Genomic DNA, 57,671 nt, shown 5'->3' on the forward strand with positions numbered 1-57,671 from the left:
TTTTGGCGCAAGTTATACCTCTAGAATCAGGTGATTTGTACAACCAAGCAGAGGTGACATTCACCGAAGATTTCATCTCTAAATATCTAGGCCGTTTTGGCTATGCTTATCCAACCGTTACCACTATTCCAGAAATCAACGAAGACGATAAAACCGTAAAGCTGACGCTTTCAGTAGATCCCGGTAAAAGAATTTACGTGCGCCGCGTTAATTTTGTGGGTAACACCATTACATCCGATGCAGTGCTTCGTCAAAACGTCAATCAAATGGAAGGAACCTGGTTGTCAGAGCCACTACTTGACAGCTCAAAGGCCCAACTTTCGCGCTTAACTTATATGGAAAATGTTGAATACGAAACGATTCGGGTGCCGGGCATAGACGACAAAGTCGATGTTGACTTTACGGTTAAAGAGCAGGCCTCTGGTTCATTCAATGCAGGCATCGGCTATGGCGATGCAACAAAGTTGAGTTTGCAAGCGGGCATTCAACAAGACAACTTTTTAGGCACGGGTAAACGAGTAGGTTTAAATGTATCGACTGTATCGTATCAAAAACAAGCGCAGCTTACTTATTTAGACCCGTTTTTCACCATCGACGGTATCAGCTTAGGCGGCAGTGTCGCCTACAGTGAATTTGACGGGGGTGACTTTGGTGTTATTCAGTACAACAGCAAGCGCTGGTCAGTAGGCGCGAATATCGGTTATCCAATCAACGAAGTGAACCGCATCAGCTTTGGCTTAACATATTCAAGCGTCGAGTTAAGTGATGACAATACAAACTTTGTGCAAACCAGCCGTTTTTACGACCAGTTTGCGGACCGTGTAGACCCAGACGCACCGATCAACTATGACAGTTTCTTAGGCTCCGTAACCTGGAGTCGCAGCACTTTAAATCGGGGTTTATTTCCAACTGCAGGTTCGTCTCAACGGGCGTCTTTTAGTGCCACGACACCTAACTCTGAAGTGAACTACTTTAAAATTGTTGGTGACGGTAAATGGTACTTCCCGTTAACTCGCAGTCAGCGCTGGTCAGTGCTCGCAAGATTAAGATTTGGTTATGGTAATGGCTACGGTGAGACCGACGGCATTGAACAAATTTTGCCATTTAACGAAAACTTTACGGCCGGTGGTGCAGATACCTTAAGAGGCTTTGAGAACAATACGGTTGGGCCGCGCGGAGTAGTCAGATTCCCTAGTACATTAACCAACTCACCTACTGGCGTGCCGATATTAAGAGATCCGAGTCAAGACACCATTGGCTTATCGCAAAGAAGTTTGGGCGGTAATGCAATGTTAATTGGTGGTTTAGAGCTCATTGTACCCACGCCATTTTTGGAAGAGGATTTTGATAACTCAGTACGCACCAGTGTGTTCTATGACGTAGGTAACGTATGGGACACGGAGTTTAATTTTGCAGAGTTCGAAAATTTAACGGTGCAGCAAAACAGCGATCCTTTGGCTGACTACAGCGATTGGAAGCTGTATCGGAGTTCTGCGGGTGTTTCGGTGCAGTGGATATCACCTATGGGACCAATGGTATTTAGTTTTTCTCGTGCGTTGAAGGAAAGGGATGGGGATGATGCAAGATTCTTTACTTTCAACATTGGATCAACATTCTAGACAGGGTATAATCCGCCCCATCAAAATTTACGTGTAATATGTATAACAAACCCAAAGGAGTTTACATTGAAAAGTTTAAATAAAGCGCTGTCAATTGCAGCCATATTAGGTTTGTCTATTGTTTCTACAATGGCAAGCGCAGCACAAAAAGTCGGTGTAATTGATGTTCAGCTAGTCTTGCAATCTTTACCACAGGTTGCGGTTATTGAGCAAAAAATTAATGCAGAATTTCAAGACCAAATTCAAGAAGTCACCGCAATGCGCGAAGAAGGTAACTTCTTAGTTGAAAAATTGCAGCGCGAAGCGGCCACTATGAGTGAAGAGCAAAAACTGCAGCTTCAGCAGCAGATCACTACCCTTGGTCAGCAAATGCAGCAAAAAGGTCAGCCTTTGCAGCAAAACATGCAAAATCGCACCGCTGAAGAGCGTAACAAGCTTTTAGGGCTGATTAAGCAAGCCATTGATGGCATAGCAGCCGCAGAAGATTATGATATGGTACTTAACGCCCAGTCGGTCCCTTTTGCAAAAGAAGAGTTCGATATTTCTCAGCAGGTATTAGACCGCGTTTCTAAAGCAAACTAATTTCTACCCATAAATCAGACCAGCATCCGTTGGTCTGATTTGTTTTTTCCTCTCAACACCGTATCTTATAGTGCGACCTTGTCCAAAAAAGGACATCTAGCCAAATACATTAGGAGACTGGCTTGGCAAATTCGCTCAATACCATCGAAATAAATGAAATAATGTCGCTGCTGCCGCACCGATATCCTTTTTTATTAATTGACCGCGTCACCGATCATGTTTTAAATAAATCGATTTCAGCGTACAAGAATATCACTATAAACGAACCTTGTTTTACCGGTCATTTTCCGCAGCAACCTATATTTCCGGGCGTTTTAATACTTGAAGCAATGGCTCAGGCCGCTGGAATCTTGGGTTTCAAAACCATGGGTAACAACGACCAGTTGTACTTATATGCGGGCATCGACAAAGCGCGTTTCAAGTATCCGGTTGTGCCTGGCGACCGCCTCGATATTGAAATACAGTTGATTAAAGAACGTCGCGGCATTTGGAAGTTTTCAGGTGTTGCAAAGGTCGGCAACAAAGACGTGTGCGTTGCTGATTTTATGTGCGCTATGAGAGACCTTTAGTATGATCCATTCATCGTCGGTAATATCGCAAAGTGCCAGTATCGGTGAAAATGTTGAAATTGGCCCATTTTGTTGGGTGGGAGATAACGTTGAAATTGGCGATGGCAGCATATTAAAGAGCCATGTGGTGATCAAAGGCCACACAAAAATCGGCAAAAGAAATACGTTTTTTCAGTTTTGCTCCATTGGCGAAGACTGTCAGGATAAAAAATACGCGGGTGAACTTACCTATCTTGAAATTGGCGACGACAATGTGTTCAGAGAATCTTGCACCATTCATCGCGGTACGACTCAAGATAAAAGCATTACCAAAATTGGCCATCGCAATTTAATGATGGTGAACACGCATTTGGCCCACGATTGTCAAGTCGGTAACGACAACATCTTTGCCAACAATGCAACGGTTGCCGGTCATGTTCATGTGGGAGACTTTGTAATTTTAGGCGGTATGACAGCCGTGCATCAATTTTGTCATATCGGCTCACATGCTTTTACCGGTGGCGGCGCAGTACTTTTAAGAGATTTACCACCATATGTGATGTTTAGCGGTATGAAAAATATTCCACAAGGGATTAATTCAGAAGGCCTTAAGCGCCGTGGCTTCAGCCCCGACATGATTACTAATATAAAACGTGCATATAAAGTGCTGTATCGCAATGGGAATACCTTTGATGAAGCCCTTAGTATTATCAATGAAATGGCCGCTAATGCTGATGAAATTAAAGTCATGTCTGAATTTTTGCAGCAAGCCAATCGTGGCATCGCTCGATAAGTTCCTTGCACATTAATGCCTAATTCTCGGGTACTTAAAATTGGCATTGTCGCTGGCGAAGCCTCAGGTGACGTACTTGGTGCCGGTTTAATAAAATCACTCAAGCAGCTATATCCAAATTGTGAAGTCGTCGGTGTGGGCGGTGATCATCTCATTGCTCAAGGCACGCAATCTCTTGTAGATATCAACGAACTGTCAGTAATGGGCTTAGTTGAGGTGGTAAAGCACCTTCCTCGTTTACTCTCCATCAGAAAACAAATTGTAAATTACTTCATTGAAAATCCTCCTGATGTATATATTGGCGTAGATGCCCCCGATTTTAACTTGCCGGTTGCAAAAAAGTTGAAAGCTCACGGCATTAAGACAATTCATTACGTTAGCCCGACAATATGGGCTTGGCGAGAGTCTAGAATTCATAAAATTGCCGCGGCAACCAATTTAGTGCTGGGGATTTTTCCATTTGAGCAGGCGATTTATGATAAATACCAAGTGCCTTATCAATATGTTGGTCACACTTTAGCCGACACCATCGCCCTAGAAGTCGATAGAGAGCAGCCGCGCTTAGAATTGGGCATGGCTAGGGACGAACACGTACTGGCCATTTTGCCCGGCTCTCGTGCTAAAGAGATAGCGTCGATGCTGCCGGTGTTTTTGCAAGCAGCCAGTTTGTATGCGCAACATCAAGACAACAAACTGCATGTGTTGATCCCGGCTGCCAATAAAGCACGGCTCGTTCAAATTGAGGCTTTATTAGCTGAGCTAAAGCCAGATTTCAGGCTCACCGTTACTCAACGCCCGGCAAGAGACGTCATGATTGCATCTGATGTAGTATTGCTGACGTCCGGTACTGCTTCTCTCGAAGCCATGTTATGCAAGCGGCCAATGGTGGTTGCGTACAAAATGTCTGGGTTAACCTATTTGATCATGCAGCGTTTATATAAACCCGATTATTTTGCTCTACCCAATATTTTGGCAGGCCAAGCATTGGTGCCGGAGCTGTTACAAGAGCAAGTCAATCCAGCTAATTTGTGTCAAAACCTGCTTGAGCAACTTCAGCGCAATCAAGATTTGTTGCTATATGCTTACCGCGAGCAGCATCTGCGATTAAAGCAAGGCGCAGACGAACAGGCAGCTAAGGCGGTGTTAGCCTTAATTGAGAGCCACTCATAGTGAGCAGGTTAATTGCTGGCGTGGACGAGGTTGGACGAGGACCGTTGATAGGTGACGTGGTCACCGCCGCGGTTATTTTAGATCCTAAAAAGCCGATTGAAGGCTTACGAGATTCTAAAAAACTCAGTGCCAAAAAGCGCGAGTATCTCAATCTTCAAATTCAAGAGCATGCTATCGCGTGGGCTATCGGTCGCTGTAGCCCGACAGAAATTGACGAATTGAATATTTTACAAGCCACCATGCTAGCCATGACTCGCGCAGTCGCAGGCCTAAACGTAAAGCCACATAAGGTGTTAGTCGACGGCAATCGTTGCCCCAATTGGGAATATGAAAGTGAAGCGATTGTAAAAGGCGATGACTTATTTCAAGAAATTGCAGCAGCATCGATTATTGCCAAAGTCGCGCGTGATAATGATATGGTAATGCTGCATCAACAATATCCAGAGTATGGCTTTGAGCGCCACAAGGGCTACCCGACCGCAGCGCATTTAGCTGCATTGAATGAATATGGCCCTTTAGAGAGCCATCGCAAGAGTTTTAAACCCGTGCAAAACGCAATACAAAAGCAGCATTCAGGAGCTATTAGCAAAACATGACATATATTAATCTCAGTCTGAATCAGCAAGTAGAGACAAGTCTATGAGTGCTAAGTTTGTGCATTTGAACGTGCACAGTGATTACTCAATGATAGACGGCCTAAATAAGGTTAACCCTATTCTTGACGCGACTGTGGAGCTCGGGATCCCCGCTATTGCCATTACCGACCAAATGAATTTGTGTGGTTTAGTTAAGTTTTATTCTTCTGCGTACGCTAAGGGAGTTAAACCGGTCATAGGCTGCGAAGTGAATATTCTCAGCACGTTTATCGAAGATGAGATTGTGCAGGTTACGCTCTTAGCGATGAATATGGCCGGCTATAAAAATATCACCAACATTATTTCAAAAGCCTACTTGCAAGGTCATATTCAGCACAAAGTCGTCATTCAACAAGAATGGCTAGCCCAATTCAATGAAGGTGTAATATTGCTAAGTGGCGGTTTGCATGGCGACTTGGGCCAAGCCCTAGCTCAACAAAAAATGCCGCTGGCGCATAATATCGCGCAGTTTTATCAAACACATTTTGCTGATCGCTTTTACATCGAGCTTACTCGCGTTGGTCATCCCAATGAAAATACCCATATAGCCAATGCCATAGAGCTAGCATCTGAGCTGTCGATTCCGGTCGTTGCTACAAATAAAGTACGCTTTTTGCAAGAGCAAGATTTTGAAGCGCATGAAGTTCGAGTATGTATTAGCGATGGCTATACTTTGGATGATAACCGTCGTCCTAAACGCTATTCCGCAGAGCAATTTATGCGCTCTGAAGCGCAAATGTGTGAGCTGTTTGAAGACATTCCAGAGGCGTTGGAGAATTCTGTTGAAATTGCAAAACGTTGCAATGTTGAACTCACCCTAGGCGAGTATTTTTTACCGCAATTTCCTACGGGTGATATGACCACCGAAGACTTCTTGATTAAAGTTTCTGAAGAAGGTCTCGAACGACGCTTGTTAAAACTTTTTCCAGATGAAGGTGTTCGTGCTGAAAATCGGCCTGCTTACGATGAGCGTTTAGCCATTGAGCTAGAAGTAATCAACAAAATGGGCTTCCCTGGTTACTTTTTAATAGTGATGGAGTTTATTCAGTGGAGTAAGGATAACAATATTCCCGTCGGTCCGGGGCGTGGCTCTGGTGCTGGCTCGTTAGTCGCTTATGCGTTAGATATTACCGATTTAGACCCCTTAGAGTTCGATTTACTGTTTGAGCGCTTTCTTAATCCTGAAAGGGTATCCATGCCTGATTTTGACATCGACTTTTGCATGGACCGACGCGACGAAGTGATTGATCATGTGGCGCAAATGTATGGTCGCGATGCGGTATCTCAAATCATTACATTTGGCACGATGGCGGCTAAAGCGGTTATTCGAGATGTGGGGCGTGTGCTCGGCCACCCTTACGGTTTTGTCGACAGAATTTCGAAGCTGATCCCCGGTGACCCTGGCATGACCCTTAAAAAAGCGTTTGACGTGGAGCCAAGACTGCATCAAGCCTATGACGGCGATGAGGAGGTAAAAGAACTCATCGACATGGCACGGATTTTAGAGGGTGTTACTCGCAACGCGGGTAAACACGCTGGTGGTGTGGTCATTTCGCCCACCACCATTACCGACTTCTCTCCACTGTATTGCGACGATGTGGGTGCGAACCCGGTTACGCAGTTTGACAAGAATGATGTAGAAACCGCAGGTTTAGTCAAATTTGATTTTTTGGGCTTGCGCACGCTGACGATTATTCAGTGGGCCATCGATATGATCAAAGAAGTGCGCGGTGAGCACATCGATATTACGCAAATCCCGCTAATCGACCCGCCGTCTTTTCAGTCATTGCAACGCGCAGAAACTACCGCTGTATTCCAGCTTGAATCACGCGGTATGAAGGACTTAATTAAGCGCCTTAGACCAGACAGCTTTGAAGACATTATCGCACTGGTTGCCTTGTTTAGACCCGGACCATTGCAATCAGGCATGGTAGATAACTTTATTGACCGTAAGCACGGTAGAGAAGCAATTTCGTACCCTGATAAAGACTACCAGCATGAATGCCTACAAGAAATCTTAGAGCCCACTTACGGCATTATTTTGTACCAAGAGCAGGTTATGCAAATTGCCCAAGTGATGAGCGGTTATTCGCTTGGCGGCGCTGATTTACTGCGTCGTGCGATGGGTAAAAAGAAACAAGAAGAGATGGACAAGCAGCGCGCCAGTTTTGAACAAGGCGCAGCGGATAATGGTATTGACCCCGATCTAGCTATTAAAATATTCGATCTAGTAGAAAAATTTGCCGGTTATGGTTTTAACAAATCTCACTCGGCTGCTTATGCCCTAGTGTCTTACCAGACACTTTGGTTAAAAGTACATTATCCGGCTGAGTTTATGGCAGCGGTACTTTCTGCTGATATGGATAACACCGACAAAATTGTGACTTTGGTGGATGAGTGTAATCGTATGGGTTTGACGATATTGCCCCCTGACGTAAACGCCGGTCAGTACAAATTTACTGTAAATAGTGACGGTCATATTGTGTACGGTATAGGCGCAATTAAAGGTGTGGGTGAAGGTCCGGTCGAGTCAATTATTCAGGCGCGAGAAGAACATGGTTCATTTAGCGACTTATTTGATTTTTGCGAAAAAATCGATATCAAAAAAATCAACAAGCGCGTCCTTGAGAAATTGGTACTGTCAGGTGCATTAGACAATTTGGGACCTCATAGAGCATCTCTTATGGCGACTATAAAGGACGCTCTAGATACGGCTGTGCAAACCGCTAAGGCAGCAGCTGCAGGGCAGGGTGATTTGTTTGGCATGGACACCCAAGAGCCTGAAGACGTTGAGCATGCTTTTAAACAGGTGCCAAAATGGTCTGAAAAAATCTGGCTAGACGGTGAAAAAGAAACCCTAGGTTTATATTTGACTGGTCATCCGATAAACCAATATGTGGACGAAATAAAGCAATATACCGATGCTCGCTTGGTCGATTTGAAACCCACAGGCAAAGAAAACTATATCAGTACGCTTGGCTTGGTGCTGGGCGTGCGGGTAATGACGAATAAAAAAGGTCGGCGCTGGGCACTTGTTACCTTAGATGATAAGTCGGCACGGATTGATATTAGACTCTACCCTGAAGTTTATGAACGCTACGAAGAAGTGCTGGCGTCTGATAATTTATTGTGGATAAAAGGACAGGTCAGCTTTGATGAATACAGCGGCGGCAATACAATGAACGCTGTGGAAGTACTGACATTAATGCAGGCGCGAACCAAATATGTGCGCCAGCTTCGCTTGAATCTTCAAGCTTCGCAGTGCACGGTGTCGTCAGTGGCAAAGATTCAGGATATACTACAACCATATCGAGGCGGCAGTTGCCCTTTGCATATTCAAATTGAACATGCAGATGCAAGTGCAGTATTGGCAACATCGGCAACCTGGTTTGTTACGCCGCAGGACGAACTGTTAAGCAGTTTAAGCCACACATTAGGTGCTGATAACGTCAGCCTTCTTTTTCAATAACTTTGATAAAAAGAATAATTAGGATAAATAATGGGGTCACACTTTCTGGATTTTGAACAGCCAATCGCGGAGCTAGAAGCGAAAATTGAAGAGCTTAGGCTCGTCAATCAAGGCGGTGAATTTGACGTCGGCATTGAAGAAGAAATAGCGCGCCTACGCGTAAAAAGCGGTGAGCTTACCCGTAAAATATTTTCTGGCTTAGGCGCATGGCAAATATCTCAGGTGGCGCGCCACCCTATGCGTCCATACACGCAAGACTACATCAATAATATGTTAAGCGAGTTTGACGAGCTTGCCGGTGATAGAGCATTTGCAGACGATAAAGCGATTATTGGCGGCCTAGCAAGGCTCGACGACATTCCCGTGATGGTAATTGGACATCAAAAAGGTCGAGACACCCACGAAAAAATAAAACGTAATTTTGGTATGCCAAAGCCCGAAGGTTATCGCAAGGCGCTCAGGCTCATGCGCATGGCCGAACGCTTTAACCTGCCTATTTTGACATTTATCGATACTCCAGGGGCTTATCCTGGTGTGGGCGCGGAGGAGCGCGGACAAAGTGAAGCCATTGCAATGAACTTAAAAGTAATGGCTGAGTTAACCGTACCCATAATCTGCACAGTTATAGGCGAAGGTGGCTCCGGAGGAGCACTCGCAATAGGTGTTGGAGACCGTGTGAACATGCTGAAGTATTCGACGTATTCGGTGATTTCCCCTGAGGGCTGTGCCTCCATTTTATGGAAGAGCGCGGATAAAGCGCCGATTGCTGCTGAAGCGATGGGCGTGACGGCCCCTCAAATAAAAGCGCTTGGTCTAATTAACACGATTGTTGATGAACCCCTAGGTGGTGCACATCGCGACCACAAGGCGATGGCAGCTAATTTAAAAGCGACGCTTAAACAGCAGCTCGCACAGCTATCTGCGTTGTCGACTGAGACCTTGCTTCAGGAGCGATACGAGCGCCTTATGTCTTTCGGCTACTGCTAATTAAGTCATCCTTTGTGTATGCGCATATCTAGGCTCGCTATCCATTCCCTAGTTATGCGTTTTGCTTAACGGACGATGTAAATGCCATCTAAAAATGTCTAATCGTATATGAGCAAGCCTTCTTTAGAAACCACGCTACAAAAAGAACTTAAGCAAGCCTTACTGGCCACAAACGCCCTAACGGTAGCCTTTAGTGGTGGCTTGGATTCAACGGTTCTGCTTCACTTATGTCAGCGTTTGAAAGTGCAAGATAGCGCGTTAATCGTCAATGCAGTGCATGTAAATCATGGCATTAGTGCAAATGCGTTGAGCTGGGAGAGGCACTGCCAAGACATGTGTGATATGTGGCACATTCCAATCATTATTAAACGCATTAGCCTTCCTACTAAGCGTCGAACAAGTCTTGAACAGCAAGCAAGAGTGGCCCGTTATGCGGCAATTGAACAAGCGGTCAACCCAACTCATTTAACCTTGTTAGCGCAGCATCAAGATGATCAGGCTGAAACCTATCTTTTGCAGCTAGCAAGAGGCGCTGGCAGCGAGGGCTTAAGCGCCATGCCAACACAGTTTACATCAAACAGTGGGCATGTTTTTTTGCGACCGCTACTTAAGGTTGGCCGTTCGCAATTGTATGAATATGCAAAACGCTGGCAGTTAGTTTGGATTGAAGATGAATCCAACCAAGACGAACGTTTTTATAGAAATTTTGTTCGTCGTAAAATCATGCCTGCTTTACATGAAAAATGGCCAGCAATTGCCAGCACCATTAGCCGTTCTGCTGAGCATCAAGCCCAAAGCGTGGCGGTAGTCGACGAATATATGACGTTCTTGAGTCATGATATTGTTGATAAAGATGGTCAGCTTTTGATTGCGCCCTGGCTTAATTTATCGCAAGAGAGTCAAAAGGCGATGCTGCGGTTTTGGTTAAAAACGCGGGTAAATGATATGCCGAGCACTGCTGTGCTTGCGCAAATTAGCGACCTGCACCGCGCAAAGGACGACGCCCAGCCTCAGGTAAAATGGGGTGATAACATAGTCAGCCGATATGCGGGTAAGCTTTACGTTCGCACAAAATCCCTTTGCAAGCCGCACCCTGCATTTGAAATAAGCCTAAATAACGAAGTATATTCTGATGATGTTCTGCCTTATACGATCCAGCGCTGCCAGCAACACGCTCCCGTCAGCACGCATGGATGTTTTGAACTTCAAAGCGCTTTTTTGCGTGTCGAGTTTGGCGGCTTTGCGAGGGTCTGTAAATTAACCGCGAAACGTCCTTCTAAAAGCATAAAGAAATGGCTTCAAGAATGGCAGATACCGCCTTGGGAGCGAGCCAACATACCAATATTGTTAGCGGGTGAACAAGTCTTAGCCGTTGGCAAATACATTGCGCTTAGTGATGCAAATACGCAGACAGGTCCAAGCAGCTTTAGAGTCTGTGTGGTGCTTAAATAATCCAAACTCGGGATGAAAAAATGCCCGCTTAAAGCGGGCAAAGACTAAACAGACTCACGGGAGAGGGCTGTTATGCTGCTATAAAATGATTTTTGCCGGCTTCTTTCGCTTGGTATAGTGCGGTATCCGCCCGTTGAAAAATACTTTCGCATGTATCTTGTGCTAAAAATGAAGTTGCGCCAACACTGCTTGAAACGCCATGCTGCAAAAGCAAAGGGTGTTTATTGATTGCTTTGGTAATACGATCTGCGACCATCTTGTTGGCTTTAGCATTGCTATCTATTAAGAGGCAGCAGAATTCATCGCCACCAAAGCGAAATGCATGATCTGAATCTCGCAGGCATTGATTTAATATGTCTGCAAAAGCAATTAAGACCTGATCACCCTCAGGATGACCAAAGCGATCATTCACCGCTTTAAAGTTGTCTAGATCGAAGACCAACAAACCAAAACCATCTTCATTGCGCTTGCTAATGCTAATAAGCTTGCTGACGTTTTCAGTAAAACTGTTGCGATTTCCTAATCCTGTCAGCATATCTTTAGTGGCAAGTTGACTGATCCGATAGTATTCCAGTGCATGTTTTAAGCTCATTGCGAAAATACTGTGTACTTCCGATAACAGTTTGCGCTGAACGGGCGTAAGTACTTTAGAAAAGGAATATGAGAGTTGCGCATGCTGCGCGGTGCCAAAGGGCTGACCATAATAAATCGAAATTTTCATGGTACGTGACCGCAACTTTGTTTGGCCGGTTTTTAGCACTTGATCGGCAAAGGTCAATTTTAAAGATGCACACGGAAGCTTATCTGAAATGATAATGTAGTAGTCGTTAATTAATTCCTCCAAATCAATTGAAGAAAGCATTGCACGCATAATATTTGCCGATTCAGTCATCGTAAGTACCGTGACCTCTGACTCGTCGCTTGCGTACATAGACGTTTCTGTTGTTTCTTGATTCATAGAACTAATATCCATGTTTGACTCCATTATTGCTTATACCGTCATAAATCTGACATTGCGTGGTATTGTGCAGTGATATCTATTACTCTTTAGATGCTTAGGCGCATAATATAGCTAGCGCAACGGCTCAAAGCGTATCTGTACCTACCTTTTAAGCAAAGAGCGTGCCTATTTTTATCTTATATTAGGAGAAACTGTGGATCAGATGTTTGTCAGCATTATTATGTTAATGCTAATGGCCGCCTTTTTAGTGTGGTTATTTAAGCGTGCAAACATGCCCCCAATTTTGGCATACCTGTGTGCTGGAGTTTTTGCTGGTCCACAAATATTAAACCTATTTGAGGATAGCCACCAGATGACACTAGCCGGCGAAGTCGGCATTGTATTTTTATTATTCACGCTTGGTCTTGAATTCTCCTTGGCAAAGCTGATAGCCATGCGGCGTTTGGTTTTTGGCGTAGGTGCTGGCCAGATGCTGTTTACGACGCTTGTTTTTGCCGCGCTGGCAATGGCCATGGGGCAAAGTTTTACCACTGCTGTTGTGATTGGTGGAATGTTGGCATTGTCTTCCACGGCCATCGTGATTAAAACAATAGACGAACAGGGGCGCTTGAACACTAAGCGCTCTCAAATTGCGGTGAGTATTTTGCTGTTTCAAGATATCGCATTTGTGCCGCTATTAATTGCTATACCTTTACTTGCTAGTGCTAACGACGAAAGTATCATGAGCGCTCTTTTATTTGCGCTGTTCAAAGGCGTCATTGTTGTAGTACTGCTGCTGTCGGTAGGTAAATGGTTGCTGCCCCGTGTATTCAATGAAATTGCTAAAACCCGCACCGATGAATTATTTGTGCTTTGCACTCTGGTTATTGCGCTATTAGCTGCGGGCGCAACCTTTGCCTTTGGTCTCTCTATGGCGCTTGGCGCATTCTTAGCTGGGATGATGCTTAGCGAGTCTCAATATAGACATCAGTTAGAAGCTGACATCAGACCATTCAGAGATATATTAATGGGTCTGTTTTTTATCACCGTTGGCATGCAGCTTGATATCGGTGTGATGACCTCACAGATCCATTGGATTTTAGTGGGCTTGGTGGTGTTGCTAGTGATCAAAGTGATTATGGTTAGGTTGGCAGCCATAATATATCGCTCGGATGCACAAGATGCATGGGCGGCCGGTTTAAAAGTATCGCAGATGGGTGAGTTTACCTTTGTATTGGCAGCTCTGGCCTTTGAAAACCGTTTAATAGATGAATATATGTCATCAATGATAATTTGCGTGGGCGTGCTCAGTATGGCGGTAACACCATGGCTAATTAATAAGAGTGGAGATATTGCGAGCTATTTGGCAAAAACACCCAAAGTGCCGGTAAGCGGAGACAACGTTCATATATCAGCTCAAAACGCAGCAGCAGATGTTTTGATCATCGGCTTTGGAAGAGTAGGGCAGTCAATTGCCAAAATGATGAGACTGGAGAAGCTTGGCTTTTTGGTGCTCGACATAGACCCCATCCGTGTTCAGGAGAGCCGCACCGCAGGTGAGCATATCTATTATGGTGATGCGGAGCAAAAATCGATTTTACTGAGCGCTCAGCTCAAGCAGGTCAAACTGGTGATCATTACTTTTGATAATCATGGTAAGTCGCTGCGAGTGATTCAGACCATCAAAGCAATCGATCCTAATATTTCAATTATCGTGCGCACCCGCAAAGACTATAAGATGGAAGATTTGTACGAGGCAGGCGCAATGCAGGTAGTGCCGGAACTGCAAGAAGGCAGTCTGATGTTGATATCGCAAGTATTGCATTACGCAGGAGTACCCATGTCGCGCATTTTGAAGCGAGTTCGAAATGAGCGTAAAAAAGGCTATGTGCATATGCATGGTTTCTTTCCAGGCGAAACCACCGAAATTAGCTATGAAACGCAAGATAAACTCGAGTTTATGCATGCGGTAGTAATTACCGAAGATGCGTATGCGGTCAACAAGACGATTGATGAATTAGATATTACTCGGCGCAAGGTAACGGTAATTGCCGTTAGAAGGAATAACCAAGAATTTTCTGAGCCCGAAGGCAGCATGATGATTCATGCCAATGATGTTATCGTAATATCCGCCAAGCCACGGCGGGTTGAACGCATTGAAAAATTCTTACTTGATGGCGGCTAGCCTTTAGCTGCTAGCTACCATGTCTATAAAGCAATTGAAATTTGAGCTAGTCTTTTAAATCTGAAAATGCTTTGTTTAGATGATATTTTTCATCAGTAACAATTTTCTCTAAAACTTCAATTCGTTCTTGCATGGCGATTAGCTTTTGCTCTACGTTACTCTCGTAATCAGATATTTTTGCTTGTGTCAATTTGCTAACCTGATCGCCTTTCTTAAAGGTTTTGACGAGGGTGACAATCATGCTGCAAATAATAGCGATAATAATAATGGCGGTTAAATTCATGTGTAGTCCTTAAGTGCTCTTTATTCTGGTTATTAAAGCAAACATTCCGCTTTTGCTCTATAGGCTATAAGTCATTTAATAGTTGAGTGACCCTAATGAATGGCTAATGCAAGCGGGTTGCCAAAACTTAAGTTATTGAATTACATAATTAAATTTTTATCAATTAAATATTAACCCATGTAACAGTGGTCAAATTGACTAAGTTTTAGGGCCTAATTTATATTATTCGCCAGGCTCGCTTGTGAATTTAACATGTTAATATACCTCCAAATTATGTAGTGCCAGACATTTCAATGCAAGACTATGACATTCAGATGATGAGAATGGCCCTTGAACAGGCCGAAATTGCCGCGCAAGAGGGTGAGGTTCCGGTAGGCGCAATTTTGACACTCGAAAACAAAGTGATTGGTATTGGTCGCAATCAAAATATACTGCTGAATGACCCTTCCGCTCACGCCGAAATGATGGCGATTCGAGAAGGTGCGCAAGCACTGTCTAATTATCGTCTGCCAGAAACGACCCTATATGTGACGCTAGAGCCTTGTTCGATGTGTGCTGGCTTGATGGTCCATTCTCGCATTCACAGGTTAGTGTTTGGCGCGGCTGACCCTAAAACAGGCGCATGCGGCAGTATTAGCAATATTGTTAGCGACAAGCGACTAAATCACAATATCGAAGTGACTAAGGGTGTCTTGCAAGATGAGTGTTCACAAATGCTGTCGGAGTTTTTTAAGATAAGAAGGGCGCAGAAAAAAGCCGTAAAGAAGGGAGTTTAGCAGGCCTCTCTGAAATCTTGTTCCATCTCAAACATCATAAATTGTTTGCGTCTGAGCGATACACGCTGATGAATCTTTTTTAGCAACATGCGACGCTTAGTGTTGTTTTTTATGTTTCGTTGTTTTTTCATAATATCCTTTGTGATTATTTTCGTGCGGGCAATAGAATACTGCTTCGCATCTTTTATATTTATCCAGTGTTCAGGTTATTTACTTTTCATCTACCTGAAAAGTTTTTGTTAGCTTTCAAAATAGCGCTTAACCGTTTCTTTTACTTCATAAAATTTAAGCGGGCGATGTTATAGCATAGCCTAAGCAATTAATGCACCACATTTATTACACATATATGGTAGTTATATGACAGTTGATCCATCAAAAGTTCAAAATCAAGGGTGAAATGCGAACGTAAAGCGGGGATTTTTTAATACAATTCAACACCCTATAAAGCGGTACTGGAATGTGTTGAACGCTATTCTATGACGATTAAAGGGTCTTCATCGGAGCCTATTTCATCCAGTATTTCCTCCTCAGGAAGTATCGGCAAAGTGTCTTGCTCTTCTAACCATACTAAACTGTCGTAATACCGGCGAATATTGTCCACATAATTGACGGCCTCATCTCCCCGAGCAAAACCAAAGCGCGTGTTTTGGTAATAGCGCTTTTGTCTGAGCAGTGGCAAATGTTTTTTGACGTCAATCCATAAATCAGGATTGTATCCTTGAGCTTCAGTGATCCGTCTAGCATCTTCTAAATGACCTAAACCAACGTTGTAGGCGGCCATTGCGATCCAAATCCGATCAGGGTATTGAATACGTTCGGGTATACGCCTTAGCAAACTAGCAAAGTAACGAGCGCCGCCGCTGATGCTTTGTTCGGCATCGACACGATCGGTAACTCCCATGTCTGAGGCTGTGCCGCGGGTGAGCATCATCATACCGCGCACGCCGGTTGGCGATTTTGCGTCAGGATCCCAATGACTTTCTTGATATGCCATTGCGGCAATCAGGCGCCAATCTAAGTCACCTGCATGGGCTTGAAACATGTCTTTAAACTCAGGTAGTTTGGTGTCAACCGAGCGCATAAATGCTCGTGTATCGACGAAATCAAACGTTCGTACATGCCCAAAATATTTATCTTCCAAAACAGCCAATTGCCCACTGCGCTGCATACTACCAAAATATTCAAGCAGCGCAGCTCGCAGCGAATCGTCGGTTTGTTTATTTAGCAACCATGCAATTTGCAAGGTGTCTGTTATAGAAAAACCTATTCCCAAATTTGGAAATCTTCGGCGCGCGACGGCTAAAATATTAGAATCGGATATGGTGTAGTCCAATTGGTCGGTAGACACCATTTCGAGAAGTTCTTCAATATCTTTATCTGAGGTTTCATTCCAATTGATTTCGGTGGTTTGACTTATCGCATCGACCAAAGGCTCTCGATATAAATCGTTGGCGATAATCGTAAGGTTTCCTTCTATTTGATCGATGTTTCGCGGCCGGTTGCGACCCTTACGATAAACCAATTCAAAATTCAGACTTTGATAGGCAGGCCCAAATTTGTACTTTTTTTTACGTTGCTCGGTCATTGTAATATTGGCTGCAACTAAATCGATGCGATTACCATCAAGCTGTCCGATGACTTCGCTAAAATCATAGTATGGATAGACCTCTAGTTTTACTCCTAAGTAATCTGCGAAGCCCTTTGCTAATTCGTATTCAAACCCTTCGGCAGATGTCGCCCCGTAGTAATAAGTGGTGCGGCCATAAATCGACCCCACTTTTAATACGCCATCATCGAGTATTCGCCCTAGAGTAGAGTCTTTTGTGTACGGCGTGCAGCTAACAATTACGCACATAATAAGCACCGCGAGCAAGGCGCGGTAAATAAACTTTAGGTGCTTAGGCACGGTGTAGCTGATAGCTTTATTTTCTCTCATATTTGGCATTGTGTACAAATCCGCCAATTTAATCCAGCATATGATTTTAAAAATACTAATAAGCTGACTTAATGACTTATCAAACAGCCTGTATTCCACTATAATTTGCGCACTTTTTGACATCCGATTTTTGGACCTGTTCTATGCTCACTTTGTTTGGCTCGTCAGCGCTTTCTACCTTTAACCAACAAAAACTGTTAAAGCAATTTAAGACAAGCGGCCTAGCCGTAACGAATATCACCGCAAGATATGTGCATTTTGTTGATTGTGCGCAGGAACTAGATGCAAGTGCCTTTGAAATACTCTCGAAGCTGCTGACTTACGGCCCGGCCGATATGCACGATGATGACAAAATTGCCGACCTGATTGTGGTGCCGCGTCCAGGCACGATTTCACCATGGTCAAGCAAGGCAACTAACATCGCTCAAAATTGTAAGCTGACACAGGTTCGACGTATAGAGCGAGGTGTAGCGTATCATATCGAAATGGATGGAGCGCTTACTGATGAAGCTTTGAGTCTTATTTCCCCGCTTGTTCATGACCGTATGACGCAAACTATGCTCGCGTCTGTTGATGACGCAAGCGCGTTATTTGCTCACACCGAGGCAAAACCATTTAACCAAGTCGATGTATTGCAGCAGGGCAAAGCGGCTTTAGAGGCTGCCAATAATACATTAGGCCTGGCCCTTGCCGATGACGAAATTGATTACTTAGTAGAAAGCTTCATAAAGCTCGGGCGCAATCCTAATGACATAGAACTGTATATGTTTGCTCAAGCGAATTCTGAGCATTGTCGCCACAAGATATTTAACGCTGATTGGACCATCGACGGCGAAGTTCAGCCAAAATCATTGTTTAAAATGATTAAAAACACTTTTGAAGTCACGCCTGAATTTGTCTCATCTGCATACAAAGATAATGCGGCGGTGATGGACGGATGGGAAGCCGGACGTTTTTATCCTGATCCTGACAGTCATCGCTACAACTACTTTCATCAGCCTATCGACATACTTATGAAAGTCGAAACGCATAATCATCCAACGGCAATTTCACCCTTTCCAGGGGCCGCCACAGGCTCTGGCGGTGAAATTCGCGATGAAGGCGCAACTGGCAGAGGCTCAAAACCAAAAGCCGGCTTGGTTGGATTTACCGTATCTAATCTTAATCTACCGGATATGCCGCAGCCTTGGGAGCAAGCTTACGGGAAACCAGAGCGCATAGTCGATGCCTTAAATATTATGACGCATGGGCCGCTGGGCGGCGCAGCGTTTAATAACGAGTTTGGGCGGCCAAATATCCTTGGTTATTTCCGTACTTTCGAACAACGCGTCAATAGCTTTAATGGCGAAGAAGTGCGTGGCTATCACAAACCCATTATGCTGGCGGGTGGCTTAGGCAACATCAAACGCGACCACATCGAAAAAGGCGAAATCACGGTAGGTGCAAAACTCATTGCCCTAGGCGGCCCAGCCATGAATATTGGCTTGGGAGGCGGTGCGGCATCATCGGTTGCCTCTGGTCAAAGCAGTGCTGACTTAGACTTTGCTTCTGTACAGCGAGAAAACCCTGAAATGGAGCGTCGCTGCCAAGAGGTCATTGACCGCTGTTGGCAATTAGGTGACAACAATCCGATCCAGTTTATCCACGATGTAGGCGCCGGTGGTCTATCTAACGCCTTTCCTGAATTAGTTAATGACGGCGGTCGAGGCGGTATCTTTGAAATTAGAGATATTCACTGCGACGAACCCGGTCTTTCTCCTCTAGAAATTTGGTGCAATGAATCTCAAGAGCGCTACGTAATGTCAGTCGCACCTGAAAATATGGCGGTGTTCAGCGAAATCTGCGCCCGCGAGCGGGCACCTTTTGCAGTGGTGGGCGAGGCAACTCGAGAGCAACACTTAACGCTAAGCGATCGCCTGTTTGGCAACAAACCTATCGATATGCCGCTGGATGTGTTGCTAGGTAAGCCACCTAAGATGCATCGCGATGTAAAAAGTACGAGTGCCAAAGGTGATGACTTTGACGCACAATCCGTTAATACGTCTGAGGCGGCTGAACGTTTGTTGCAATTGCCGACGATTGCTGAAAAAACGTTTTTAATTACCATCGGCGACCGCAGTGTGACGGGGATGGTAGCCCGCGATCAGATGGTCGGCCCTTGGCAGGTGCCGGTGGCTGATGTGGCGGTAACGACCTCAGCCTTTGATTCCTATCAGGGTGAAGCCATGGCCATGGGTGAACGCACGCCGGTTGCACTGATTAATTACGGCGCATCCGCAAGGTTAGCGGTAGGCGAAACCCTTACGAATATTGCCGCAGCTAATATTGGTGATATTAAACGTATTAAATTGTCTGCCAATTGGATGGCAGCGGCGGGTCACCCGGGTGAAGATGCCGGCCTCTATGAAGCAGTCAAGGCCATTGGCGAAGAGCTTTGTCCTGCGCTAGGCATTGCTATTCCCGTAGGCAAAGACTCAATGTCGATGAAAACTGCCTGGCAAGATAGCAGCAGTGGCAGTGCAGAACATAAATCGGTGACCTCTCCTTTGTCATTAGTGATCACCGGTTTTGCTGCGGTGAAAGACGTACGCAAGACCTTAACGCCAGAATTAAACACGCAAAGCCAAGGTAAGCTTTATCTACTGGATGTCTCCAGAGGTAAACAACGCATGGGCGGCTCTTGCTTGGCTCAGGTATATAACGCCATTGGTAATCAAGCACCTGATGTAGATAGTGCAGAGGATTTACTCGGGTTTTTCAACGCGGTGCAAAAAATGTCTCAGCAGGGCTTGTTGGATGCTTACCACGATCGCTCTGATGGCGGTCTTTTTACTACCTTGGTTGAAATGGCCTTTGCCGGTAAAACAGGCATTAGCGCAGATATTTCTGCACTGGGTCAACACAACAATGCGGCACTGTTCAACGAGGAGCTAGGGGCGGTCTTGCAAATCAGCGACGCTCATATTGAAGCGGCTAAAAGTATCCTGTATGAATACAATTTATTGGCGTGTTTGACTCAAGTGGCCACGTTAAACAATAGCGACACTATAGAATTCACTTGTAATGGTAAGACCATTTTAAAGCAGTCGCGTGTTCATTACAGAATCTTATGGGCATCGACTACTCGCGCGATGCAAACATTGCGTGACAATCCGGAATGTGCAGAGCAAGAGCATCAAGCGAAACAAGATGCGAGGGATCCTGGCCTGCATGCAAAACTAAGTTTTGACATCAACGAAGATGTGGCGGCCCCCTTTATTATTAAAGGTGTAAAACCAAAGTTGGCGGTGCTAAGAGAGCAGGGCGTTAACTCCCATGTGGAAATGGCAGCCGCGTTTCATCGAGCGGGTTTTGAAGCAGTTGATGTGCACATGAGTGATTTAGTAAGCGGTGCTAAGTCTCTAGCAGAGTTTAACGGCTTGGTTGCCTGTGGAGGGTTTAGCTACGGCGACGTATTAGGCGCAGGCGAGGGATGGGCAAAAACTATTCTGTATCGTGAAGCCCTTAGAGCCCAGTTCGCTGAGTTTTTTGAGCGTAAGTCGACCTTTTCGTTAGGTGTGTGCAATGGCTGTCAAATGCTTTCAAACGTTAAATCATTGATACCGGGCGCGCAAAACTGGCCGCATTTTGTCAACAATGCCTCTGAGCGTTTTGAGGCCCGTGTAGCGATGGTTGAAGTCGTGGAATCACCCTCTATTTTCTTTGCTGATATGCAGGGCTCAAGGATGCCAATTGCGGTATCTCATGGTGAGGGGCGTGCCGAGTTTACAAAAGATTCACAGCTATCCAGTTTACAAAAAAACCAGCAAGTCGCACTTCGCTTTGTCGATAATTACGGTAAGGTCACTGAGCGTTATCCTGCTAATCCCAATGGCTCTGCTATGGGCATCACAGGACTAAGCTCCGAAGACGGCCGTGCGATGATCATGATGCCTCACCCAGAGCGTGTATTTAGAGCCGTTACTAACTCATGGCGGCCAACAGAATGGCAAGAAGACAGCCCATGGATGCGTATGTTTAGGAATGCGCGCAAGTATTTAGGCTAATTCGCAGTCCAGTAGTCTATGTGCTAGATTTAACTTATACTCAAAGAGAAGCGATTTCGACAATACGGTTTTTTATGACTGTCTATGAGGTGATTGTTAAACACCAAATTGCGAGCTAAAGTACAGATAAAAAGGTCACTCTAATACCGTAGATGCGTCGCTTAGCTATGTAAATGAAATGAAATGAAATGAGTGAGTATTGATAAAGCGCATAAAGGAGCGATTAAGCACGCCATGCATAAAGAAATAGTATCAGACATGCATTGGACCGATGCAGACCTTGCCGCGCTTGCGGTAGAAGACGGCTTTCGTATGCGAGGGCTTGAAACTACTCGTTTAGACACACTTATTGACGCTGCCTTTGCTTTTGTGCTGTCTATTTTGGTGATATCTCAAAGCGGTATACCAGAGACCTACGAGCAGCTTATTACGGGAATTAAAAGCATTCCTGCATTGGCAATGAGCTTTTGGGTGTTGATGCTTTTTTGGTTGGCTCACCGAGAATGGAGTCGCCGCTTTGGCATTGAAAGCCGACAAAGCATTTATATCAGCGTAAGTTTGGTGTTTGCACTGCTAATTTATGTTTATCCTCTTCGATTGTTATTTGAGTCCATGTTTCATGGTTTGAGCAATGGTTTTTTTCCACAAAGCTTTGCGATTCAAACTGAGGCACAACTACGCGGTTTTTTCGTCTTTTATTCATGTGGATATTTAGTGATGGCGGCGCTTTTAGCGGCTTTGCAAAATTCAGCGCTAAGAAGATGCGATAGTTTAGGGCTAAGTAAATATGAATACTGGGATACCAAAGCGGCACTTTTTTACTGGCTGCTCTCAGGAGCCGTTGCCATTGTTGCTTTAGTGTTGGCCATCACCATACCCATCAGCTACATTGGTTTAGCCGGTTATATCTATTTTAGCATTTTCATTTTGTTAATGGTGCGCGTGAAACTCTCAAAAAATGCCCGCAAAACGATGCTTTTGCCAAAATGACACTGCTCGCGAATAGTCTGTATTTGTTTGGTGTTTTTAGCTTCAAATGCGCTGCTTTTAATGACGCTTTGTCAACAAAATCAAGCGCTATTGTATAGAGCAAAGAGATGGCTCGTTCTGCCTTTCGTCATTTTATCTTAACGATACTCAGCGTATTAGGTGTTCTCATCTAAGTTCATAAACGATAGGGCGCCCACAGTGTGATTTTACATCGCCTTTACATACACGTCAGAGAATAAAACTGGTTTGCTACCGCATTATTTTTGTAGCAATTGATAAAACTTAAAGAAACGAACTTCGCTCCAAAAACGGCTCTTGATCGCGACTTTCTTTTTGTTTGTCATAAATACCTAGCATACCTTTTTCTAACTGCATGATTTGTGGACTGTCACAAGAGAATGTCTCCATCGTTTGTTCCAGCCCTTGCAGTATCTGCACCATAGATGGGTGTGACATCATGTTGGCGATATTGCTGAGTTTTCTTGAGGGGCCAGTTTGACCACAAATTTCGTTACACATAGACACCAGCGGCTGCGGTATCTGATAGTCACTGTAAAGCGCAACACTATCGTGTTTTTCAACAGTATTGCCGAGGCCATCTACAATTGAATAGGCCTTGGTGTCAGAACGAATACTTATTTTTCGGAGCTCTCGTGAACAAGATGGATACTTCTGTTCAAACAAGTGCAAATAATATTCTGCGAAATACGGAAATAAGTTAAGTTGATTGTCTTTGGCGGTCTTAAATCCCATTTCTTTTAATATCGTATTGGTAAGAAAAATGTGGTCTTTGTAACGCTCTCCTATTTGCTGTGTGTATTGCGCGTTGCTTTTAGTAAATGAGGAATAACTATTTTCGTAAATTGGAATAATAAAGCTTGCTGCAGGGAAATTACAAAAATCCTCCGTTATACATTTTTCACTATAAGCTCTAACGCGCGGCTGCGGGGTTACCAAAGATGCATTGGGGGCAAGTTCTTTGAATAAGCTGATTGCGGCTTGTTCGCTGTGAGTGATGAAAATTTGATTGGCTTTTACACTTGGTGCATGTTCAACGCAGGTCGCTCTGCCAAACTCTCCTAACAGGCGGGGGCAAACGGTATAATTTTGCGGAAACGTTGCGGCCAAGGTTAACACAGCGGCTCCTATTCTTTGTGAAGCGCCTAGCGCTGGTTCAAAAAACGCTTCAACTTGTTCGCTCACATCTATAAACACGTCTCCCTTGTGATAATCCTTATATTTGGAAGCGGTAAACGCTTTCTGGGTTTTATCTAGCCACATTATCGTGCGGCTTTCATCATCAACAGTAAATAAGCTCTGGTCACCGTATAGCCTAATCGACTGTTGTGCCTGCGTTCTATGCTTTACAGCGCGAATCACATCAATGCCCGTTGCCTCAACAATAAAGATATCTTTTTGTTTGGATATCAACCATTTATTATCAATCGGCGGCACTGATATTTGTAGGTACTTATTGATTAGTCCAAGGCTATTAGCAGCAATATAAGCATCAACAATTGCGCAAGCTTTATTGCCAATATATTCATGTTCAGAGCTAATATTTAGGTTATGCCACTGCTCTTCATTCAGTAAATTTTGGTCAGACTGCGCTACTTTATGTTCGCTGTACCCTGCGTCTGAAATCTTTTTGATGCGTAGGTACTGTGTCTCCTCTGCTTTAAATGCGGCTACCGCTTCAATATCGTTTGTTGCTAAGGCAGTTTTAGTCTGTGTGAATAGCTGACCACAATTACGTGGAAAGACCGATACTGCCTCCTCGAAGCTAAGGGTTTTAATGGGATCGTTGAGCAAAGCAAGCTCAAGATAATGCGGAGGTTTATCAATCCTCGCGGTTTCATTTGGTATAAACTTTTGCAAGTAACCTTGCATTCGTTCGGACATTTTGGCACGTTTTGCAATGCCACTCTTATAGTCGGCTTTACGAGTTTTAAAATTGTTCCTAGACACTACAAGAGAAAGGTTTTGAGCATCACCAGAGACTATAAACATGGAAATACTCAGTTTTTTTCGACGCTCTAACAATCCGACATTCACACAAGCTTGCGCAGAGCCTACAAGTTCGGCTTGCATCGAGGTCAACACAGGCTCTTTATTATGTAAGGTCGGTAAATTAAATTTTTTCATTGTCTGTTGCGTGTGCTCACCTAGATACGCTGTACCGCCTCGCAAGCCGAATACGCAACCTTCGTTACCAATCGAGATAAATCCACCGATACTGGCCATTTTCACCAAGCCTTTTTCATTAAACCAAAGCGTGAGTTCAACATCTATTGGCTGATTTAATGAAACCGTACCGGTATAGCTGCCCACGACCTGCTGCATAGATTTGAGCTGTGTTTTTGTGTATTCGCTCATTTGGGCAATACTGCTAGGGGGAGTTACCAACATTAGTGTAGTGAGCAGCGCACACACTAATATATTCAATGGCAGGGACTTCATGCCGTCTTCCTTGGTCAATATTCATACAATGACAGTACAATAGTAAAATTAATGAGTCAACTGGATGGCCGGGTCATTAATTATTGTTTGAATATACACAGTCCACTCTTACACGTTTCGGTGTTTGGTGTCACGTATGCAGCTCTTTAGATTGAAATACTATTTATTTCAATCTATATGCCTGTACCGTGTTAAACTAGCTTACTCTTTGCATCTGCGTGTTCAAACTTCCTCAAGAACGACATATGTGTCGTTACTATCAGAGTTGCATGCACTTAGCAATACAATGCATGCAACACTTAAGAGCGTGGTTTTAAATTTCATGATTTTCTCTTATGGTTATTAAATGACACACCAATGTACGCCGCCGGACCTGCAGAAATTGCAATGAGCGATGAATAAAATACTGTGGGTGCTAAGAACGTTGTTTAGATACGTTTCAAAGGGGTTGCTACTTGAGCGACAGCGATATCTAGAGGCTTGACCGCGTTCATGATGTTTTAGAAGCGCTTTTGATGTTGCTCGCGATTAATTTGCTTTTGATTAGGGTGTTTTTTTAATAACACATAAACCGCACCTAAGCCCCCGTGCTGCTTAAGGGCAGTATGAAAGGCAATCACCATGTTCATTTCTCGTAGCCACTGGTTAACATAACTTTTCATAAAGCCCGGAAAAGGTTTGCTATTCATGCCTATACCGTGGTCGATTAAAATGCATCGTATCCCACGCTCATGGCAGGCTTTCAGGGTATCGTAAATGCTAAAACGCGCATCGTCAAAACTTAGGTGTTTGAGCACTAAACGTGAATCGATATCATATTTTCCTAAACGCAGATTTTTATAAACCCCGTCTTGAATACCGTCTTGTTTGTAGGTGATAAAATCATAAGGGTCAATGGGCTTAACATATTCGACACTGAGGCCGTTGTCATCGAGGGCAACTTGTTTCTCAAGGGCTTCTCGTTTCAGTCTTTGTGCAAGGGTTTCAGCCCCTTTGCTTGGCAAAGGAGCTTTGTTAATAGCGCTTAGAGGCTTTACGTCCTGCATTTCATCCATAAATGATGCATCGCTGATGCTTTTGCTCATACTGCCTCCTAAAGCAAATCGTAAGCCTGTTTAATGCTTTCTTATACGGTAAAACCTTGCTTTTTGATTACATTATCATTCGCTGATGCTCAGTCTCAAAGCAACTAAAGCAAACAAGGTTTTGCGCAGTGCTGCGCTATTACTAAACTCGCCCATTACTGACAAGAATATCAGAGCACCGCCACTGTAGGCTGCTGAGCAAGCGACACTGTTTGATGATCCTGCCATCTAAAGGGACTTTGACTTTGGTGCGTGGCATAAAAGAAACATCATGATGCTTGAATATTCCATATTCTGAGGCAAGGCGCTTAGCATCTCACTATCCAGATTTTACTACTAATGCAAATAATACTGAGCTCGAAATAGTCGTTTTCGGCACATTTTGCACAATCTGACAACATAGATAGAAGAGATGAACATAGCATTTTTTAAGCAATTGAAGGCTGGGTTTGCTTGGATGTTTTAAAGCTCAAAAATATCAAACTTATTATTGTCTGAAAATTAGCTTAGCCAAATGGATTGTCAATACTATGGCTTGGCTCAGTAAACCAACTCGGTCCATTATCCGTCATGTAAAAATGGTCTTCTAAGCGCACGCCAAATTCGTCGGGTATGACGAGCATCGGTTCATTGCTGAAGCACATGCCTTTGGCTAAAGGCGTTTTATTCCCGCCTACTAAGTATGGCCATTCGTGAATGTCCAAACCAATACCGTGACCCGTTCGATGCGGGCAACCCGGAGTTTGGTAGTCAGGACCCAATCCCTGAGAAGCAATATATTGTCGAGCGGCATTGTCGACTGCCCCGCAAGGCTCGCCTATGGTTGCTGCATTAAATGCCGCTAGCTGCGCTGCCTTTTCGATATCCCAAAACTTACGCTGACGCTCGCTTGCTTCGCCAAAGACATATGAGCGTGTAATGTCTGATATGTAATCATGCACTTTACAGCCGGTATCAATTAACACCATATCGCCTTGTTTGAGCACCTGTGCATGTTTAACACCATGTGGAAAGGAGCTTGCAACACCAAACAATACGATGCAAAAAACGTTGCCCGGTGCACCCACTTTGCGATGAGCCTGTGCAATAAAGGCTTCTACTTCGGTGGTGCTAATGCCTTCATGCAGCATGCTGGCGGTGGCTTGGTGCACAGCGAGTGTCATATTCATTGCGCCTTGCATCAGCGCAATTTCGTTATCTGACTTATGCATGCGGCAATGCGCAGTCACTGGCTGCGCGTTGATAATATTCAAACCCTGTTGCGCTTTGTTAATACCGTCAAAAATAAAAAACTGCGCGCTTTCATCGATACCGATAGTGGCAGTGTCACCGATATTTAATTGGCTGAGTACTTTTACAAATAGGGCGTAAGGATTTTCATGCTCTTGCCATCCGTGAATAGGACCGTCGATGACTTTGTAGCCGTTTAAAGTGCCGATTTCAAAGTAAGGCGCGATGTACTGTACTTCGCCAGAGGCTGGCAATATCGCGCCTACCATGCGCTCACTTGCATACCATTTCATGCCCGTAAAATAGCTAAGGTTACTGCCCGCATTTAAATAAATGGCTGCGATATCATGCTCTTGCATATAGGCCTGCGCTTTTTTCATGCGGTCAATATGCTCACTGGGCTGAATGGGCGTAAGTCCAGCGGTCATATCTTGCAGTGTGTCGAGTGCTTGAGCTTGTGATTGGGTGCCAATACCAATGGAGGGCATAGTGTTCTCCGCAGTGATTTTGAGCATTGTGTACAATGCGTGGCTTAAATTCAAATTAAAATCAGCGCAATATTAAAAAGCCTTGAAGGTTTTTGATTGAAGCGCTGTTTGATAGAGTGTAATACTAGCGAATGCGAGTCAGACCCTAGCGTGTGATGAATTCACTTTTGAAGGAGCTCAAGACCAAGATGCGACATTTGATTATTCTCTTTGTGCTTTGTACAGGGCTTTCAGCCTGCCAACTGTCCTCAGCCGGCTCTGAAAATAAAACTCAAGTAAAAAACAGTCAAGCAGCTTACAAGGAACTAGCTCAGCAGGCAGTAATTCGCAGAACAACCCATGGTATTCCTCACATTGACGCCGAAAGTTTGGAGGCGGCTGGCTTTGCCTTGGGCTTTTTACAAATGGAAGACCATGCTCATCGCGTGACTGAAATACTCTTAAAGGCACGTGGCGAGTGGGCGAAGTATTATGATTTTAGTCAAGAACAGAGAATGGATGCCATCGACGACGATGCCGCGAGCCGATTGGAGTACAACAGGGCGGTAGAGACATTTGTTCAACTGGAACCGGATACTCAAGCTTTTATCAAAGGTTTCACAGCCGGTCTAAACCGCTACATTGCTCTGTATCCTGAGGAATTTTCTCAGTGGCCTGCACTTGATTTTACGGTGTATGACGTTCATGCCAGAAATATTGCCTCTCCTAGCAATAATTCAATACGTAAGTTCTTACTTGCTTATGCAAAAGAGAGAACAGGTGAAACGAGTATAGACGAAGAAGCCAGCACATATGAACAGGCGAACACAAAGCAAGCAATTAGATCATCTCAGCAGATGGCTAACCTCAGTTTTAACCCAGATGACAAAAACATCTGGTCACGATTAGCCGCCCGAGCCACTGAGCCCAACCCTGATGTTGGCTCAAACGTATGGGCATTCGCACCAGAACGAACCGTATCTGGCAATGCTATTTTGATGCGTAACCCCCATTTGTCGTGGGACGCGGGATATTACGAAGCCCATATAAATGTCCCAGGCCAGTTTAACTTTTACGGTGATTTTAGGGTTGGCCAAGCGATTGGTATCATCGGCGGCTTCAATCAATATTTAGGTTGGTCTACCACCAATAACGCTCCTGACTTAGACGAAGTCTATTCTTTTGATGCAGACCCCGAAAAAGCAAACCACTATATGTTAGACGGTATTTCTGTTGCCCTAGACCGAGAGTTAGTAGACGTCGAATACAAATTTGGCAATGCAGTAGGCACGCAGGTGCGTGAGTTCTGGTCAAGTGTGCATGGCCCCGTAATACTCAGAGACGAAGGCAAAATATACGTGATGAAATCGGCTGGAAATGGCGAATTCAGAAGCGGTGAGCAGTTTTTCAAAATGATGAAAGCACAAAATTTTGAGCAATGGAAGGCGGCCATGAAGATGCGCGCGAGAGTGTCGTCGAATCTGACCTATGCCGACGTTGAAGGTAATATTTACTATGTTTGGAATGCTAGCATGCCAGACAGACCGCATGGAGCAGGGAATGACACTCAGGCGTTTCACGTCACACGTTCAGAGCAAATGTGGCAGGCCTTTATCCCGTTCGAAGACTTACCACAGCTTAAAAATCCTAAGGGCGGATATCTGCGCAACGAAAATGACACATTTCATTTCACTAACTTAAACGAAGTGTTTCCGCCAGAACAATTTCCTGCATTTTATCCTGAGCCAAAGCTGAGGCTTCGCAGCCAACATTCTATTGAATTAATCCATAACGATACAAAGTTCTCTTTGGAAGATGTCGTAAAGCTCAAACATAGCGAACGTATGCTAATGGCCGATAGGGTCAAGCCCGACTTACTCGAGGCACTGGAGCAAGCAGACCCTTCGCCTGAGATGCTCCAAGCCATTGCATTGCTCAAACAGTGGGATAACACCGTTGCTATAGACAGCAGAGGTGCTGTTTTGTTTAAGACGTGGTGGAATCGGTACGTCTCAACTGCCGATAGTGAAGATGTTGACGGTACGCCTGAATCTGTAGGTTATTCGGCCAGTGCAGAAAAATTATTCAAGCAAGTTTGGTCGCCAGATAAACCTACCACGACTCCATTCGGTTTGGCTGATCTTGACCGAGCCGTGGAATCTTTCGTATGGGCACTCAAGGCTGCCAAGCGAAAATATGGTCATTGGAACTTAGCATGGGGCGATGTGCATAGGGCGGTGATTGGTGATGTCGATTTACCCGTCGCTGGCTGCACCGGCATGTTGGGCTGTTACCGAGTAATTTGGTATAACAAACATGACACGAACAAACAGCAGCTAAAAGTACGAGGTGGCGACGGCTGGGTATTTGCGGTTGAATTTGGAAAAGTGCCCAAAGCTTATAGCGTGTTAGCCTATGGTCAGAGCAGCAAACAGGGTTCTGAGCACCATACCGACCAGTTGTTAAACTTCACCAATAATGAGATGACAGATGTTGTTTACACAAGCGAAGACATTTTAAATGCTGCTATACGCGAATATAGGCCAGGCATAGAAGAATGAATTTATCTTAAATCCTGATGTGCAAAGAGCGACCAGGCCAGAGAGCGGCTGTTGAATGTCTTAGATATTTTGATGGTTATGCGCTGCATGCGAATGCGCCTCTTTTTTTATGGGCAATTTGGCGTCCTCGACAGGATTCGAACCTGTGACCTATCCCTTAGGAGGGTGTGCCTGCGAAATGATTTAGAACGGCGTTAAAGAGTTTTTATTGTAAGTAGTTGATATAGTTGTAAAATATTCATAAATACGTGAGCGTCAAATAACCACGATTAACAACGTTAGTGGAGGTGTGGTCAATAATCAAGCTATGTTAGGTGGCTGTTTTTAGCCACTCGTTATGCCTGCGAACTTACCCACTCGTTATACCTGCGAACAATATCAAATAAGCTCTTTATCCGCGAGTATTATGCTGGTTGCTGTTGCGCAAAAGCAAATTGGCTCATTTAAAAAGTGATTTATAGTTATTATTAATTAGTTAAGTTTTGCAAAAGGACCAGAGATAACTAAAGCTTTTCCTAACACTCAATGCTTTTAGGGCTGTCAATTTTTCTGAGACAATTGAAACTATTTCGCCTATGGATGGTTAATAAAAAAATCGACTAAGTGTATTCGGAGGTTGGAAATTGCCTTTTCAGATTTTTCAAAATTGCAGTTCTGAGCCAATTAAAAAATATCTGAGCAACTGTCCGCCTTACCATTAATCTAGATTAGATGGATCACTCATTGAATGCCTCCTCTGTTCAGTTTAGGATGCAAATTAACACACCAAAGCATCACTTAGCGAGAGCGGAAAAGAACTGGTTCAAGCATAGCAAAGGAGCAACTAGGAGCTAGGCGTAATAGTTTAATAACATAAAATTTGCGTTGGTCTCACTTTGCTTAGCTTGGCCAGAAAATACCAATTAATTTTTTGCTGCAGGGTCCGGCGTTTTATATAAGCCAGGGATCACTTGTAGTAATATGTCTTTTTTGTCTGTTGGCCAAGATAAAATAATAAGCTGTTGTTTGCTTTCATCCCAAATGAAATTGCTTGGCTCGGTATTGTTGTTTGACTTATAAACACTAAAACCGAAAGCATCCGGGCGTTTAGTTAATATTAGTTCGTCACCAACCAGAACAGAAAAACCGTCGGGATAATGTCTATCGGCAGCTATAAATATACGCGAAGCACCCTTGCTATTGTCAGTGCTTAATTTTACATCTAGTGTGCGGGTAGCAAAGTGAAACATAAAACGCTTTAAGTCTCCGGCAATTAGCTGTGGGTAAGGGCGCGCAATAATATCGGTGATATATTTCCGTTCAACGGTACCTACCGCTTGTTTGTCTTTGAATATTGCCCAAGTTGATTCGCCACCGGGTAAAAAATTTTGATAACTGCGATTACCTAAAAACCAAGCTTTGATAGCACCAATGCCCATTTCATCAAATATTTCAGCTGTTCGAATATAAAATTCAATGTAGTTCAGTTGTTCTTTCACCGAATTGTCAGTTGTAACGAGCGTTGGGAAACCCCACTCGCCTATTAAAATAGGTGCATTTAATAAATCTGACTCACGTTCGAAACGTTCCATGGTAGGCTTAATATAATCTAAGTCATTTTGATAAATGTGTGGTGCAAAGATAATATTTTTTCGCTTAATTTTTTGCTTAATTTCAGCATATTGATTTTTATTAATCGCTTCGCCTTTATTCATAAAAATAGTTTGAATTAAAAACTGCTTGTCGCTGCCAAAAGACAGTGCTGAATCAATAATCTTTTCGTAAAAAGGGATAAGATACTGATTAGTCAAATCGTCATAAGCAATCTCCATCGAAAGTTTTCTTGGCTCATTAACTAGATCATAAGCAATTACCGAACTGTCGTTTTTAAAAGCCTCCCAGATATGTTGCCACGCTTCGATATAAATTTTTTGTTCATTATTTTTATTGAGCCAAAGGGCTTGCCAACTAAAATTTTCAACGCCATACACCGTCATTTTGAAAACAGTCTTCATGCCAGATTCTCTGCCTAAACGTGTTAAGCGACGTAAACGTTCGATATATTCAGGCTCAAATTGCGCATTTCTGAAGGTACTTAAACGACCAAGTTCTAATCGAATGACTTGTACATTAGCGCCCATACGCACCATGCGCTGATAGTCGTCAGCGCTAAAATGAACTGCACCTGCGTGATCATTCGTATTAACGACATAACCCCGCGGGATCATGTGCCGGCCTTGGTCATCTCGTAAAGCGTGCTTTAAATTAGCAAAGCTCCCCGAGCTGATTACAAAGATGAATAAAGTGCAGGTAAGCTTCCAAAAGCGATGTGTCATAAATAATACTTCCATAATCGACGTTTAAATTTTAGTTATTAATATCCTACTTTAGGGTAAAAATTCCAAACTGCGTTTGCTGAATCAGAGGCGTGGACGAATTTTTCCGTCATGCCAAAGATAGAGGCGGCGAGCTTTTCCTTTGCTCACATTGACAACTACTCCAACCGCATCTCCGGCATCGTTTCGAACAGTCTTCATTTGCATTCCTGCCCCTGTTAGAGCTAGGTGATCGCTTTCAACTACCCAATTTTGTCCTACTACACCGGTGCTTTTATTACTCTTTGCGATCGCAAAAACGGTCTCTTTCTTTGAGTTTTTGTAAATGACCGCGGCAGTTGCTTTTTTACCGTCCGAAGATAGTTCTTCTAAACTTACAATGGCGTCGATTGGTTTGCTATCACTGTCAGCCAAAGTCCAAACTGTTGTTCCAGGCATTGGCTGACCGGTTTTCCACGCATTGCCTGCAAAAGTGGCCATTTTCCACTCACGGGGCTCCGGAAACCTTAATTCGTAGCTCATTGCAGGTTTACCGTCTTGGAGGACAAGACCGCGAGTATCGTTAACAATGGTTCCTGCGCTGACCGAATCGTAGACAAGGGTATGCTTGTCTGCCTGGGTCTTAGTGATAGGTAGAGTGAGTTTATCTCCTTTCACATTGTAGAATGTATCGTTGTTTGTATCGAGCCGCATATAGTAGGCGTTAAAGCGATCATCATGTCGTTTGGTGTGAATTTCTTTAAAGTTGCAAAGGTGGTTCATAGCAGTCACCAAAATATCGGTGTCCGAAGCTTTAAAAATTTTAATATAAAACATGTCTACCTTCATCGGATCATTTTTATGAGAAGTAGGCCAAGTAATAATAACGGGGGGATCGAAGGTTTGGCTTCCGCTCTTCAACTTGTAATAAACCCAAGGGGATTTGTGAGTGCCTGCGCGCGTGAAGAAATACATATCGCCGTTGGGCATTTTGCTGCTTTCGGCATAGGACGCAAAAGGCGAAACATCATGTTTTTGCGAAAAGCTACTGATGTCATTTGGCTTATCTGAAACAACGTGAGTAAATCTTCCGCCTGCATGAGCTGTGTCAATAGAGAGGGGGTTTAAGCCATCTTCTCTTTCACCGCCATGACCTCCAAAGGTAATGTGGAAGTAGCCATCAACGTCTTGTTGCATTGTTGGGTTGCCATGCCCATCTGTTTTTCTACCATTCTTAGAAAGCGTATTATGGCCTGCTTTATATGGACCTTCCCATTGATTTGTTTCCACATCATAGCTCGCTATGTATGGGTCCGTTAGGTCTCCTTCGTACGCCACATAGATTTTCCCGTCAGCGTAGTGACTCTCGCCGGGTGTTCGGTTCATAGGGAGATAACCTGAAAAATAACCATCAGGAAGTTTCGGGAGCACTGGAGCAGGGTCCGCTCGGTCGATAAACGGATCATTTGGTATATCGTAGATATCTAAAAACGTTCTACCTTGCTTATAAGCATCGTAAATCGGTTGAAACTCAGTATATTGGCCGTATAAATACTGATCAATTTTCCAGCGCCAAAATTCACCACTTAAGGTGTCTTCATCTTCCATCGCTTTTTGCAGCGCAGCGAAGGTATTGTCATGGTGAGAATGTTTAATGATTAAAGCGGTTCGCTTTTTGAGGAACTCATCTTCGCTCATAGAAATTTGAATGCGGTCTTCGATTTCTTTACTTTCAACCCCATCGCGGCTAATAAAATTTTGTTGAGCGTGTGCTAGCGCTATATCAACAAGACTGCTTGTGAGCACTGCTACTATAAATATTTTTTTCATTATCATTTTATGCAATATCCAAATTAAAGATAAGTCAGTTTTTGAGTGCGCGATTTAGTATGCCTTAGTGATAGAAGTAGCTTTTAACAGGCATACAGTAAAATCATCTACGTCACTAAAAATTAGGTTTAAATGCCTTATTGCAAAGCGCAACTTAGCAGTAGCTTAAAGACATGGGTTACATGCTTTCACGTTTTTTCGTTTTATCGTTACAGGGCCAATCAATCCAGAAGGGATCAGTGCATCGTCTTTGCTCCAATGCTTCCAAGTAGCAAAAGTATGTCGTTCACCTGGTTGCTGAGGACGTGCGCCGGTTAGCCAGTCGGGAAGCTCAACAAGTTGTTCACCTTGATAACCGTTCTTGACCCAATTAGCCGAATCTGTAAACTGCCGTTCGTCTCCAATTAGGCGATTAGGCCACAAATTGGTGATCTCTATTTCAAGTGTATTACTCCCCTTTATTAAATGGCGTGACAAATCAAAACGATATGGATGCCACATTCGCACACCCAAATCGTGCCCATTTATAGTGACCCGAGCAAATTGATGAACCGTGCCTAAGTCAAGCACATAGTCGTATCGCTTATTTGGCGAATATTCGAAATGGGTAGAATATCTGGCTGTTCCTGAAAAATACTTAATGTTGTCGATGACGTGGTCTTTTAAATCGATCAGCGTCGTCATGTTAATAGCGTTGGGCTTATCCACACCTTTAATAAATTCTATATTCCATGGTGTATCGACTATTTTGCTAACTTCTAATGTCGAAGAATTGAGAAGATTATCTGTGCTTGCTGCGTTAGAAAACACAATAAAATATGACTCAACCTGTTCAATATCAAGCTCAATAGATGTGTAATCACTTGTTTGCTTGAACTTCTTAATAAGCTTGCGTTCCCCTGTAAATGGGTTCCATAGCTCAGGTTGCTTATTAGTGACCCTAAATTTTGCTTCAAATTGGCTTGGTTTTGCACCCACATTAGAAATGAAGTAGATATCTTGATTGCTAGTAGCAATATGATGATGTCGCCAAACTAATTTACTCCTTGCACCAGTGATATTGAGGTCTGGTGCTAATCTCAATGCTTCAAAGGCATCTTCTATATTAATGAACACCTGCGTACTGTATTTGCCTCCCCAAATTCGTTGAGCAATACTGCGTAAATCATTATCTGAGCTTGCGTGATTTTGTAGACTAGGTGAAAACGTAGGCGGCTTTCCAACAATGATGGCCCCCTGTTTTAATAACTCTTCAATTTTACCGAGTACTTCAGGGCGCATGCTTACATCATCAGCTAAATTCAGCAGGCTGTATTGTCGCCCCGTTTCGTACGCTAATTTTTTTGCATCATTTACATATAACTTGTGCAACAAACCATGTGTGCTAATAAATTCAAAGTCATAGCCTTGTGGCAGCAGGTTATCTACAAAGTGACTATCTGATTTTGTTGAGCTATCGTCGCCTAACAGATGTAAAATATCAAAGACGGGCTGACCTTGACTTAACACGCTTTGTACGGTGCTCAAATAACGATTCCATGTTGGCGTTTCGTGCCACCACGTTTGAGTGCGTTCGCAGTGGACTCCCCAATAGTTTAAAGTCATTCCAGGTTGTAAAGTAAGCCAAGGCTGATGGGTAAACAAATGATGAGTGATTTGATTTACACCAGCAGCCAAGTCAATGTCTGCCTGTGGCTTATAAGATTCTGGATGATTTAACCAGCGGTTTGCCTCAGGTAAAGCAGTAAATGATTCAGAATTGACGAAGCGGCCATAAATAGAGCCAGCTGAAGCAGTCATTTTAGCGGTTAAATAGGCATTCTTTTGACTGCGTAAATTGTTGTGACTTGGCAGGCCAGAAAAATTACTGTTTGCTGAGACAATATCTGCTTGACCTAGGGCGTAAAGGTTATCTATAAAAGGTTTCATTGACTGTGCAGAAAATTTAATCCCCATTGCATTGGCCCGCTTCCGCATACCACCATAAAAACGCTCTGCAATAAGATCGGCTATCGACTTTCGCAGGTCCCACAAAAAGCGCTCGGTCACATTCGGGTTATTAATCGTATAGCCAAGTGTAGCGGGCAAAAATAACAGCGGTGAGTAGCCATTCTTGTGTGTAAAGCTCTCAGCAAAATCTTGTGTCCAATTTTGCCGACCTACTTCCCAGCTGTCGACATGAGTCCCCATAAAAGTATTGCCAACTTTGTCACCCGCTAAGTCTTTTGCTTCCCTCAATAAGCCGCTGAAGTGCAGATCTAAGGCATCAGTATTCATTTTATCGACTTCAAGTCCTTCTCCGCCTGCAGAGCCAGGACGATTAATAGCCTCCGTAGATGCCATACCAAACCTAATAATGGTCCAGTTATCACTAGGAGCTACCCAATCTAGCTTGCCGTTTTCATCTAAATACTGACTAACATCAACGATTGAATCTGCCGCAATGCTCGAACCAGCAGGACTAGATTTAGCGAATTCTTTACGCTCTGCTTGTGGATCAAAAAACGGGAATGAATGCGCTGCTTTTTTACACCAATCTTTAATTTTTTGACGGTTGTCTAAGGAGATTTCGCGCACCGCCACGGTTACCTTAGGCATAGCGGTATACAGCAGCTTATTGTCGGTAGGCTTGAACACAAACTTCACATACTTTGCGGTGACTGGCTCAAACTCAAAGCAAGCTATGTCGTCATATATTTGCCCGCGCTTGGCAAATGCGACTTCTTTGTAATTGATATCATCGTTCGACACAAACATGAAGTTACGACCCATCATGCCGTACGCAGCGAATTTAACAAATGCATTTCTGAAGGTATAGTTCTCTGAAAAAGTCAGTTTGACCTCATTCTCACCGCTTACTTCATCTTGCGTAACCATCGTTTGTGTATTCAGTCTTTATCTACAAGCAATTGTCCCTCAACCGCCGAATGGCGTTCAGATGCTTTGCCAGATACAACAATATTGTCTAACAGTGTCGTAAAGTCAGGCTCAATAAAATCGACGGGGGTAGGGAAAGCAAGGGTAGCAATATCTTGATAATAACCAAGTGGGGCATGTGGCTTGCCAAATACGATGGCTTGATTTTTATTACCAATATTGAGCTCACTCCATGCAAGCTCTTTCATTCCCATTTCAGCCGTGATCCAAGGACCACCGGCAACAGACCACCCCTCACTATTGTATAAGTTAACTTGTATATTGTACTTTTGGGCAGTCTCGAATGTATATTTTAAGACCTCTTTATATTGCTCAGATAAAAAACGAATAGGGCCTGCTGGGACCATTTCGTGTTCATTAATATGCATTAAAATAACACCGCCCAAGCCAGCTTCTGACATTGCTTGTAAGTCGGCATTAATGCCTTCTTTTGTTATATTCCCATTTATCCAATACCAAAACGCCCATGGTTTATGCTGTGGGGCAGGGCTATCAAAGCTATCAAGTAAATCATCAGATAAACTCGAATTAGAAAAAAGAATTAAACCTAGCACTAGCGGTATAGCGGCGGCTAAATTGGGCATAGTATAATCTTAGATAGTATTGTTAAATTTGTTACTCAAGTGTAAATAATTAATCAATTTCAATCAATAACAATCTTATTTAAGCATTAAATATTTAATTTTGCCGCGTTTTCAAAGAAAAATAAGTTTAAAAGCCTTGTTATTAATAGCACGCTCCAAGAAGATAAGCTTGTGTCAGATTGATTAATCATAAAGAATCAATACTGTACTTATTCAGTCGAATCGATTTCAGCAAAAAGGGCAATGCAAATAATGAACAAAACAGAATTTTTTATCAATGATAATACGGAGTGGGAAGAAATAGAACCTGGCATAAAGCGTAAAATACTGCCTTACACAGAGGGTTTGATGGCGGTTTGTGTGAGCTTTGAAAAAGGCGCTGTAGGGACTGTTCATAGTCACGATATTCACGATCAAATTGCTATTTGTATACAAGGTACTTTTGAAGTTGAACTCGCTGGAGAAAAACGGATAATAAAGCAAGGCGATGCATTTTTAGCTACTAAAGGAACACCACACGGGGTAGTCGCCTTAGAAGATGATAGCTGTTTAATCGACACATTTAATCCTTATAGAGAAGATTTCGTCTTATAACAATTGGCTCATGCAAGCACTTGAAGATATATCGATATTCATCAGGCATTATTCGTCTCTTTAACGTGTGGTGCTTGAGTCCTCTATATTTTGAATGCTATGAATTACAATTACTCGCAATAAACTCAAATTATAAATCTAGGTCAAACACTTTAAACGGCCGCGAATGCAGCCGTTTAAATTAGACTTGATAAAAAGATTATCGGTCGAAGCTAGCTATTCCCTGAATACCTAAGGCTGCGGGCAGGCCAGCTTCTTGTTCAACCAAGCTTAGCTCACCGGTTTGTTCGTTAACTTTAAAAGCTGAAATTACACCAGCAATGGCGTCAACTGAATATAAAAATCCTTGGTCATTGGCAAATGCCATATCGGTAGGTGAGGCTTCGGTTTCACCTGCAACACTTTCTAATAGGGCAACTTGTCCAACTCTGTCTACAGTGAATGAGCTAATCGTATTTGACGCGGTATTAGAAACGTACGCAAAGCCATTATCATGTAACACCACCCAACAGGCTGCAGCTTGGCCTGTGCTAACTAGACTTGAGATAGGTGATAAGCTATTGTCCAATTGAGGGAAATCAAAACTTGTCACAGCTCCCGACCCAGCTTCGGCCACTAAAGTGGCGCCAAACCGTGTTGTTGCAAATGCAAAAGGCACAACACCTGGTGTGGTAGTGGAAGTAAATGAACCAACAGGCACGCCATTCTCATCTAAATCCACCGTCAACATCTCTTGTCCGCTTGCATTTACGACCATTAAATGGCGATTTAGGGCATCTACACCGACTTGCCCCGGCGCAAATACGTTGTTAAACGGAATTGTTTCGCTATTGCTTAAGCCAAGAGACATACGAGAGCGCTCAAGTAATTTACCGTCTTCGAGTTCGAAAGTCGTCACAATTCCCTCGCCACCCGCATTTAGTACATACACCATACCTTCACTAACAGCAGTACTGACAGGAATATTGCCACCAGAAGATACCTTGTGGGTAACATTGAGTTTTAAGCCAGTTCGGCCTACATCGATAACAGATATACTGTCATCACCGGCGTTTACTGCAATAAGCGCATTGCTTTGCAGATCAAAAGTAAGTGAGCCCTGAGAGCCTAACGGATCCGCTGGCGCATTATTTCCGCCACCTAAGCCCTGCGTTGCGGTCGTCAACGAACGGAAGAAGGTAAGCTCCCCTTGCGTGTTCCGCCTAAAAACCAAAATTTCATTACCTTCAGGCTGGTTAGCCATTACGTAAACAGCACCACCGCGGTCTCTCTCAAAAATACTTTTTGCTGCACTGTTTGAACCATTAGAGCGGTTGCTGATAGATGTAATCGCAGTACCATTCGATGAACTAACGCTAAGCGAACTGCTACTCACTGACACACTTTGTGCGAATGCATTGGCGCTTAATACGAATATAGATAAACTAACAGATGTAGCGATGATGTTTTTCAATGATTTGGTTTTCAATATTTTGGTTTTCAACATACTAGTGACCTTTTTAAATTGTTGGTTAGGGCTCAACAGTTTTATCTAAACTACAGCCAGAAAAACTGTGAACGAAAATATAAACAACAAATAGTGAGTAAGCATCACGGTGACATGCTAAAAGAATCACATAATGCTAACAAAAATAATCTAGCTACAAACTAAATAATTCGGATTATGCAAGACACTCGTAAGTGGATCGTAAGCTGCTTTTCTAAAGTCGCTGGTACTTGTATTTGATGCGCAGATATGTTTTTACCAAGCCCGGGGGCTGGGAATTGCAGTCACATTCTGCTTTTGGTGTTTCTCGCCTTCGGTAATGTTTATATTGAACAGTCTCTTAGGGCACTGAGCCGTCCCTGCTAGCCAACTCATAGCTCTTCATGATATGGCAGATTACCTGCTAGTTATTAGATTGATAGCTTTCTTTATTGACTAGTTGAGGATTTTTGCCGACCCGATGTTGGACTTTTATAAAACATGACTCATATGCGCTAGGGTTAATTATCAATACGCTTAATCATTTATGCTAGCGGTTCAATTTTGTCCACTGTATCTTTTCCCAATATTTTCGTTTTTTGAATACGTGTGAAAGTATGACAAAACTTAAAAGATGTGATTCGTTTAACACGAAATGTATGATTGTACATGTTGCAAAGAAACTGATTAGGAACTGCCATTAAAGCGACCACTCTCCATACCTTAGCCAAATTTAAAGTCATTACAGAAGCGCAAATCTAAACGCAGATTAACAACCCAAACCCGTCAAATTCAGCCATAAAAAAGTCAACAAAATCAGCATTTAATCATATTTACAGTATTTTGGCGCAAAAAAATGACTGAAAGTGATTTAAATTTGCGCGTTTCGATGTTAATCTTTTTTACAAAATTTTTACAAGATAATTTTAAAATATCAATATTATAACAATAATTTAGAAAAACGGTCATCACACACCTAATTTTAAGGAAAACACATGAAGACAAACAAATATGCATTATCTGCTTGCTCGGTGGCAATATTATTGGCTTTAAACAATCAGAGCGCAATTGCTCAAGAGGTCAATGCTCCAACGAACCCAGAAGAAGACGCCGTTGAAGTCGTTGAGGTAACTGGTGTTAGGGCCGCGTTGGAAGACGCTCTCAATATTAAGAGAGCAGCAGCTTCAGTAGTCGATTCAATTTCTGCAACAGACATTGATGCACTTCCAGCGTTGGATCTAGGGGAGGCCCTACAGGCATTGCCTGGCATTCAGTTAAACCGAGATGGCGGCAACCGCGATTCCGAAATTAGTTTACGCGGCCTTCCCGGTGGTTTTGTTAAAACTACCGCTGGCGGTCAGTCAATCGCTACTCCAAGTCGCAGCACGGGTGCAGCGGGTGCCTCCAATCCATTTGGTGCTTTTGAAGCAGGTATTTTTGATGGCGTTGATGTTGTAAAAAGCCCTACCGCTGATTTACAAGCGGGTGGTGTGGCAGGGATTGTTGACCTTAAATTCCAACGAGCATTAAGTAAGAAAGATGGCTTGTTCAGGGTTGATTTAGGCACTCGTTATGAAGAGCTGTCTGAAGAGTTTAATACCACTTATCGCGTACAAGGTGTCAAACATTTTATCGAAGATAGACTTGCCATTGCTTTTAAAGTTGCAGGCTCTGAACAGAACTTCCGCCGTGATACCGTCAATTTTACGCAATATACTGACTTGGTTGAGTTCAATCAAGCAACAGGGGAGCAAACAGGTGTCAGACCCGTTATTAGTGAAGAAGCTATTGATGCCTATCGCGCTCTGCACGGCTTGGAAGATAACTCGCAGATACGTGTCATCACTCGTGCCGGTCAAGCAGCCGAAGTAGCGGGTGGTGATCGCCACTCTGGTGCACTTAACTTAGAGTTCAAGGCAACTGATAATCTTAAACTAGGTCTAGACTATATTTACACTAAGCGAACACTTGACCAAAGTAATTTAGAGGACGTTCAGTTTGTTGCTCGCCGTCAAGCAGACAACTCCCAGCAAGCAGTTACCTTGATAGGCGCGCCATCTTCTTCGGGCTTTGCGGCACCGGGCGAACCCCAAACCTATACGGTTGGGCATGCCCGAATAGACAATGTTAACTGGCTACCAGCAAATCGTTTGTTCCAATTTACCGAAGATGCCAAGGGGCTTTTTCTGTATGGAGACTATGTCAATGACAAATGGGTTGTCGACGCAAATGTTTCAAAATCTGAATCAGAAAACTTTTTCATAAACGAAGGTATCGATCTTCGTCACCAGGTTGATGGCAACAGGCAACGCTTTGCACCTACGGGAATCAATATTGAAATCAATACAGGTAATGGCGACTTAGACCAAGCTTTTGCCCGTATAGTTGATGCACAGGGTAACCCAGATTCTTCTGCTCTAAATTCCTATATTTATGATGGCGCATGGACTACACCCAACACAGGCGGGTTTAGCAGTACCCTAGCTGACTCTGTCAATAATGGGCGTCGTGTGCAGTTTTTTGTAAACGGTCGAGTTGACAACCCGAAGCGTGACATGGACTCTGGAGAATTCAACGTATTGCGTTATCTCGACGTTGGTTTTAAGGACATGTTTCGTTTAGATTCGGTAAAAACGGGTTATCGTTACCAGAAAGAAGAGCTGATTAACAATGATCTACGTGTTGGGGCTGGTGGCTTAAATGCGGCGGCGCTGACGAGCGAGAATCTGTTCGGTGATGCAAGACTTTTTGTTGAGACTCAAGGGCAATTTTTCAATGGTCAATACCCTGGTGCTTATGGCCCAGGTACAGGCTGGATTACAATTGACTCAAGAAATATTCGCCCACTGCTTCAAGAGGGTATCATCGACCGGATCCCTGAGGGCTCACAGCTTGCGCTACCAACAGGCTGGGCAGTGCGCCAAGCTGGTGGAAGAAACCAATTTTTTGCTGCGAATTTTGGAACAACTCAAGACATTGCTGCTGGCTATTTAATGGCTAATTTCAGCGGTGAGCTTGGGCAAGTTTTCTACTCAGGTAATGTCGGTGTGCGTAGAATCGAAACTGACAACGAATTTACGGGCGCATTTGTTAATGCAGATGGCGTTTTACAAACTCGCACCTCAGGCAACAGTTACAGCCACACTTTGCCCTCATTAAATGTTAAGTTTGAATTGACTGACGACATCATCTTACGTTTGGCGAGTTACGAAGGGATTGTTAGGCCCAACCTTCGAAGTCAAAATCCCACTACGATTATCACAGCAAGTGAAAATGATGATGGTGATGTTACTAGCGTGAGAGTCGATTTGCCTGCATCAGACGTTGAACCATACACGGCTGATAACTATGACATCTCGTTAGAATGGTACAACCGTCAAGGCAGTGCTATTTCTATTGGTTACTTTGAAAAAGAGATTTCGGGCTTGTTTGGTCGAGACCAAGTGTGTGGAGACGATATACCCAGTGATGTCAGTGAAGGTTTGTTCGGTCCTACCGGCTTAGTGCCTGGAAGCGGTGCAGGGGGCTTAGAGTGTCGTGAATTAGCGCCATTCGGTGATGCTGATGTTGATGGTGAAGGCCGACGTATCACAGTAAACCAAGCAATTAATACTGACGGGGCAATTAAGGTGTCAGGTTACGAATTAGCCATTCAACAAAAACTTGATTTCTTACCTTATCCTTGGAATGGTTTTGGTGGTGTATTTAATTATACTAAAATTAATACCGACGAGTCAGAAGATGGAACAACGCTATTAAGGGTATCTCCAGAGTCGTACAATATCGTTGGATACTGGGAGAATGACGGGTTTAGTGTGCGTTTAACATATAATTGGCGTGACTCTCAGCAATTGTCGCAAAATATCATCCTTAATGGAACAAACAGTGCTTTCTTAGGAACCGATGCGCGGTTTGAAACCAGCCGTGGTCGTCTTGATTTAGCTGCGTCTTATCGCTTTAACCGTAACCTTAGATTCGATTTGCGCGCCTTTAACTTAACTCAAGATCAAGGTTATGAGTTTATCGGTGGAAATGAAGATGCGGTTAACCGTATCCGATATGCTGGTCGTACTTATAGCTTCGGCGCAAGCTATACGTTTTAACTAAGCTTACTGAAGGGTAGCTTTCCCTCACAGCTACAAGCCCAATAACACTTGTTCGTTATTGGGCTTATTATAACAGGTGCAGTTTTTTTGTTTACGCTTTGCCAGTTAGCAATGCCATAACAACCACATGAATACTTCCGCCACCGCCGCTATGTTCGCTTGCTGTAAAGATATGCATTGCTTGTTGTTTATCAACTCTATTATTTTCTACCCAGGCTTCCTTGTATATAAATGCGTCAAACAAGCTTTGTTTAATCTTTGTTAATGTCACTTTACTTAACCCTGTAGCAAAAGCCAAGCAACACGCCGCGCCGAGCACAATCCTCGCTGTTCAGAATCAATTGGTATCACCTCCACTGTATCTCATAAGGGATTGCTAAACTTATCGTTATCGACAATAGCGCCTCTGTGTTGAATGACTTGTGCTGCTATTTTGTGGCCAATTAAGGCCGCTTCAGTAGAGCTTCTTCCATTCAAACGTCCTGCAATATAACCAGCACTGAATGAGTCCCCTGCGGCGGTTGTATCGGTGGGTTTTATAGATTGTTCAACCTCAACTAAGGCTTTCTTATCTGCACAGACTACCCAGCAGCCGTTTTCGCCGTTTTTTACCACCAATTCCGAAATATCAAATGTCTTATAATAATTGAACAGCGCGTTTAACCTAGTAAAACCATGCATGATGACTTCGTCATCAAAAGTAGGTAAATACCACGATACGTGCTTGAGTACACGGGAACTCCAATAGATAGCGGTTTCTGTGTTAGTCCAGTTTTTTGGACGAAATTTACCGTCATAAATAATAGTTTTCCCGCTTTTTGCTAGTTTCTCCAAGCATGTACAAAGTAATTCCCGCTGATGGTCATCAAAGACCGACAGCGTGATGCCCGACAAATAAATAAAATCAAGCCCGCTCAATTGCTGCCATTACCCTAAAATAGCGATGGCAATTAAGCCTGCAAGGCAATCGTGATTTGCCAACACACATTACCTCAAATCAGTTGACCTCATTAACTGAATTGCAGCCATTAGCAGTGCAGCATTATTCAGGGACATTGGCTTATAAAACTACGTTTAATATAGATGAAGCTATACTAGGCGATAATCAAGGTTTACAACTTGATTTAAGTGAAGTAGGGGTGATTGCCCGCGTCAACTTAAACGTTAACAATTTAGTTGAATTGTGGAGCCGCCCACTTAGCAATAGGGCTATTGAAGAGCGACAAAAAAGTATCGTAATCCGACGTAAGTCCCTACAAATTTTAGCATCAGCATGTAAATAAATATGCCCTTAAAGTAGCATATTATGCAATCTTAACTTTTATTGGGCATCCCCGTCTCGAGAAAATGAGCATAATAATCAATCGAACCTAATCTTTGGTAAAGGTAGCCGTTTACAAACAAAAAAGCCGCTCAATAAAACAATGATATGAGCGGCCTTCCTAAGGGAACTTTTTGCATTGCTGACAGCTAAATTGCGTTATTCACTTGCGGCTGCAAGCACGGCGTCAGTTTTGCCTTTAATTCCGCCCCAGTTTTGGTCTGCGGTTTGAATGAATTCTGGTACATTTGATAACCAGCGTTGTTGTACTTCAGCATTTAGGTTTAAGTATAGTTTTTGATCAACAATTTTGTATGCAAGTGGGTCGGTATCAAACTTGCGGTCCATGGTTACTCCAAAGGCGCAAAATCCACCAAATTGCGGCGCAAACTTTTCTGGGTTTGCTTTAAAAGCGTCTCTATTTTTTTCACTCGCAAATTGATATATCGCATTTTTATAAGTGGCTGAAAATTCAGCGGCGCCTTTCACTGGAGCTGATTGTGTAAAATAAGAAACCGGGTCGTAACCGCCAATGGCGATGTCGTTGCTGTTTGCATTTACATCAATGTCTGCGGCAAAAGTGAATGCGCTGAAAGCTAAGCTAGCTGCAATTGCTGTTGCTTTTAGAAGAGTATGTAGTTTCATATTGATTTCCTCAAAGTAAAATAAAGTCATTTAATAAGTTTGTGTTTGGGTACGCTTAATAAGATAGCCTTTTTTTGAGATTAATTGCGTCCACTAGGCTACAATTTAATACCAATCGTCTAAAATGTGCAATAAAGATGAAATTAACAAACATAAAAGGCCAACATGGACACCCTTTCTGAAGTATTAAATCGTTTTCAATTACAAGCCAATGTATTTTTTAGTGGAAATTTATGCGAGATCAGCGAGTTTAACGAGTCACTGGGCCCGAAAGGACATTTACACATACTACGCGGCGGTAGTCTTGAATTAATCGACGGTAAAGGCGACAAATTCTCTATAAACAAACCTAGCATCCTTTTTTTCCCGCAAGGTCGATTTCATAGGATGCTACCTAATTCTGAAACGGGCGCTGATTTAGTATGTGCCACTATTGATTATACCAGTCCGCAGGCCAACCCTATTTCAAGAGCTTTACCGTCAATGCTAAGTATCGATATTTCAAAAGGTAAAAACAAAAATCTGGCCCAAACTGCGAATTGGATATTCGAAGAGGCCTTCGAGCAAAAAGATGGTAAAGAGGTCATGATTAACAAATTGTGTGATATCTTCATCATTCAAATATTACGCAGTATTATTGACAGCGCGAGTGTGAAGCAGGGGATGCTAGCAGGTCTAGCTCATCCATACTTAAATAGAGCCTTAATTGCCATTCACAAAAATCCGCAATTACCATGGCGAATTGAAAGTTTGGCTCAGGAAGCGCTAATGTCGCGCTCAAAGTTTGCCTATTTGTTTAAATCTACAGTAGGACAAACTCCTTTAGATTATTTAACCGAGTGGCGTATTCAAATTGCCCAAAGCTTACTCTCGAAAAATAAGTCTGTTGAAATGGTGGCGACTCAAGTTGGCTATGAGAATGGTTCGGCGCTGGCTAGGGTGTTTAAAAAGAAACTTGGAATGTCGCCAAAGCTTTTTAAATGATGGTGCTTTAGCTAAGAGTGCCGGTTGCGCCACTGTAGTATCCGGTATTCATGATAGTGGTTATTGTCAATGCATTGAGATAATTGTGCCTAAACACAACTTTCAACTTTGTATAAAAGCTAGGAAAAAGCGATTGTGATGGATGCAAACAGGAAAATGCACTACTCCAATGGCTTAACGCAATAGCGCTATTTCGCTTACCTACTATTGAAAGTTTTTATGCAGTCGACCTGTCTTATTTCATATTATGCACAAGCAGTAAGTTGCTTGTGTCACATTTGAACATTTATAAGGCGCAACATGAAGCTACTCCCAATACTACTTATGATTATGTTTTCTTTTGTTTCGAATGCACAAACTAATTCTGAGCATAACGCAAATTATCCTGACGCGCCGACTTGGACCTTGCTGACTCAAAGCGGTGAAAAGGTGAGTTACTCTGATTTTAAAGGTAAGCCCTTAATTATTACGTTTTGGGGGACATGGTGTCCTTACTGTAAAAAACTGCACCCCGGCCTCGAAAAAATTCGTGTAAAATACGCTGAGCAAGGACTCGAGATACTCGCGATTAGCGTGAATGAACCGTTCGGTGCAAATCCAGAAGCGGAATTAAAAAAGCGCGGTATCCACTTTCCTACCTTGGTAGAAGGCGACGATGTAGCCCTGAACGATTTCGAAATTATGGGTACGCCCAGTACTATTTTTATTTCTCCTAATGGCAAAATACTCGGCTCTACTATGGAGTCGAATCCTGACGACCCGAGATTTGAGCAAGTTGCCCAGTATCTGCTTGGTTTACCGCGGTGAGATTTTTATAAAGTTAAGGTAATAATGCGCGCTAACGAATCAGAGTTGCACGCGCAAGCTTTATGCATAAATGTCCACACAAGTGAGACAGGTATGGTTGATCACTCTAACCCCCATTTATTCAGTACAGCTTCTAGAGCATGCAATTTTTTATTGTTTTCATCGCTAAATAAACAGTAAAGGTAGAAAGGTAAAGAAACTCATTCCATTTTTTACAGCGGCGTATGCAAATATGCAAACAGACAAACCAATCGCTAAGGCACTTAACACTTTAATTATTTTTATCTTATTTTTTCTACTAGTAATTGCTCATCGCTCATTTTTTCGTATTTGTTCTGTTCCATGAAACTTCACTATGGTACGTTAATAGATGTTTGTTGTTTAAAGGTTCAACCCTCAAGCCTTAAACTAAGTATCCCATGTTTCTTTCTGTACATGAGGCTTGATGGTGGTGAATTATCTTGGACCGAATGTATTGACCAATATGTTGAATAAGCCGAAGATGTTAGGCATTTTTTAGGGTTCCGCTTTGGAATCGGTGGCCTTAATAATTTCATTCCAGTATTCTATTGCAACCTTCTCCAAGGTAAAATCTCGCGCGTAGTAGCGATTGTTGGCTGTGTTTTTCTAGCATACTTTCATCTTCGAATAACTTGATGGCAGCGGCTACATCATAGACTGAGCATTCGGTAATTAATACACCGTATTCACTTTCTGTAAGGGTATGCGCTTTAAAGTGGTGTGCTTTACCCATTATTTCTGCCGGACCTGAATCGCAACTTGTAAACACGCATGGCTTTGCTAATGCCATTGATTCAAGCAAGGCGTTTGGGAAGCTGTCGTTTCTTGAGGTAGATATAAAAAATGAGGCCTTTGCAATAACCGCATAAGGATTGGTTAAGTAGCCGGCAAATAACACCCTATCCATTAGCCCTAATCGCTTGGAGAGGGCTTTTAGATAGGCGCTTAAGCCTCCCATTCCGATAATGACTAAATTTTTGCGGGTGTGGGCATTAGCAAAACCGCGAATGAGTGTAGCTTGGTCTTTTATGGGTTAAGCGTCCCACACTTACAATAAAGTTCCCGGGTAATGTTAAAAATTCTCTGATGTCTTCACTTGCTCGCGATTTAAACAATGCTATGTCGTAAGAATTATAAATGGTTTTAGTCTTAGTACTAGCTACTTTGTAGTGGCTGACAAAGTCGTCGATAACACCTAGCGTCATTAGTGTTGGTTAACGCGGTTTCTTAACCCAGTTGATGGAGTCAAAGTAACGACAATGCTGTTCAAACAAGCAGTATCCTGCCTAGTAAGTTAGGCATTGATGTCAATGCTATCGCGGATTTTCTCTGATTTGGTGATTGCATCAGAGCCTAGGATAATGTTATTCGCCGAACCTTGAATTGCTTTACGCGTATCGTCAGCCAAAACATCAACGTTTTTGGCAAGCGTTGATAGTTTTGCTTGCTCGCTCTGTAGCCGTTGAACAACAGAATTGAGACTTTCTCGCACATAATTGGAAGAGATGGTGACTTCATCCTTACTTTTATGCATCGAGCTTTCGCTATCACTCGTCATACTTTGTGCTTCAGTCATTGAAGTATCAAGTGATGATAAGGCTTTTTGTAAACTGCCTTGGCGTTGTTTCAGTGAACTTAGATGTGTATTTATTTTAGCAGCGTTGTCTTTGGTTTGTGCCGCTAGCAACTTTACTTCATCTGCCACAACAGAAAAACCGCGACCCGCTTCACCCGCTCTAGCTGCTTCAATTGCAGCATTCAAGGCAAGTAAATTTGTTTGATCTGAAATGGTAGTGATGCCAGAAGCCAATTTTGCGATATTGTCGAACTCAGTTAAGAAGGCCTGTAATTCGACGGATAACACATTAGTTTCGTTTATCGAGACATTTACTTTATTGCCAAGTTCGATAATATGTTGGCAAATATCTGCAAATGCAGTATCTACATCGTTTAAACTCTGTTGGCTTTGAGACGCCTTCTGACATAATTGACCGCTTACTTCACTTGCGCCTCTTGCTGTTTCTGCGGTGTCTTCTACGAACCTAATTCTTTGTTTTGATGCTTGGTTTACGTTTCTTGCATTTTGTGTGATTTGTTTGGTTAACTCAACGAGCTCTTCAATACTTTCACTATCTAATGTTAAAGTCTTGTTGGCACGTATATCTTGCTTATGTTGTTCTTGCAATTTGATGAATGTAAGCGTGCCCGATATTGTAGACACAATGTAAGGGACTAAAAAGGTTAAACATAGCGAGATCCAATTGAGTCTATTTTCGCCAAACAAAGCACCGGATTGGTTAATTATAGTGAGAATAACACCAACAACTAGCATCGTGACTAGCGAACGTTTTATCAGCGGACCAGAAAAAACTATTTCAGTCGCGGTCTTATTGCTGTCGATAAGCGCTGCCGCAGCGTTTATTTGATTATTAGGCATTGTATTTCTCTATTTTTATGTAGGATGCGTTGAATTTGAAACGACCACAATGTGAAGTATCGGCAAGTGTACCGAAATGCAAAATAATTTTTCTTGTTTGTGTAAGGTTTATTCGCGGAAACATCTAGCTAGTCCATGGGCTTTGTTTACCCTTTACTCTTAAGTGGCGCTGATATACCGAGAGCGCGAGCTTCGTCTGAATACACTTATGCTGCCGAAAGCTCACCTGCTATGGGAGAAGTGCAATTGAGATCCATATCATACTCAAGAACTTGCTAACAACTCACTCAAAACAACGACAAGATATTGTTTTTTTTATAGGTATAATTTTTTACTTCGTAATATTTATAATACCTCTGTGATTTTTAAATATCTGTTTTCAGTACAATGATCCGTCCTGAAATAGGTTGACACTTATTTTATGTAAACGCCCGGTGTATCTCATCGGGCGTTTTGTATTTTAAGGCTGTATGTGGCCGCTGATAATTATAAAGCATAACCGACTCTTCAACCATTCTTCTCGCTTCATCAAGATCTTTGGGTTTATGAAGCAAATACTCATTTTTTAATATGCCATTAATACGCTCAGCAAGTGCATTTTGATAGCAATCATAACCGTCCGTCATTGAACATTGAATACCATGTTTTATATGGATTTGCTGATATTCACTTGAACAATACTGTATTCCTCTATCTGAATGGTGAATGAGCGGCTCATCATACAAGCGCTTCTTTAATGCTTTAGTTAGGGCGCTCTTGACTGACTGTGTTTTCATGTTGCTGTCAATATAGTGTCCGACTATCTTGCGAGAGTAGGCATCGGTCACCAAACTGAGATAAGTATCTCCATTTTGCGTCGGTAAATAAGTAATATCAGCAACCCACAGCTGTTCTGGCTTGGTCGCAATAAAACCATCTTTTATTAAGTTTGGGTGGCGATGAAACCGATGATGGCTGTTAGTGGTTTTATGATAGGTGTAGTGGTCAAGTCATTTAGTTGGGGGGATTCACGAATTAATGATTGCTCTAAAAGGCTTTTCAAAGGCAATTTGGGAGGCTGGGTCGCTATAGATAGAAATCATCACCTTCAGTTTGTGTTATTCGATGTACTTGAATTTGAAAGAATGCGTAGTAAGGATACTTCAAGTCTTAAAAGTGTTTCAAGCTAAATAGCTCTAGCTAGCGACTGTGTTACACATGTTAATTTATCAGGCTGAAAGTATCAAAGAATTAAATTTGTGAAGACCAAACTTGAGAGGAAATTGGATGAAGCGTTAACCAGTTATCTGACTTGAAGTTTAAAAAGTTTCTCGTTATGTATGGTCACATTATGGTCACAACACCTCGCTTACTGATCATTATGTCACAAAGGCTTCCATTCAATATCGCTCAAAAATTGGCCGGCCCTAAGGGACTCGAACCCCTATTTACCGCTTAGGAGGCAGTTGTTCTATCCTGTTGAACTAAGGGCCGGCAGATGACTTGTTTATTTTGTGACAGTTTAGAGATTAAAACAACCGTGAATGTAACCCTATGTGCCCAATTCCTTTGATGAATGACACCTTAGGAGGGGATTGCTCTATCCAGCTGAGCTACGAGGACTGATTAGTATAAAGAATTAGCTCTTTAATCATTGAGCCATTTTATAGCTAACAGTCTATGCACTTTTTTGATAATAACTTTCGTGTAAACACAATATTTTTGCAACTACCGACGCTACGTGTGCTTTACGCTGTTGTTCATCTAGCTTGAACTCTAAGTTCATAAGGCTTCGCATGTGCCAATCTCCTTTAAGCAGCGTATAAAAATCGATAGCCAATAAGCGCGCGTCATCTTTACCGATCTTGTTTTCAGACATGCTATATAAAACATCTGATAAGGCATTTACGCTAGCAACGGGTCCGGCTTCATAAAATAGTTTTGCGACACGTGGCGCATTGTCCGCTTCAGCAATAATCGTCGAATACATCGAAATTACGACCTCATCAAGCAGAAGAGCGAGAAATTTTGTCGCAATATTTATCAGTGCTGTTTTTAAGCAAGTTTCATCACCTCCAAGATGCTCAGGCTTAATTAAGTATTCTTCGCACTTAAACGCAATCACTGCTGAAAATAATGCATCTTTATTTTTGTAATGTGAATAAATGGTTTGCTTTGATACGCCAGAATGCTTTGCTACCTCCTCCATCGAGGTTTGCTTAACGCCGTTGGCCAGAAACAGCTCTTTAGCTGAGTCTAGTATGGCTTCACGTTTTTCTGTACTCTTTGGGCGACCGGCTCGAGATGCTTGCATAAACACTTAATTAATAGACTGGGCAGTTTATAAATTGAGTCTATTGCATTCTCTTACGAAGGTCAAAGCACAATCAAAGAAGTTTGATGGTCTTACGCCAGTGCTGACGATTTACCCTGTTTGCTCTTCTGGCGCTCACTTACTCCCCAAAATAGAGGCTTTGATGCTGTTTGCTATTGGCGCGCCACATAGTCATTTGGCTGCACATCGCCTAAATAACTATTGTCTACAGAGCTCAAGGTGGCGGTATTATTAAACACCTGTCTGACTACCAGTGGCGTTGGGTGCAAAATAAACTGATGATATTCCTGACCAAAAGAATCATTGATTTGCTTGACGTTGAACAAGGTTAACTGATCGCCAGTCTGCACCTTATGATTTCGACCCAAGTTAATCTGCAACTGATTGTTGGCAACTGCCAATACCCGGCCCATGGTAGGTTCGCAGTTTGCGAGTTGCTCTAAATCGGCAATACTCTTTTGAATATTTTTAACTATATTTTGTCCATAAACGCTTTTCCAAAACTCGCTGGAGCCAACATCAACCTTCGCTCGACTATCAAAATCCCACTGTGCTTGTGAACGATAGGTTTGTGAAAATAATTGTTCGCCGGTGGCTCCGTTTATGAGGTTAACACTGTAATCAAAGGCTCTGGTTTGTTGAACACCTTTGTAAAAGTCAAATGCGGCAGGGCGCTGTCGTTTAACGGAAATATCGTCAATGGTGACCGTCAACACATATTGCGTATTCGTTTTACCTGCCAAAAACTTGGCTTCTTTAGATGCATCGCTTAAATGCCAATCAAATACATAGGGCTCAATATGCGAAACATTTAGCGCTGGACTGAGTTTATTGAGCAGTCCCTGAAATTTAAGCGCTACTTCTTTACCTAGTTTATGAACTTGGCCATTTGCCGCTTGTCCCTCGTAGCGGATCGGAAAATAGGTAGTCGCAATTCGCTTGGTATAGTCTGCAGCTGAGCATTGGGTGTCTTGAGCAAATATGTCAGCACGAATAGATACGGTAACCACACCGTTATGATATACCTCATCAATCAGTTCCACTGATGAAACCTCACCTGCCGCTCTTACCTCAAGCTGTTCATTCATTAGCAAGCCGTTGGTAATTTGCTGCACGCTAGTGACTGAGGCGCCGGCAAATAGTAGTGCCTGACGAATGGCTTCTTCGGTAGCTTGTTGCCTCGCTTGCTCTCTATCACCGGCAACAATTACCGCTTGCCCACTGGCTGAAAACCATGCACTTTGACTAAAAGTGCTGATGCAAAGCAAGCATAAAACTAGCGTTAAGCGGGTAGTGTAGGATAGTTGTTTTTGCATTTGGTCACTCCAATCGTGCTTGGGCAAAGGTGATAAGCGAATGTTTAATCAAAATACTTAACGATTTTTGACGATGAGCCGCATTTGTAAATTATTCCTATGACTATCAATTAACATGCCAGATAAGCTAGTAATTAACGATTTAAGTGGCTAAGTGATATATCGTGCTTAATGGCATACGCCTTGCTTTGTTAATCGTATTCAACAACCCCTTAACCAATATGAGTTAACAGTATGCAATTTAAGCACCATGGGTTTACAAGACTTTCATGCCGATGCGCAGTGGTTATTGCCTTAGGAATAGGGCTGTCAGGATGTCAGTCGATATTTTCCAAGCATGTAGAGTGGGAGACTATAGAGCCTGAACAATACCCCGTTTTAAACGCAGTTGGCTATGCACCCATTGAAGCTCAGCTTGGGTTTAACGCTTCAAACAAACGCTTGCAAGCAATGAAGGCCTCTAAACTTGATGCCTATCGAGAGCTTGCTGAGCAGGTCTATGGTCAAAAAGTGGACGGTAATCAAGCTTTAGCAAATTTAGTTTTGACAGACAACCAATTAAAAGCCTCAGTTGAAGGTGTTATCCGAGGTGCAAGAGTGGTAAAAAGCTATCCGGTAGGTGACGATACTTACGCCACCGAACTCGAACTTGATATGGCGTTGGTTTACGACTTATATTTATCGACGGCAAAACCTCGCCGGATTCGCGATGTGACATATTATTAATTATGCAGCATACATGAATAACTCCATGGGCTTAGCGTCGACCGACTTATAGGCAGGCAAACAAAAAACGCATCTTAATAGATGCGTTTTTTTTGTGGGGTGGAGCATTGTCTAAATGGTAAATGGTATATGACTTACGCGCTAATACCTTTGCCAGAGCTTTCACCTCTTGGACGTCCTGCCCGGTCATAGGTCATCGATTCTTTGGCTCTAAGCTCCATCATCATATTTCGCAAATGAACGAGCCTGAGCTGCCCATGCTCTACTGACTTGGCGTTTATAGCGGTTAAATATTTACATTCACCCAAGACCTTCTTGCAGTCGTCAAGCAATGCGTTGCAACTATCAGGTATCTCAGATTGCTCAGATACACGTTTGTGCATAATCTCTACGGCTTGATCTTGTGACTCAATATTCGCTAACAAGGCTTCTTTATCTTGAAGAAGCTGCATCAGAGTTTCAGGTTCGCGAGAGCTGATTAAATGCAGCTCTTGCTCAAGCACAACTTTTAGTTCGCATAATAGCTCAAGTTGTTTACTGATTGCATTTTCAAGACTAGTTGTCATGTTATCAACTCCTACGCTTTAACGCCTAAGATTTGTGACTCGAGTACGGCGATTTTATTCGCAAGTACTTCTGGATTCACGCGATACTCGCCATCATTTATAGCTTTCTTCAAGCGGTCAACCTTTTCTTGGTTGACTGGTGCTTCGCCACCCTTTTTCTGCACGTTAGCGAGCTGCTGAGCTGATTGGGTTAAAGACACTGAATCTTGTTTGATCGGTGCTGCATTTTGCGCTGCACTCGATGTATTTGCACCGCCAGACGTTTGCGCTTGCGTTTGTTGTTGCGCAAGTTTCGCCGCGTCTAGTTGTGGCTTGTTCGCATTGTTTATGTTGTTAATTGACATAATATTTCACCACCATTAATTACCTATACAGTTATGTATCGGCCGCACTAAGTTGTTCTTTAGTGCTAACTGTGACATTTTATTGTCACTTTGACTGATCATAGCATTTTATTGACATTTTGAAAGTCGACTGTCCTGACTAACAAAATAACCTAAGTTGTTTACATCCTGTAAATACGTGGCTTAGGCCTAAGTTGTACTGTACTAATTCGTGCTTAACGTCTTGTGTTTCTATGGCGTTGAGCAGCGTCTATGCATAACTTAGCAACTCTTATACCAAGTTATGTATTCTAAATCTTAATCGTGACTTCTTCAGTACCCGCGACGGTGGCAAATACCATTTTGTCAGATGACATGTTTCGCACCTGAATGGTCTCACCTAGTGTCCCGTCCTCTTCTGCAATACCATATACTTGTATGCTAAGGCCGCCGGCGACTGCGCTTATAGTGACCCTATCACCCTTACAAACGAAGCATAACATCGCCGAACTCAATACGGTGCCTGGTCTTAAACGTCGTTTTACGCGTGCACCGTTGATATCTTTTATGGTACTAAAAGTGCTGCCTCGAATTTTGCTTTTGTCTATATCGGCAATTTCTATATTTCTTGAGCTAAGCAATGCCCCTGGGCTCAATGTATCGGTGGTAATCACAACTTGTTGAAGACTCTGAATAGACACATTGGTAAACACGAACCATTGTAGGCTAGGGCAACTAACTTTCACCGATACGTTTGACAGTCTTGAGTCAAAATTAGGGCTCTCAAAATCAAAGCCTTCTGGGCAATTAGGCACTGCAATTCTAGGGTCGATTTCTCTGACCTTAATATCGGTATTACCGGTGTTTGATTCAAACAACGAGTATCTAACGAAGTCTTCAGTCTGAGATTGGATCGTAGCGTGAGGACTCGTTTGTGCAACGGCTGCCAAACTGACAAAAAATAAAGCAAAGACTATGCTAAAAATGGTCGATACATAAATATGTTTCTTGTAATGCATGTGTGACATCCTGATTTACGTTTAGCTCTTTGCTCTATAAACGACTGCCATTATTTTGTCGGATGCAGAGCCAGAAGCGGCGTTTAGCTATTAATACACATCCATACGCAACTATCGTGCCGAACCTTTATTTGGGAGATTCCATGTCAGGTATTTTAGATTCTGTTAATCAACGCACGCAGTTGGTTGGTCAAAACCGTTTAGAGCTACTTTTGTTTAGATTGAATTCAAAACAGCGATTTGGCATTAACGTGTTTAAAGTTCGAGAGGTTTTGCAATGTCCGCCGCTAACCTCTATTCCAAAACTCAACGCTTTAGTTAGAGGGGTTGCGCACATTCGCGGTCAGACAATTTCAGTGATTGATTTATCAATGGCCACTGGAGGCTCGCCTATCGAGGATGTAAGCAAGGGCTTTATTATCATTGCTGAGTATAATCGCTCGGTGCAAGGGTTTTTGGTGGGTTCAGTTGAACGCATCATAAATACCAATTGGGATGCAATTATGCCGCCGCCAAAAGGCACTGGCAAAGCAAGCTATTTAACCGCGGTCACCGAAGTTGAAAATGAACTCATTGAAATTTTAGACGTTGAAAAAATCTTACATGAAATTTCTCCTCTTTCATCTGACGTATCACGAGAAATTGCTGACAATGTTGATGTTTCCAAAAGCGACGGCAAAATTATATTTATTGCTGATGACTCTTCAGTTGCGCTTAATCAAGTGAAGAAATCTTTAAAGACGCTAGGCTTAGAAATTGAAACCGCGAAAAATGGCTTAGAGGCCCTAAACCGACTTAAAGCCATCGCAGCTGAAACCGGGGATGTTACCGATAAGGTTGGTGTATTAGTTTCCGATATCGAAATGCCTGAAATGGATGGGTATACCCTGACGGCTGAGATTAAAGGTGCACCGGAATTATCGAGGTTACATGTTATCTTGCATACCTCTTTAAGCGGCGTATTTAATCAAGCCATGGTCTCTAAGGTTGGAGCGGATGACTTTATCGCTAAGTTTCATCCAGACGAACTAGCCACTGCAGTGCAAAAATGGTTACAAACTGACTTGAAGAGTAAAGTTTAGGTGTCACCGGCAGCAAGAAGCGAAGTTACCCCAAACAAATATCTACAGTTTTCTACGTTTTTGGCAGAGCGATTGGGTATCACCTT

45 protein-coding genes, 1 tRNA gene and 1 pseudogene (2 of these 47 cut by a window edge) are annotated in these 57,671 nt (G+C 43.0%); 22 read left to right on the forward strand and 25 right to left on the reverse strand.

Annotated features, from left to right (window positions below; translation table 11 throughout):
• From bamA to tilS, 9 genes are all read left to right on the forward strand, one after another.
• Positions 1–1,619 carry the 3' portion of an outer membrane protein assembly factor BamA gene (gene bamA / locus AB9H30_RS00500; protein ID WP_371192606.1) on the forward strand. It extends 853 nt beyond the left edge of the window, so the window shows 1,619 of its 2,472 coding nt (coding positions 854–2,472); its start codon lies off the left edge, out of view; the stop codon is at positions 1,617–1,619.
• Between the two features lie 66 nt (positions 1,620–1,685).
• A complete protein-coding gene (locus tag AB9H30_RS00505) occupies positions 1,686–2,201 on the forward strand; it encodes an OmpH family outer membrane protein (RefSeq protein WP_371192608.1) in 516 nt (171 codons plus the stop codon).
• Positions 2,202–2,323: 122 nt separating this feature from the next.
• Positions 2,324–2,770 (forward strand): 3-hydroxyacyl-ACP dehydratase FabZ, encoded by a 447-nt coding sequence (gene fabZ / locus AB9H30_RS00510; RefSeq protein ID WP_371192610.1) that lies wholly within the window; start codon positions 2,324–2,326, stop codon positions 2,768–2,770.
• A gap of 1 nt (position 2,771) precedes the next feature.
• Entirely contained in the window at positions 2,772–3,542 is a 771-nt protein-coding gene (gene lpxA, locus AB9H30_RS00515; RefSeq protein ID WP_371192611.1) for an acyl-ACP--UDP-N-acetylglucosamine O-acyltransferase, read from the forward strand.
• 15 nt (positions 3,543–3,557) lie between these two features.
• Positions 3,558–4,712: a lipid-A-disaccharide synthase gene (gene lpxB / locus AB9H30_RS00520; RefSeq protein WP_371192613.1), complete on the forward strand. Its 1,155-nt coding sequence runs from the start codon at positions 3,558–3,560 to the stop codon at positions 4,710–4,712.
• Entirely contained in the window at positions 4,712–5,308 is a 597-nt protein-coding gene (gene rnhB / locus AB9H30_RS00525) for a ribonuclease HII (protein WP_371192615.1), read from the forward strand. Before lpxB ends, rnhB begins: the two co-directional genes overlap by 1 nt.
• 43 nt (positions 5,309–5,351) lie before the next feature.
• Complete coding sequence (gene dnaE / locus AB9H30_RS00530; protein ID WP_371192616.1) at positions 5,352–8,816, forward strand: DNA polymerase III subunit alpha; 3,465 nt, start codon at positions 5,352–5,354, stop codon at positions 8,814–8,816.
• A gap of 30 nt (positions 8,817–8,846) precedes the next feature.
• On the forward strand, positions 8,847–9,803 hold the full coding sequence (gene accA / locus AB9H30_RS00535; RefSeq protein ID WP_371192617.1) for an acetyl-CoA carboxylase carboxyl transferase subunit alpha: 957 nt from the start codon (positions 8,847–8,849) through the stop codon (positions 9,801–9,803).
• Positions 9,804–9,911: 108 nt separating this feature from the next.
• Entirely contained in the window at positions 9,912–11,255 is a 1,344-nt protein-coding gene (gene tilS, locus AB9H30_RS00540; RefSeq protein WP_371192618.1) for a tRNA lysidine(34) synthetase TilS, read from the forward strand.
• 70 nt (positions 11,256–11,325) lie between these two features.
• Here tilS and AB9H30_RS00545 read toward each other — a convergent pair whose 3' ends face one another.
• Positions 11,326–12,228: a GGDEF domain-containing protein gene (locus AB9H30_RS00545; RefSeq protein ID WP_371192619.1), complete on the reverse strand. Its 903-nt coding sequence runs from the start codon at positions 12,226–12,228 to the stop codon at positions 11,326–11,328.
• 181 nt (positions 12,229–12,409) lie between these two features.
• Between AB9H30_RS00545 and AB9H30_RS00550 the strand changes: the two genes are divergently transcribed.
• A complete protein-coding gene (locus AB9H30_RS00550) occupies positions 12,410–14,380 on the forward strand; it encodes a cation:proton antiporter (protein WP_371192621.1) in 1,971 nt (656 codons plus the stop codon).
• Positions 14,381–14,426: 46 nt separating this feature from the next.
• Here AB9H30_RS00550 and AB9H30_RS00555 read toward each other — a convergent pair whose 3' ends face one another.
• Positions 14,427–14,663 carry a hypothetical protein gene (locus tag AB9H30_RS00555; protein WP_371192622.1) on the reverse strand — a complete coding sequence of 79 codons (237 nt, stop codon included), beginning with the start codon at positions 14,661–14,663 and terminating at the stop codon, positions 14,427–14,429.
• Positions 14,664–14,956: 293 nt separating this feature from the next.
• Between AB9H30_RS00555 and tadA the strand changes: the two genes are divergently transcribed.
• Complete coding sequence (gene tadA / locus AB9H30_RS00560) at positions 14,957–15,439, forward strand: tRNA adenosine(34) deaminase TadA (protein ID WP_371192624.1); 483 nt, start codon at positions 14,957–14,959, stop codon at positions 15,437–15,439.
• Here tadA and AB9H30_RS00565 read toward each other — a convergent pair.
• Both AB9H30_RS00565 and mltF read right to left on the reverse strand, forming a co-directional pair.
• A complete protein-coding gene (locus AB9H30_RS00565) occupies positions 15,436–15,570 on the reverse strand; it encodes a hypothetical protein (protein ID WP_371192625.1) in 135 nt (44 codons plus the stop codon). The two genes, tadA and AB9H30_RS00565, sit on opposite strands and share 4 nt — an antisense overlap.
• Before the next feature lie 338 nt (positions 15,571–15,908).
• Positions 15,909–17,375: a membrane-bound lytic murein transglycosylase MltF gene (gene mltF / locus AB9H30_RS00570; protein WP_371192626.1), complete on the reverse strand. Its 1,467-nt coding sequence runs from the start codon at positions 17,373–17,375 to the stop codon at positions 15,909–15,911.
• 143 nt (positions 17,376–17,518) lie between these two features.
• Here mltF and purL point away from each other — a divergent pair, with 143 nt between their 5' ends.
• Both purL and AB9H30_RS00580 read left to right on the forward strand, forming a co-directional pair.
• Complete coding sequence (gene purL / locus AB9H30_RS00575) at positions 17,519–21,421, forward strand: phosphoribosylformylglycinamidine synthase (RefSeq protein ID WP_371192627.1); 3,903 nt, start codon at positions 17,519–17,521, stop codon at positions 21,419–21,421.
• A gap of 192 nt (positions 21,422–21,613) precedes the next feature.
• Positions 21,614–22,411, forward strand: a complete 798-nt coding sequence (locus AB9H30_RS00580) for a TMEM175 family protein (protein ID WP_371192628.1) — start codon at positions 21,614–21,616, stop codon at positions 22,409–22,411.
• A gap of 282 nt (positions 22,412–22,693) precedes the next feature.
• On the opposite strand, the gene AB9H30_RS00585 is transcribed toward AB9H30_RS00580, so the two are convergent.
• The 4 genes from AB9H30_RS00585 to AB9H30_RS00600 form a co-directional block, all read right to left on the reverse strand.
• Positions 22,694–24,871 carry a hypothetical protein gene (locus tag AB9H30_RS00585; RefSeq protein WP_371192629.1) on the reverse strand — a complete coding sequence of 726 codons (2,178 nt, stop codon included), beginning with the start codon at positions 24,869–24,871 and terminating at the stop codon, positions 22,694–22,696.
• Between the two features lie 500 nt (positions 24,872–25,371).
• On the reverse strand, positions 25,372–25,956 hold the full coding sequence (gene smrA / locus AB9H30_RS00590) for a DNA endonuclease SmrA (protein ID WP_371192631.1): 585 nt from the start codon (positions 25,954–25,956) through the stop codon (positions 25,372–25,374).
• 75 nt (positions 25,957–26,031) lie between these two features.
• Positions 26,032–26,184: a hypothetical protein gene (locus AB9H30_RS00595; RefSeq protein WP_371192633.1), complete on the reverse strand. Its 153-nt coding sequence runs from the start codon at positions 26,182–26,184 to the stop codon at positions 26,032–26,034.
• A 278-nt stretch (positions 26,185–26,462) separates the two neighbouring features.
• Positions 26,463–27,674 carry a M24 family metallopeptidase gene (locus AB9H30_RS00600; RefSeq protein ID WP_371192634.1) on the reverse strand — a complete coding sequence of 404 codons (1,212 nt, stop codon included), beginning with the start codon at positions 27,672–27,674 and terminating at the stop codon, positions 26,463–26,465.
• Between the two features lie 188 nt (positions 27,675–27,862).
• On the opposite strand from AB9H30_RS00600, the gene AB9H30_RS00605 reads away from it, so the two are divergent.
• The gene (locus AB9H30_RS00605) at positions 27,863–30,214 is read left to right on the forward strand and encodes a penicillin acylase family protein (protein WP_371192635.1); all 2,352 of its coding nucleotides are present in this window, start codon (positions 27,863–27,865) and stop codon (positions 30,212–30,214) included.
• Positions 30,215–31,116: 902 nt separating this feature from the next.
• On the opposite strand, the gene AB9H30_RS00610 is transcribed toward AB9H30_RS00605, so the two are convergent.
• The 4 genes from AB9H30_RS00610 to AB9H30_RS00625 form a co-directional block, all read right to left on the reverse strand.
• Positions 31,117–32,529, reverse strand: a complete 1,413-nt coding sequence (locus tag AB9H30_RS00610) for a cellulase family glycosylhydrolase (RefSeq protein ID WP_371192636.1) — start codon at positions 32,527–32,529, stop codon at positions 31,117–31,119.
• A gap of 84 nt (positions 32,530–32,613) precedes the next feature.
• A complete protein-coding gene (locus tag AB9H30_RS00615; RefSeq protein ID WP_371192637.1) occupies positions 32,614–34,338 on the reverse strand; it encodes a BNR-4 repeat-containing protein in 1,725 nt (574 codons plus the stop codon).
• Between the two features lie 165 nt (positions 34,339–34,503).
• Positions 34,504–37,215 (reverse strand): glycosyl hydrolase, encoded by a 2,712-nt coding sequence (locus AB9H30_RS00620; protein WP_371192639.1) that lies wholly within the window; start codon positions 37,213–37,215, stop codon positions 34,504–34,506.
• Positions 37,216–37,226: 11 nt separating this feature from the next.
• Complete coding sequence (locus AB9H30_RS00625) at positions 37,227–37,859, reverse strand: glycosyl hydrolase (protein ID WP_371192640.1); 633 nt, start codon at positions 37,857–37,859, stop codon at positions 37,227–37,229.
• Between the two features lie 252 nt (positions 37,860–38,111).
• Here AB9H30_RS00625 and AB9H30_RS00630 point away from each other — a divergent pair, with 252 nt between their 5' ends.
• Complete coding sequence (locus tag AB9H30_RS00630; protein WP_371192641.1) at positions 38,112–38,453, forward strand: cupin domain-containing protein; 342 nt, start codon at positions 38,112–38,114, stop codon at positions 38,451–38,453.
• A 199-nt stretch (positions 38,454–38,652) separates the two neighbouring features.
• Here AB9H30_RS00630 and AB9H30_RS00635 read toward each other — a convergent pair whose 3' ends face one another.
• Positions 38,653–39,939, reverse strand: a complete 1,287-nt coding sequence (locus tag AB9H30_RS00635; protein ID WP_371192642.1) for a lactonase family protein — start codon at positions 39,937–39,939, stop codon at positions 38,653–38,655.
• Positions 39,940–40,913: 974 nt separating this feature from the next.
• On the opposite strand from AB9H30_RS00635, the gene AB9H30_RS00640 reads away from it, so the two are divergent.
• Positions 40,914–44,021, forward strand: coding sequence for a TonB-dependent receptor (locus AB9H30_RS00640; protein WP_371192643.1), 3,108 nt, complete (start codon positions 40,914–40,916; stop codon positions 44,019–44,021).
• 94 nt (positions 44,022–44,115) lie between these two features.
• On the opposite strand, the gene AB9H30_RS00645 is transcribed toward AB9H30_RS00640, so the two are convergent.
• Together AB9H30_RS00645 and AB9H30_RS00650 are read right to left on the reverse strand one after the other, a co-directional pair.
• The gene (locus AB9H30_RS00645; RefSeq protein WP_371192644.1) at positions 44,116–44,322 is read right to left on the reverse strand and encodes a hypothetical protein; all 207 of its coding nucleotides are present in this window, start codon (positions 44,320–44,322) and stop codon (positions 44,116–44,118) included.
• Between the two features lie 65 nt (positions 44,323–44,387).
• Entirely contained in the window at positions 44,388–44,942 is a 555-nt protein-coding gene (locus AB9H30_RS00650) for a PfkB family carbohydrate kinase (protein WP_371192646.1), read from the reverse strand.
• 38 nt (positions 44,943–44,980) lie between these two features.
• On the opposite strand from AB9H30_RS00650, the gene AB9H30_RS00655 reads away from it, so the two are divergent.
• Complete coding sequence (locus AB9H30_RS00655; RefSeq protein ID WP_371192896.1) at positions 44,981–45,307, forward strand: glycosylhydrolase-like jelly roll fold domain-containing protein; 327 nt, start codon at positions 44,981–44,983, stop codon at positions 45,305–45,307.
• Between the two features lie 197 nt (positions 45,308–45,504).
• Here the strand turns inward: AB9H30_RS00655 and AB9H30_RS00660 are convergent, their stop codons facing one another.
• A complete protein-coding gene (locus AB9H30_RS00660; protein WP_371192648.1) occupies positions 45,505–45,990 on the reverse strand; it encodes a YHS domain-containing (seleno)protein in 486 nt (161 codons plus the stop codon).
• A gap of 165 nt (positions 45,991–46,155) precedes the next feature.
• Between AB9H30_RS00660 and AB9H30_RS00665 the strand changes: the two genes are divergently transcribed.
• Both AB9H30_RS00665 and AB9H30_RS00670 read left to right on the forward strand, forming a co-directional pair.
• Positions 46,156–46,974: an AraC family transcriptional regulator gene (locus tag AB9H30_RS00665; RefSeq protein ID WP_371192649.1), complete on the forward strand. Its 819-nt coding sequence runs from the start codon at positions 46,156–46,158 to the stop codon at positions 46,972–46,974.
• A gap of 300 nt (positions 46,975–47,274) precedes the next feature.
• The gene (locus AB9H30_RS00670) at positions 47,275–47,781 is read left to right on the forward strand and encodes a peroxiredoxin family protein (protein WP_371192650.1); all 507 of its coding nucleotides are present in this window, start codon (positions 47,275–47,277) and stop codon (positions 47,779–47,781) included.
• 553 nt (positions 47,782–48,334) lie between these two features.
• On the opposite strand, the gene AB9H30_RS00675 is transcribed toward AB9H30_RS00670, so the two are convergent.
• The 6 genes and pseudogenes from AB9H30_RS00675 to AB9H30_RS00700 all read right to left on the reverse strand — a co-directional run bounded on the left by AB9H30_RS00675 (position 48,335) and on the right by AB9H30_RS00700 (position 53,869).
• Positions 48,335–48,832, reverse strand: coding sequence for a glycosyltransferase (locus AB9H30_RS00675; protein WP_371192897.1), 498 nt, complete (start codon positions 48,830–48,832; stop codon positions 48,335–48,337).
• A gap of 264 nt (positions 48,833–49,096) precedes the next feature.
• Complete coding sequence (nrtS, locus tag AB9H30_RS00680; protein WP_371192651.1) at positions 49,097–50,239, reverse strand: nitrate/nitrite transporter NrtS; 1,143 nt, start codon at positions 50,237–50,239, stop codon at positions 49,097–49,099.
• Positions 50,240–50,658: 419 nt separating this feature from the next.
• A pseudogene (locus AB9H30_RS00685) lies at positions 50,659–51,213 on the reverse strand (IS3 family transposase); the annotation flags it as partial.
• 423 nt (positions 51,214–51,636) lie between these two features.
• Positions 51,637–51,712, reverse strand: a tRNA-Arg gene (locus AB9H30_RS00690).
• Positions 51,713–51,896: 184 nt separating this feature from the next.
• Positions 51,897–52,532, reverse strand: a complete 636-nt coding sequence (locus tag AB9H30_RS00695) for a TetR/AcrR family transcriptional regulator (RefSeq protein ID WP_371192652.1) — start codon at positions 52,530–52,532, stop codon at positions 51,897–51,899.
• A gap of 173 nt (positions 52,533–52,705) precedes the next feature.
• Positions 52,706–53,869: a flagellar assembly protein T N-terminal domain-containing protein gene (locus AB9H30_RS00700; protein ID WP_371192653.1), complete on the reverse strand. Its 1,164-nt coding sequence runs from the start codon at positions 53,867–53,869 to the stop codon at positions 52,706–52,708.
• A 234-nt stretch (positions 53,870–54,103) separates the two neighbouring features.
• On the opposite strand from AB9H30_RS00700, the gene AB9H30_RS00705 reads away from it, so the two are divergent.
• Positions 54,104–54,595, forward strand: coding sequence for an LPP20 family lipoprotein (locus AB9H30_RS00705; protein ID WP_371192654.1), 492 nt, complete (start codon positions 54,104–54,106; stop codon positions 54,593–54,595).
• A gap of 134 nt (positions 54,596–54,729) precedes the next feature.
• On the opposite strand, the gene flgN is transcribed toward AB9H30_RS00705, so the two are convergent.
• From flgN to flgA, 3 genes are all read right to left on the reverse strand, one after another.
• Positions 54,730–55,161, reverse strand: coding sequence for a flagellar export chaperone FlgN (gene flgN / locus AB9H30_RS00710; protein WP_371192655.1), 432 nt, complete (start codon positions 55,159–55,161; stop codon positions 54,730–54,732).
• Between the two features lie 11 nt (positions 55,162–55,172).
• Positions 55,173–55,505, reverse strand: coding sequence for a flagellar biosynthesis anti-sigma factor FlgM (gene flgM, locus AB9H30_RS00715; RefSeq protein WP_371192656.1), 333 nt, complete (start codon positions 55,503–55,505; stop codon positions 55,173–55,175).
• A gap of 290 nt (positions 55,506–55,795) precedes the next feature.
• Positions 55,796–56,503: a flagellar basal body P-ring formation chaperone FlgA gene (flgA, locus tag AB9H30_RS00720; RefSeq protein ID WP_371192657.1), complete on the reverse strand. Its 708-nt coding sequence runs from the start codon at positions 56,501–56,503 to the stop codon at positions 55,796–55,798.
• Positions 56,504–56,646: 143 nt separating this feature from the next.
• On the opposite strand from flgA, the gene AB9H30_RS00725 reads away from it, so the two are divergent.
• Positions 56,647–57,585 carry a chemotaxis protein CheV gene (locus AB9H30_RS00725; protein WP_371192658.1) on the forward strand — a complete coding sequence of 313 codons (939 nt, stop codon included), beginning with the start codon at positions 56,647–56,649 and terminating at the stop codon, positions 57,583–57,585.
• Positions 57,586–57,671, forward strand: partial view of a protein-glutamate O-methyltransferase CheR gene (locus AB9H30_RS00730; RefSeq protein WP_371192659.1) — the beginning only. It continues 757 nt past the right edge of the window; only the first 86 of its 843 coding nucleotides appear in the window; its start codon is at positions 57,586–57,588; its stop codon lies beyond the right edge, outside the window.

Source organism: Glaciecola sp. SC05 (assembly GCF_041380235.1).
Classification (GTDB): Bacteria; Pseudomonadota; Gammaproteobacteria; order Enterobacterales; family Alteromonadaceae; genus Glaciecola.

Coding starts and splice junctions, on each gene's coding strand:
- lpxA (WP_371192611.1), top strand. CDS start 2,772: ATGATCCATTCATCGTCGGTAATATCGCAAAGTGCCAGTATCGGTGAA.
- lpxB (WP_371192613.1), top strand. CDS start 3,558: ATGCCTAATTCTCGGGTACTTAAAATTGGCATTGTCGCTGGCGAAGCC.
- dnaE (WP_371192616.1), top strand. CDS start 5,352: ATGAGTGCTAAGTTTGTGCATTTGAACGTGCACAGTGATTACTCAATG.
- accA (WP_371192617.1), top strand. CDS start 8,847: ATGGGGTCACACTTTCTGGATTTTGAACAGCCAATCGCGGAGCTAGAA.
- tilS (WP_371192618.1), top strand. CDS start 9,912: ATGAGCAAGCCTTCTTTAGAAACCACGCTACAAAAAGAACTTAAGCAA.
- AB9H30_RS00545 (WP_371192619.1), bottom strand. CDS start 12,228: ATGGATATTAGTTCTATGAATCAAGAAACAACAGAAACGTCTATGTAC.
- AB9H30_RS00555 (WP_371192622.1), bottom strand. CDS start 14,663: ATGAATTTAACCGCCATTATTATTATCGCTATTATTTGCAGCATGATT.
- tadA (WP_371192624.1), top strand. CDS start 14,957: ATGCAAGACTATGACATTCAGATGATGAGAATGGCCCTTGAACAGGCC.
- AB9H30_RS00565 (WP_371192625.1), bottom strand. CDS start 15,570: ATGAAAAAACAACGAAACATAAAAAACAACACTAAGCGTCGCATGTTG.
- mltF (WP_371192626.1), bottom strand. CDS start 17,375: ATGAGAGAAAATAAAGCTATCAGCTACACCGTGCCTAAGCACCTAAAG.
- purL (WP_371192627.1), top strand. CDS start 17,519: ATGCTCACTTTGTTTGGCTCGTCAGCGCTTTCTACCTTTAACCAACAA.
- AB9H30_RS00585 (WP_371192629.1), bottom strand. CDS start 24,871: ATGAAGTCCCTGCCATTGAATATATTAGTGTGTGCGCTGCTCACTACA.
- smrA (WP_371192631.1), bottom strand. CDS start 25,956: ATGAGCAAAAGCATCAGCGATGCATCATTTATGGATGAAATGCAGGAC.
- AB9H30_RS00595 (WP_371192633.1), bottom strand. CDS start 26,184: ATGGCAGGATCATCAAACAGTGTCGCTTGCTCAGCAGCCTACAGTGGC.
- AB9H30_RS00600 (WP_371192634.1), bottom strand. CDS start 27,674: ATGCCCTCCATTGGTATTGGCACCCAATCACAAGCTCAAGCACTCGAC.
- AB9H30_RS00605 (WP_371192635.1), top strand. CDS start 27,863: ATGCGACATTTGATTATTCTCTTTGTGCTTTGTACAGGGCTTTCAGCC.
- AB9H30_RS00610 (WP_371192636.1), bottom strand. CDS start 32,529: ATGACACATCGCTTTTGGAAGCTTACCTGCACTTTATTCATCTTTGTA.
- AB9H30_RS00615 (WP_371192637.1), bottom strand. CDS start 34,338: ATGAAAAAAATATTTATAGTAGCAGTGCTCACAAGCAGTCTTGTTGAT.
- AB9H30_RS00620 (WP_371192639.1), bottom strand. CDS start 37,215: ATGGTTACGCAAGATGAAGTAAGCGGTGAGAATGAGGTCAAACTGACT.
- AB9H30_RS00625 (WP_371192640.1), bottom strand. CDS start 37,859: ATGCCCAATTTAGCCGCCGCTATACCGCTAGTGCTAGGTTTAATTCTT.
- AB9H30_RS00630 (WP_371192641.1), top strand. CDS start 38,112: ATGAACAAAACAGAATTTTTTATCAATGATAATACGGAGTGGGAAGAA.
- AB9H30_RS00635 (WP_371192642.1), bottom strand. CDS start 39,939: ATGTTGAAAACCAAAATATTGAAAACCAAATCATTGAAAAACATCATC.
- AB9H30_RS00640 (WP_371192643.1), top strand. CDS start 40,914: ATGAAGACAAACAAATATGCATTATCTGCTTGCTCGGTGGCAATATTA.
- AB9H30_RS00660 (WP_371192648.1), bottom strand. CDS start 45,990: ATGAAACTACATACTCTTCTAAAAGCAACAGCAATTGCAGCTAGCTTA.
- AB9H30_RS00665 (WP_371192649.1), top strand. CDS start 46,156: ATGGACACCCTTTCTGAAGTATTAAATCGTTTTCAATTACAAGCCAAT.
- AB9H30_RS00670 (WP_371192650.1), top strand. CDS start 47,275: ATGAAGCTACTCCCAATACTACTTATGATTATGTTTTCTTTTGTTTCG.
- nrtS (WP_371192651.1), bottom strand. CDS start 50,239: ATGCCTAATAATCAAATAAACGCTGCGGCAGCGCTTATCGACAGCAAT.
- AB9H30_RS00695 (WP_371192652.1), bottom strand. CDS start 52,532: ATGCAAGCATCTCGAGCCGGTCGCCCAAAGAGTACAGAAAAACGTGAA.
- AB9H30_RS00700 (WP_371192653.1), bottom strand. CDS start 53,869: ATGCAAAAACAACTATCCTACACTACCCGCTTAACGCTAGTTTTATGC.
- AB9H30_RS00705 (WP_371192654.1), top strand. CDS start 54,104: ATGCAATTTAAGCACCATGGGTTTACAAGACTTTCATGCCGATGCGCA.
- flgN (WP_371192655.1), bottom strand. CDS start 55,161: ATGACAACTAGTCTTGAAAATGCAATCAGTAAACAACTTGAGCTATTA.
- flgM (WP_371192656.1), bottom strand. CDS start 55,505: ATGTCAATTAACAACATAAACAATGCGAACAAGCCACAACTAGACGCG.
- flgA (WP_371192657.1), bottom strand. CDS start 56,503: ATGCATTACAAGAAACATATTTATGTATCGACCATTTTTAGCATAGTC.
- AB9H30_RS00725 (WP_371192658.1), top strand. CDS start 56,647: ATGTCAGGTATTTTAGATTCTGTTAATCAACGCACGCAGTTGGTTGGT.